The sequence below is a fragment of the Hydrogenophaga aromaticivorans genome (genome assembly GCF_013387465.1).
GTDB classification, from domain to species: Bacteria; Pseudomonadota; Gammaproteobacteria; order Burkholderiales; family Burkholderiaceae_C; genus Hydrogenophaga; species Hydrogenophaga aromaticivorans.
Window position 1 is genome coordinate 54934 of the sequence record NZ_VYGV01000027.1, and the last position, 55807, is coordinate 110740.

Below are 55807 nucleotides of genomic sequence, written 5' to 3' on the forward strand. Positions count from 1 at the left end.
TCGATCAATAAACCAAATAGATCGATCATCGACCGATTCTGGGGTTTGTCCCAATGCTGGAACGGCTGCCGCGGAGCGGCCTGGCAGTCCCGCGAACGCCACCGGAACCGCTGGGATCAGCGCCATCAAACGGCCGCCCATTCTGCCGAGCAGGCCCCCGGCGAAACCCGACGAATGCGGCCGTTGCCTGTCGTTTTCGTGCATCTTGTTCTCACGGCTCAGGCCGCTGCGCGCGCCGTGGCGTGGCGCGCGGCGAGGTACGCAAACACCTGGCCCGGGCCGAGGGTGATGCCCGGCGCGGTGTAGACGCCGCCCATGATGGAATGCATGTCGTTGCCCACGGCGTACAGGCCGCCGATGGGCTGGCCGCTGGCGTCGAGCACGCGGGCGTCGCCATCGGTGGCGAAGCCGGTGGCGGCGCCGATGTCGCCCGGGTAGAGCTTCACCGCGTAGTAGGGCGCGGTCTGCAGCGGGCCCAGGTTGGGGTTCTTGCCGCCAGCCGCGGCGTCGCCGATGTTCTGCTGGTAGGCCGTGACACCGCGCTGGAAGTCCGGGTCCACGCCGGTCTGCGCGTAGCCGTTGATCTTCTGCACGCTGGCTTTCAGGCCGGCGGCGCTGATGCCGAGCTTCTGCGCCAGCCCGTCAAGCGAGTCGCCCCGCGTCAGGTAACCGTCGGACAGGAACGGTGCCATGTCTTTGGCGCTGGCGCCGGGCCGCACCATGCCGATGCCGTATTTGCGCAGCGCTTCGGCGTCGCAGATCAGATAGGCCGGCACGCTGCGGGCGCTTTGCATCGCCATGCCGAACAGGTGGTACGAGGTGCTTTCGTTGACGAAGCGCTCACCGGCCTGGTTGACGGTGAGCATGCCGGGCTTGGCGCGGTCCATCACGAAGTGCGGGAACACCGCAGTGCTGCCGTCGGGCCGCTGGCGCAGCGAGACCGGTGCCCAGAAGGCGTTGGAGAGACCGCCCTGCCCGTATTGCGCACCCAGGTCGCGGGCCAGGTCGTGCGCCGCGCCAGTGTGGCCGGGCGCGGCGGGGCACCAGCCGATGTCGGCACCGGGCAGCATGGCCTGGCGCAGGCCGGTGTGGCGGTTGAAACCGCCGCTGGCCAGCACCACACCACCGCGCACCCGCACCGTGCGGCGCTCGCTGCCCTGCACGAGCTCCACCGTTTCAATACCGCTGGCGCCGCGGCCGAACTGCTCGACCGAGGTGTCGAGCGCGAGCGTCACGCCCGCGTGTTTCGACAACGAATGCAGCAGGCGCGCCACCAGCGCGTTGCCCATCACCAGGCGCGTGCCGCGCGGGTAGCGCAGGCGGTCCGCCGCGTGGCGCAGGATGATCCTGAGCGAATGCCTGAACGAGGCGAACGACTTCGTGAGCGCGAGCAGGTGGTTGATGTCGGTGCGGTCGACCATCATCCCGCCGAGCACGGTGAATTCGGGAATCGGCGGGCGCACCAGGCGGAACAGGTCACCCAGCAGCCGGCCGTCGAACGGCAACGGCTCCAGCGCGCGGCCGGCGAGCGTGGAACCACCGAGGTCGGAGATGTAGTCCGGGTGCTTGGGGTACGGCCGGTATCTCACCTCGGAATGGGTCTCGATGTGGCGGATCACGGCGGGGCCGTGGTCCAGGAAGGCCTGGCGCAGCGCCGCCGGCGTGCGATCGCCGATGGCGTTGGTGAGGTAGCGCGCGGCGTCGGCCAGCGTGTCCGCCGGGTTCACCTTGGCGGCGTGGTGCGTGCCCGGCACCCAGGTGGTGCCCGCCGACCAGGCCGTGGTGCCGCCCACGAACCCGGTGCGCTCGACCAGCAGCACCCGCTGGCCGTCGATGGCCGCGAACAGCGCGGCCGCCATGCCGGCGCCACCGGCACCGATCACGACCAGGTCGAACGCGGCGTCGGCGGGGAGTTTGCTCAGCGAGTTCAGGACTTGCATGGTCACTTGCCCAACAGGAAATCGACCATCAAGTCCCGGACCCGCGCAAACATGTGGGCGCCGGTCATCGTGGCGCAGCCTTTTTCGCGTGCGGCCGCAATGAACGGCGTGATGGCCGGCGCGGTGATCACGCAGCCGCAGAACATGCGGGCGTCGAGCGTCTCCACCTGCAGCGGATAGGGATCGCTCTCTTTCATGCCCACCGGCGTGGCGTTGATCACGATGTCAAAGCCCGTCGGGTCGGCGCTGCCATGGCTCACCGGGCACTGCTTCAACCCGGCCAGGCGCTCCACCAGCGCGGTGCGGCGCTGGTCGTCCGGATCGAAGATCGCGAGTTCGCTCACGCCGTCCATCACCAGCGCGTGCGCAATGGCAGAACCGGCGCCGCCCGCGCCCACCAGCAGCGCTTTCTGGCCCGCTGGCTGGCCGCCGTTGTCCTGCATGGCGGTGACGAAGCCCAGACCGTCGAACATGTCGCCATGCCAGCTGCCGTCGGCGTTGCGGCGCATGGTGTTGACCGTGTGCAGAAAGGCGGCGCGCTCGGAGGTGGTTGCGCAGAGATCGGTGCAAGCGAACTTGTGCGGCACCGTCACGATGATGCCGTCCACGTTCTGCGCCAGCGAGGCGCCACGCACCCAGTCGGCCAGGTGGGCAGGCGACACATGGGCCGGCACGCAGATGGCGTTGCGCCCGTGGTCGGCAAAGGCCTGCGTCACGCCCGCCGGGGATTTCACCTGGGCGATCGGGTCGCCGACGATGAAGTGGATGCGGCTCGCGCCGCTGAGGGTTTGATGCATGGGTCTTGTCTCCTGCAGGTCGGTTCACACCCGTTGGCCGGGTTGTTGGCGCCGATCATATCCAAAAGTGGAATCGTATTCAATTATTGAATATTGTTCTTTTTTTGACTAGACTTCAGGCAGGAGACAACAAATGCCCGAATTGAGCACCCCAAACCCAGAGACACCGCCGGGCTGGCTTCGCCAGACGGCTGGTGTCGTCCCCCTGCAGGGGGAAGCCGCGCAGCGGCGCAGGGGAGGAGCCACGAGCCTGCTCGTCGTGGGTGCCGGCGCCATTGGCCGCACCCACATCGACCGCATCGGCCGTTCGCCGCAACTGGCCCTGGCCGGTATCGCCGACCCGACCGACGCCGGTCGCTCGCTGGCGGACAGCCTGGGTGTGCCCTGGGCCGCCAGCCACGGTGAACTGCTGGAGCGCGTGAAGCCGCAGGGCGCGATCGTCGCCACGCCCAATGCCACGCATGTGCCGGTGGCGCTGGACTGCCTGGCGCGTGGTGTGGCGGTGCTGGTGGAAAAGCCCGTGGCCGACACGGTGGCCGAAGCGCAGGCGCTGGTGGATGCACAGGCGCGCAGCGGCGTGCCGGTGCTGGTGGGACACCACCGCCGCCACAACCCGATCAACCGCCGGGCGCGCGAGATCGTGGCCAGCGGGCAGCTCGGCCACATCGTGACCGCCAACGTGATGGCCACCTTCTTCAAGCCCGAGGCCTACTTCGAAGCCGCCTGGCGCCGCCAGCCCGGTGGCGGTCCGGTGCTGATCAACCTGATCCACGAGATCGACCAGCTGCGTTTTCTCTGCGGCGAGATCACGCAGGTGCAGGCCATCAGCAGCAACGCCGTGCGCGGCTTCGCGGTGGAAGACACGGCCGCCGCGCTGCTGCGGTTCGAGAACGGCGCGCTGGGCACGGTGGTACTGTCGGACACCGCCACGGCGCCCTGGTGCTGGGACTTCAGCGCCGGCGAACAGGACCAGTACCCGCGCCAGGCGGTGCAGTCGCACTTCATCGCCGGCACGCACGGCTCGCTCTCGCTGCCCGACCTCTCGCTCTGGCACTACCGTGGCGAGCGCAGTTGGCACGCCGAGATCACGCGCGAGCAGACCGTGGCGCTCAAGGCCGACCCCTACACCGAGCAGTTGCTGCACTTCGCGGCCGTGGTCCTTGGCGAAGAAGCCCCGCTGTGCAGCGCGCTCGACGGGCTGCGCACCCTGCAGGCCACGCTGGCCGTGCTGGAAGCGGCAACCGCCGGCGCACCTGTCTCCTGTACCGTTTGAGCCTCCCCTCAGAACACACGGAACCCACCCCATGAACGGCGTCCTCGAACGAACCCTCGGCATCCTCGAACTGCTGTCACAACACGGCGAAGGCATGGAACTCGCCGCCGTGGCGGACCAGCTCAACATCCCGCGCAGCGCCGTGCACCGCCTGCTGGCCGACCTGGTGCGCCTGGGTTATGTGCGCCAGGCGCGAGGCCATGGTGACTACCTGCTCACCACCAAGCTGGTGAGCATGGGCCTCTCCTACCTCAGCAACAGCGGCATCGTGGACATCGCGCAGCCCCTGCTCAACCGCCTGGCCGAGCTGTCGGGCGAACTGGTGCGCCTCTCGGTGGTGGACGGTGAACGCCTCACCTGGGTCGCCCGCGCACAAGGCGCCCGCCAGGGCCTGCGCTACGACCCCGACATGGGCAGCGACGCCCGCCTCTCGTGTTCGTCTTCCGGCTGGGCCTGGATGTCCACACTGGAAGACAACGCCGGCATGGCCCTCGTCGCCAAGCAGGGCTTGGGCCTGCCCGAGCAGTTTGGCCCGGCCGCCCCGACCACCCTGCAGGCGGTGCTGGATGCCGTGCACGCCACGCGCGAACGCGGCTACAGCCTGACGGTGGACACCTACAGCCTGGGCCTGTCCGCCATGTCGGCGCCGGTGCGTTTTGCCGGCCAGCCGGCCATGGGCGTGATCACCATCGCCGGCCCCACGGTGCGCTTCACCGTCGAGCGCATGGAAGCGCTGGCGCCCGAACTGCTGTCCATCGCCTCGCAACTGGCCGCGGCCAGCGGGGCTTCGCCCTTCTTCCAGCTCACGGCGGAGACGGGCGCCCCTGGCGACGTCAAAAGCCGCAAGCCGATCTACGCGGTCTGAACATGTCTCCCCCCCGTTGCTTGCTCGCTGCGCCCCGGATTGCCGCCTCAAGCGGCAATACGCTTAGCCGCATACCCCCTTCAGGGGGCGACACCAACGGCCCGGCGAAGCCGGTTCCGCGGTGTCCCTGGGTTGGGGCTGCCTCATGAGCGTCGTCCAGTGTGATCTCCTGGTGATCGGCTCCGGCGCTGGGGGGCTGTCTGCGGCTGTGACGGCCGCGCACCTGGGTCTCAAGGTCATCGTCGCGGAAAAAGACGCCCAGTTCGGCGGCACCACCGCCTGGTCGGGCGGCTGGATGTGGCTACCGCGCAATCCGCTGGCGGTGGAGGCCGGCATCGTCGAACCGATTGACGAGCCGCTGGCCTACCTGCGCCACGAGCTCGGCGACCGCTTCGACGAAGCCCGCGCCCGCGCTTTCCTTGAAGCGGCACCGCGCATGGTGGAGTTTTTCCGCTCCAACACCGCGCTGCGCTTCATCGACGGCAACGCCATCCCCGATTTCCACGGCCGCACGCCACACGCGTCGCTCGGTGGCCGATCGCTGTGCGCTGCGCCCTTTGACGGCCGCCGCCTGGGCGCGCGCATCGCCGACCTCAAGCCGCCCCTGCCCGAGACCACGCTCTGGGGCATGGGCATCGCCTCGGGTGCCGAGCTGCGCCACTTCTTCAACGCCTTGCGCAAACCGGCTTCACTCTGGTACGTCACCCAGCGCGTGCTGGCGCACGCGAAAGACCTGCTGCTGCACCGCCGTGGCATGCGGTTGCTGAACGGCAACGCGCTGATCGCCAGCCTGGCTGCTTCGGCCCTGGAAGCCGGTGTCGACATCCGCACCCGATGCCCGGCCCGGCGCCTGCTGCGCGACGGGGAACGGGTGAGCGGCGCGGTGCTCGCCACGCCCGAGGGCGCCATGGAAGTGCAAGCCCGCTGCGGCGTGGTGCTGGCCTGCGGCGGCTTCCCGCACGACGATCAGCGCAAACGCGCCCTGCTGCCGCACGCCCCCACCGGAAAAGAACATTGGTCGGCCGCTTCGCGCGGCAACACCGGCGACGGCCTGCGCCTGGGCGAAACCGCCGGTGGCCAGGTGGCCACCGATGGCTCGCAGGCCGCGGCGCTGGCCCCGGTGTCGCTGGTGCCGCGCGCCGACGGCTCGTTCGCGCACTTCCCGCACCTGATCGAGCGCGGCAAACCGGGCCTGATCGCCGTCACCCGGCGCGGACAACGCTTCACCAACGAAGCCGACTCGTACCACGACTTCATGCAAAACCTGCTGGCCGCGTTGCCCGCCGGCGAGCCGGTGCAGGCCTGGCTGGTCTGCGACCACGCCTTCATGCGCCACTACGGCCTGGGCGCCGCCAAGCCGGCCCCGATGCCGCTGGCACCGATGATCGCCAATGGCTACGTGAAGCGTGGCCAGTCGCTGGTCGATCTGGCCAAGGTCTGCGGCATCGATGGCGATGCCCTGCAGAAGACGGTGCAACGCTACAACGCCATGGCACTCGCAGGCAAAGACGATGACTTCGCCAAAGGCGACACCCCTTACAACCGCATGCAGGGCGATGCACCTTTTGCGGCGGAAAAAGGCTGGCCCAACCCCTGCATGGGACCGCTGGAACGCGGTCCGTTCTACGCCGTGAAGGTGGTCGCCGGCAGCCTCGGCACCTTTGCCGGGCTGAAGACCAACGCCAACGCCCAGGTGCTCGACGCGCAGGGCCAGCCCATCGCCGGCCTGTACGCCGGCGGCAACGACATGAATTCGATGATGGCCGGGCACTACCCCAGCGGCGGCATCACGCTGGGACCGGCCATGGTCTTTGGATTTCTTGCGGCTCACCACGCTGCCGGACGCGAGCCCTCACCCCAGCCCTCTCCAAAACCATCACGCGATGGAGAGGGAACCCGACACCGCCTTTGACAGACACCACCCAACCCAGGACACCCCACATGTACTACGAACTCGCCACCATGACCCTGCCGTTCGGCACCGCCGGCACGGCCGCCCAGAACGTGCAAGCCTACTGCGCCGCGCCGGAGGCGAAAGGCGAGCTGCTCGCCTGCTGGTTCACCGACATCGGCCCGCTCAACCAGATGATCGTGCTGCGTGGCTTTGCGTCGTTGACCGACCTGCAGGCCGAGCGCGAACGCACGCAACAAAGCGCTTCACCCTTCGGCAACGGCGAGATCTTCCAGACGCTGGAACAACACAGCTACCAGGGCTTCCCGTGGATGAAGCCGGTGCGCCCGAGCGCCGAGAGCGGCATCACCGGCCCGGTGTACGAGATCCGCACCTACGGCATCAAGCCGGGCGGCGTGCAGCCCACCATCGACCTCTGGGAAGAGTACGTGCCGGCGCGCGACCAACTCTCGCCCTGCGTGGTCGCCATGGTCGCGCTCGACGGTCCGCTGCGCTTCACCAACATCTGGGCCTACCCCACGCTTGACGCGCGCTCCAAGGCCCGCGCCGATGCGGTCGCACAAGGCATCTGGCCGCCCAAGGGTGGCCCGGCGCACCTGACCACGAACATGGTCTCCACCATCGCACTGCCCACCGCGGTGTCACCCCTGAAGTGAGGCTGTGATGACACGCGTCTATTCACTCGCCTACCTGTCGTCCCACCGCTGCACGCCCCCGGAAGCAATCCGCGTCGCTGCGGCCAACGGCTACCAGTTCGTGGGCCTGCGACTGTGGCCCAACGCGCCAGGCGCACCGCAGCAGTTCCTGCTCGGTAAACCCGACGTGCTGAAAGAAACACAGGCCGCGATGGCCGACACCGGCGTGGGCATCTTCGATGTGGAGATCATCCGCATCGGCGAAGCCTTCGACCCGCACACCTGGGATCCGCTCTACAACGCCTGCGCCGCGCTCAAAGCCAAAGCCATCCTTATCGCCGGTGACGACACCAACGAGGCGCGCCTGACGCAGAACTACGCCCGCCTGTGCGAGGTGATGCGGCCCTACGGCCTGACGGCCGATCTGGAGTTCATGCCCTGGACGGCGGTGAAGGACGCCAAGAGCGCGCTGCGGGTCGTGCAGAACGCCGGTTCACCGGCCAACGCCGGCATCCTGGTCGACGCGCTGCACTTCGGCCGCTCGACCACCACGCTGGATGACATCCGCGCCATCCCGCGCGAACTGCTGCACTACGCGCAGATCTGCGACGCCGTGGCCGGCACGCACTTCACGGTCGAAGAAATGATCCACACCGCGCGCTGCGAGCGCCTGCTGCCGGGCGATGGAAGCATCGACGTGCAGGGCCTGTTCGACGCCCTGCCCGCCGACCTGCCGGTGAGTGTGGAGGTGGTGAACTTCGAGCGCGAGAAAACCGCTGGGCCCGGCGAATGGGCTGGCATCTGCATGGCTGCAAGCCGTCCGTTCGTCGAGCCTCGCGCCTGATCGGAGAGACATCCATGGTGATTCCGTTCGATCACATTTCGCGGTTGCCGTTTTTCTTTGGCGCCCGCTGGTTCAGCAGTGCTTGACTGACCCACCCCTGCGGCGCTTCGCGCGCCTTCCAGGCCGGGGCTTCGTCAGAGCCGAAGCCTCTTCGGGCTGTCCGAGCCTGCGCAGGCAGGCTCAGAGCCGCAGCCCTCAGCCCCCCCAAGGGGGCGACACCAGCCGTCCGGCAGAGCCGGCCCGGCGGTGTCCCCGGTCAAGCCAACTTCACCCATCTCGAAAGAACCCCATGGATTTCGCCCTCAACGACGAACAGAAAATGATGATCGACACCATCCGTCGCTTCATCGCCGAAGAACTGCACCCGCTGGAAGATGCGCTGGAAAACACCGGCGCGCTGCCCGATGCCGATGCGCGCCGCATCCACGCCAAAGCCAAAGAACTGGGCCTGTTCGCGCTCAACATGCCGGCCGAACTCGGCGGTGGCGGCCTGTCGAATCTGGACCGCATCATCTGCGAAGAGCAGTTCGGCCACACCAGCGACATGCTGATCCGCCGCGCCTTCGGCAACGTCTACGAACCGCTGCTGCACTGCAAGGGTGAGCAGATCGAACGCTGGCTCAAACCGGCGGTGGAAGGCACACGCACCTGCGCCATCACCATCACCGAATCCGGCGCCGGCTCGGACGCAGCCGGCATCAAGACCCACGCCAAGCGCAACAGCGAAGGCCAGTGGGTGCTCAACGGCAGCAAACACTTCATCAGCGACGGCGTGTGGTCCGACTTCTTCCTGGTGTCCGCGAAAACAGGCGAGAAAGAGATCAGCATGTTCATGGTCGACAAGGGCCTGCCCGGTTTCACCGTCGGCAAGGACCAGGCCATGATGGGCATCCGTGGCACGCCGCACCTGGAGCTGTTCTTCGACAACGTGGTGCTGGACGACGCCACCCTGCTCGGCGAGCAGGGCCAGGGCTTCAAGCTGGCCATGGGTGCGCTCAACGTGGTGCGCCTGGCGCAGGTGGGCGCGCGCGCGGTGGGCAAGGCCACGCACGTGTGCGAGCTGATGCTCAACTACGCCAACGACCGCAAGCAGTTCAACACGAAGATCGGCGACTTCCAGATGGTCCAGCAGATGCTGGCCGACAGCGTGATCGAGATCAATGCCGCGCGGTGGATGGTCTACCACGCCGCCTGGATGCTGGACCAGGGCCTGGACGCGCGCGAACAGATCGCCATGGTCAAGGTGCACGCGGCCGAAACCCTGGGCCGCGTGGTGGACCGCGCGGTGCAGGTGTTCGGCGGCATGGGCTTCTGCAAGGAACTGCCGATCGAGCGCTATTACCGCGACGCGCGCATCTACCGCATCTTTGACGGCACCAGCGAGATCCACCGCGGTGTGATCGCCAAGAGTGCGCTGAAAAAAGGCGCCGTGTTGTTCGACGTGAACCGGTGAATACCATGAACAGCAAATTCATGACCGCTGCAGAAGCAGCGAACCTGATCAAAGACGGCGACACCGTGGGCCTGATGGGCGGCGGCGGTGGCCTGATGGAGGCCACGCACGTGTTCGAAGCGGTGCAGGCGCGCTACCTCTCCACGCAACAACCGCGCAACCTCACGGTGATGCACGCGCTGGGCATCGGCGACAAGAAGACCAAGGGCATGAACTGCTTCGCACACGAAGGCCTGGTGAAGAAGGTCATCGGCGGCCACTGGGTCTGGTCGCCGGCGATGCAGCAGCTCGCGCTCAGCAACCAGATCGAGGCCTACATCCTGCCCGGCGGCGTATCCAGCCAGCTCATGCGCGAGATCGGCGCCGGCCGGCCCGGCCTCATCAGCCACGTGGGCCTGGGCACGGTCTGCGACCCGCGCTTTGGTGGCGGGCGCATGAACGCCGCCGCGAAAGACGACCTCGCCGAGGTGATCCAGATCGACGGCCGCGAATGGCTGCGCTACAAGCCCTTCCCAATCCACGTCGCCATCGTGCGCGCCAGCGCGGCCGATGAAGACGGCAACATCAGCTTCGAACACGAGGCCGCCAACCTCGACGCGCAGTCGCTCGCGCTGGCCGCGCGCAACAGCGGCGGCACGGTGATCGTGCAGGTCAAGGAACGCTTGCCGAAAGGCGCGCTCAAGGCGCGCGAAGTGCGCATCCCCTCGGCCTGGGTGGACGCCATCGTGGTGGACCCCGCCCAACAGACCAGCTACGACATCCCGTTCGACCCGGCCTTCAGCGGCGAACTCACGGGCGACGCCCGCGCGGCCAGCGAAGCGGAAGACCACGCACGCGAACTCGCCGCCTCACAGGAAGCCTTCAGCGAACGCCAGGCCGTGGCGCGCCGCGCCCACATTGAACTCTTCAACACCGGCAAGGCGCGCCCGGTCATCAACTACGGCGTGGGCGTGCCCGACGCGGTCGCCAAGCTGATCGCCGCGCGCAACGAGCAGCACCGCATCTACCAGACCATCGAACACGGCACCTACGGTGGCACGCTGATGGACGGCGTGCTGTTCGGTTACGCACGCAACGCCACGGCCATGCTGGACGCGGCGACACAGTTCGACTTCTATGGCGGCGGCGGGCTGGACGTGGCCTGCCTGGGCTTTGGTGAATTCGACACCGAGGGCAGCGTCAACGTCTCGCGCCTGGGCGGCGTCACCGTCGGCCCCGGCGGCTTCATCGACATCGCGCAGAACGCGAAGAAGGTGGTGTTCTGCGGCACGCTGGCGGCCAAGGGCGTGAAGCTGCAGACCGGCGACGGCCAGATGCGCGTGCTGCAGCAGGGCAGCGTGAAAAAGCTCGTGAAACAGGTCGACCAGATCACCTTCAGCGGCCCGCAGGGCCTGGTGCGCGGGCAGGAGGTGCTCTACCTCACCGAACGCGGCAGCTTCCGCCTCACGCCACAGGGCGTCGAGCTGTACGAGATCGCGCCCGGCATCGACCTGCAGCGCGACATCCTCGACCAGATGGACTTTGTGCCGCTGGTTGCCCAAGACCTGAAGGTCATGGACAGCGCACACTTCACGGCTGCTTGAACACCCCCATGCGAAGCGGCGCAGGGGGGGCTCTTTTTCAGCGCTGTGATTTCAACTGGTCGTAGGCGTCGCCCACCCGTTTGAACGCCTCTTCGGCCAGCTTGTGCACCAGCGGCGACACATGGCCCAGCCGGTCCGGGTGGTACTGCTGCAGCAGCGAGCGGCGCGCCCGCTCCACTGTGTCCCAGGAGCTGTTCCGGGCCAGACCCCGCACCGCCCACGGATCCATCGACGCCAAAGCTGGCGCCTCTGGCACTTCGGCATCCGTTTCGTCGTCGGGCGCCGCTTCCGCCTCCAGCCGCTGCACGACGCAGATGGCCGCCTGCCAGTGCACGGCGTATTCCGTCTGGCAACTGGGGCAGCGGATTTCGCCGGGCTCGGGCAGGTGCGGAATGCGCAGACGCTTCTGGCAACAGGTGCAGCGCAGGATGCCGTGGGGCGGCGTCGCGTCATCCGGCTCGGCCGATTCGGTTTCTGCCTCTGCCACGCCGGCGTCCAGCGCGGCGCGCAACAGCTCGGTTTTCGACATCGGCCGCTGCCGCAGTTCGGCCCGCAGAGCCTCGCACACCGCCGGGTAGGCCCCGTGTTCGCGGTGCATCGCGGCCAGTTCGTCCACCGCAAATCCCTGCAGCGGGCGCTGGCGGTTGGGCGGTGGCAGCAGTTCCAGTTCACCGGGTTCGGTGGCCAGCAGCCGGCAGGCATGCAGGATGTCTTCACCGGTCAGGTCGTCGCAGGCCAGCGCGTCGGCCGGGTCCAGCAGCCCGGCGAGCATCTCGATGGTCAGGCGCGGCAGATCCAGAAAAGCCGCGCAGGCCTCGACCACGTCATCGTCCAGCGACTCGATGGGCCGGAACCCGATGCGCAGCTGGCTCAGGCTCCAGTAGCTCACGCCCATGGCCGAGGCCAGTTCGCTCAGCGACAGATCCCGCTCGTCCGCACACTGCGAGAGCGCTGCGATCAGCAGGCCACCGGGGCGCGAGAGCTCGTCGGGGTTGAGGCGCCCGCTCCAGGCAACGGGAGCGAATTCGACCGGTTTTTTCCGGAAGGCCGATGCGGCGTCGCGGGCGGGGGCTTGTTGCATGGCGTCGGGGATCTGACTGAACAGCAGTGAGGGAAACAGGAGCACCGATGGTAGCGACCCCGCTGCTGATCCCATGTGCGCTCGGGTACTGAGGGTCATTTCAGTCAAAAAAAAGCCGCCAGCGACGAACTGGCGGCTCAAACCCTGGAAATACTAGCGGCCCATCGATCAGAACGTGTGCAGCAGGCCGACGCCGTAGGACTTGCGGTCGTCGCCGTTGCGCTTGACGAAATCGACGTAGACCGAGGTGCGCTTGGACAGCGCGTAGTTGGCGAACAGCTCGGTCGCGTTGACTTCGGTCTCGGAGTTGCGGGCGTGCTGGAAGCCGACATTGGTCACCGCACCGACGGGGGCGACGGCGCCCACGTAGACGCCCTTGCCGGCCGCTTCGGTTTCACGCACCACGTAACCGCCCACCACCTTGGCCACGCCAAAGTCGTACGAGCCCGCCACCGCCTGTGCCGTGCGGTTGCCCGCAACGCGCTTGGTTTCGGCCACATAGCCCACGGCCAGCGGGCCGTTGCCGTAGTTGGCGCGCACCTGCACGCTGCGCTGGTCTTCATTGTTGCCCGCCAGCACCAGGCTCACGCCGGCGTCAAAACCGGAGAAGTTGGGCGTGACGTACTGCAGTTGCGCGGAACGGCGCGAGGAGCCGTACCAGGTGACCGGGCTGATGCCGGCGTTGTCCATCGCGGACGAGGTGGAGATGCCGTTCAGGTCAAAGCGGGCGTGGCCCTGCGTGCCGAAGGACGAGGTGCGGCCAAAACGCGTGGAACCAAAGTTGCCGGACAGGCCGACCCAGGCTTCGCGCGAGAAGTTCAGGCTGGGACCGCCATCGACCAGGCTCAGGCCACCGCTTTCCAGGTTGAAGTTGGCCTTCAGGCCGCCGCCCAGGTCCTCCGTGCCGCGGAAGCCGATGCGGGTGGGCGTGTGGTAGCTCTGGGCTGGCGAGGTGGCGCTCTTGCCGCCGTTCATGCCGAACTTGCCGTCGGTCGTCTTGCCCACGCTGACGTCGAGCACGCCGTACATCGTCACCGACGATTGCGCCATCGCACCGCCACAGGCCATCACGGCGGCCAGTGCCAGGAAGTGTTGCTTGAATTTCATGATGTCTCCAACAAAGGGGGTGAATACCGCCGTCCGTGTCATGCCTGCGCACGGCCTCGCAAAGCGGCGCTCCGGGGTTCGGAGCCAGCGAATTAGAGAATGGAACATATGTACGAACAAGTTAATTCAGGCATAGCTGCTAGATGTGGCCTGTATGGAACGTTTCGTACATTTCCGGGGTTTTCACCTATGGCGCCAGCATCCGGGCCTGCTTTCGGGAATGCCGTGGACCTGTCCGGCGTGACCACCGAGGCGCACGTTTCAGGCATGCCCCGTCCTATACTGCCGAAATGAACCAGTCAGTACCTTCTGCCGTGCCCGCATCCACCGCCACCGGTCGCACCAACGACCCGGCGCGGACCATGGCCAACATCCTCGAAGTGGCCATCGCGGAGTTCGCTGAAAAAGGCCTGGCCGGCGCCCGCATCGACGAGATCGCCGCCGCCACGCAGACCAGCAAGCGCATGATCTACTATTATTTCGAGAGCAAAGAAGGCCTGTACCTGGCGGCACTCGAAGAGTCGTACCGACGCATGCGCGAGATCGAGAGCGAGCAGCATCTGGACGACCTGGAGCCCGAGGCCGCCCTGCGCCGGCTGGTGGAATTCACCTTCGATCACCACGCCAGCCACGAGGACTACATCCGCCTGGTGATCTCGGAAAACATGAACCGGGGCCAGTTCCTCGCCCAGAGCAAGAGCATCCAGCAGCTCAACGTGCCGGCCATCTCGGCCATCCACCGGCTCTACGAACGCGGCGTGGCCGGCGGGATCTTCCGCCCAGGCCTGGACCCGATCGATATTCACGCGTCCATCTCGGCCTTGACATTCTTCAATGTCTCCAACCGCCACACTTTCGGCCTGATCTTCAAGCGCGACCTGTCCGCCCCTGAAGTCAAGGCCCAGCGCCGCGCCAGCATCGTCGACATGGTGCTGCGCTTCGTGCGGGCCTGATCAGCGCCGCCATCCCTCAACGGCGCCGCAGGCGCCGCTGAGCCATCTGCGCCTGGCCATCAGGGTAAATACCAATCCACAGATTACTAACCAGTTCGTACATTAACAACAAGACACCCGCAGGAGACAACCCGTGATCCAGAAACTCATCGACCACTATTGCCGGGCGTTGTCCGCACTGATGGTCATCAGCCTGTTGCTGATGGTCGTCATGGTGTTTGGCAACGTCGTCATGCGCTACGGCTTCAACTCCGGGCTCACCCTGTCCGAAGAGCTCTCGCGCTGGCTGTTCGTCTGGATGACCTTCATGGGCGCGGTTGTCGCCCTCAACGAGCGCGCTCACCTGGGCACCGATTCGCTCATCGTGCGCCTGCCCGTGGCCGGCCAGAAGCTGTGCCTGGGCGCGACCTTCGTGGCCATGCTCTTCATCTGCTGGCTGATCTTCAAGGGTTCGCTGGAGCAGACCAAGATCAACTGGGACTCCACCAGCGCGGTCATGGAGACCTCCATGGGCTACTTCTACGCCAGCGGTGTGGCCTTCGCCGTGCTGGCCGCCCCCATCCTGCTGCTGAACCTGGTGCGCCTGCTCACAGGCCAGATGGCGGACAGCGAGCTGATCGGCATCCGCGAGTCCGACGACATGCCGCACGGCGACCCGCACCCCTGATCAGAGCCAGGAGACATTCCCATGACCATTGCGATCTTCCTGAGCTCCCTCATCGCCGCCATGATGATCGGCGTGCCCATCTCGTTCTCGCTGCTGCTGTGCGGCGCCGCCCTGATGTGGCACCTGAACATGTTCGACGCGCAGATCCTGGCGCAGAACCTGATCGAAGGTTCCAACAGCTTCCCGCTGCTGGCCGTGCCCTTCTTCATGCTGGCCGGCGAGATCATGAACGCGGGCGGCCTGTCCAAGCGCATCGTGACCTTCGCGATGTCGCTGGTCGGCCATGTGCGTGGCGGCCTGGGTTATGTCGCCATCATGGCCGCGGTCATCATGGCCTCGCTCTCGGGCTCGGCCGTGGCCGATGCCGCCGCCCTCGCCGCCCTGCTGCTGCCCATGATGCACACCGCCGGCCACGACCGGGCCCGCTCGGCCGGCCTGCTGTCGGCCGCGTCCATCATCGCGCCCATCATCCCGCCTTCGATCGGCTTCGTGATCTTCGGCGTCGCCGCCAACGTGTCCATTTCCAAGCTGTTCATGGCCGGCATCGTGCCGGGCATGCTGCTGGGTGTGGCGCTGTGCCTGACCTGGTGGTGGCTGGCGCGCAAGGAGAACGTCAAGCCGCCGGTCCGCAAGACCCGCGCCGAAGTCTTCCATGCGCTGCGCGATGCGATCTACGCCCTGGGCCTGCCGGTGATCGTTGTGGTCGGCCTGAAGTTCGGCGTGTTCACACCGACCGAAGCCGCGGTGGTCGCGGCCGTCTACGCGCTGTTCATCTCGCTGGTGATCTACCGCGAGCTCAGGATCAGCCAGCTCTACGGCCTGTTCCTGGCCGCCGCGAAGACGACCGCCGTGATCATGTTCCTGGTCGCCGCCGCCATGGTCTCGGCCTGGCTGATCACCGTCGCCCAGTTGCCAGCCCAGCTGGTGGAGCTGCTGCAGCCGCTGCTGGACAGCCCGACGCTGCTGATGTTCGCGATCATGTTCCTGGTGATCATCGTGGGCACGGCCATGGACATGACGCCCACCATCCTGATCCTGACCCCGGTGCTCATGCCCATCGTCAAGGCCGCCGGCATCGACCCCGTTTACTTCGGCGTGCTGTTCGTGATGAACAACGCCATCGGCCTGATCACGCCGCCCGTGGGCACGGTGCTCAACACCGTGGCCGGCGTCGGCAAGATCAGCATGGACGAAGTGACCAGGGGCGTCTGGCCTTTCATGATTGCGCAGTTCGCCCTGATGTTCCTGATGGTGCTGTTCCCGCAGATCGTGTTGGTGCCGCTGGGCTGGTTCTACGGCTGAGCCCCCCCGCTTTCCACACCCTTGCCCTGAACCGGGCACGCCAAGGCAAGGGCATCCATTCACCTGCGTCCCGACCCAAAAATCGCTGGAGACATCCCATGAAACGCCTGTTCATCAAGACCCTGCTGGCCACCGCCGCCCTGGCCACCGTCGGCGTTGCCGCCGCGCAGGACAAAGTCATCAAGTTCGCCAACCAGAACGCGGCGGGTCACCCCATCGTGCAAGGCATGGAGAAGTTCGCCGAAATCGTGGCCGCCAAGTCCGGCGGCAAGATCAAGGTCAACGTCTTCCCCGGCGGCCAGCTGGGCAGCGACCAGGCCAACGTCTCGGCCCTGCAGGGCGGCACGCTGGAGATGGCCTCGATGAACTCGGGCATCTTCGCCGCCCAGGTCAAGGACTTTGCGGTGTTCGACCTGCCCTTCATGTTCGCCAACGGCAAGGAAGCCGACGCCGTGGTCGATGGCCCCTTCGGCAAGAAGCTGCACGCCAAGCTGGAAGAGAAGGGCCTGGTCGGCCTGGGCTACTACGAGCTGGGCTTTCGCAACATCACCAACAGCAAGCGCGCCATCAACAAGGTGGAAGACATCGCCGGCCTGAAGCTGCGCGTGATCCCCAACCCGATCAACGTGGACTGGGTCAAGGCGCTGGACGCCAACCCCACGCCCCTGCCCTTCCCCGAGCTGTACGCCGCGCTGGAGCAGAAGGCCGTGGACGGCCAGGAGAACCCGGTCGCCACGATCTGGGGCGCCAAGCTGCACGAAGTGCAGAAGTTCATGACCCTGACCAACCACCAGTACAACCCGCAGTCGGTGGTGATCAGCAAGAAGTTCTGGGACAGCCTGTCGGCCGACGAGAAGAAGATCGTCGGTGACGCCGTGACCGAGTCCGCCAAGTTCCAGCGCAACCAGGCCCGTGCTTCGGTGGCCAGCACCCTGGACAACCTGAAAAAGGCCGGCATGACCGTCTCCGAGCTGCCCGCGGCCGAACAGGTCAAGCTGGTCGAGAAGATGAAGCCGGTGATCACCAAGCACGCCGGCAACGTCGGTGAAGCGACCGTGAGCGACCTGCTGGCCGAACTCGCCAAAGCGCGGAAATGATGCACAAACCGGGTGCTCCGGCACCCGGTTTATGCTCGAACGCTCCGCCTATACCCGACCTCTCGCCATGAAAAAAATCCTCATCCTCAACGGCCCCAACCTGAACCTGCTGGGCACCCGCGAACCCGCGCAATACGGCTACACGACGCTGGCCGATGTGGAGGCCTTCTGCAAGGCCCATGGCCAGACGATCGGCTACGAGGTGGAGTGCTTCCAGAGCAACTGGGAAGGCGCGCTGATCGACCGCATCCACGAAGCCGGCCGCCAGTACAAGGCGGGCGAACTGCTGGGCGTGGTGATCAACCCCGGCGCGCTGACCCACACCTCCATCGCGCTGCACGACGCCATCAAGGGCGTGGAACCGTTGCCCGTGATCGAGTGCCATATCTCCAACGTGCACGCCCGAGAAGCCTTCCGCCACCACTCGTGGGTGTCGCCTGCGGCGGCCGGCATCGTGGTCGGTTTCGGCGTGGACGGCTACCTGATCGCCATGGACGGCCTGGTGCGCAAGTTCGTGAACTCGGCCGCCACCAAGAAGCCCTGAAGGGCCGGACTGCGACCCGCCGCCATGTGCGGGTTTACCTCCGAAGCGCGCGATAAACGAACGATACAGAACGGTTAACGAACCAATCACGCCCGGATTTTGACCTGCCCGGCGCCGAAGCGACCTACAGTCGCGCCCATCTTTTGACCCCGCCATCGAAGAGCCCACCATGATCAACGGCCACACCGAGCTCATCGCCCACATCGGCTACCCGACGCACAGCTTCAAGTCGCCGTCGATCTACAACCCCTACTTTGAACACGTGGGCGTGAACGCCATCGTGGTGCCCATGGGCTGCAAGCCCGAGGACTACCCCGCCTTCCTCAAGAGCGTCTTCACGCTGACCAACATCCGCGGCGCGCTCATCACCATGCCGCACAAGGTGGTCACCGTCGGCCTGCTCGACGACGTCACCCCCACCGTGAAAGTGGCCGGCGCCTGCAACGCGGTCAAGCGATTGCCCGATGGCCGCCTGGTGGGCGACCAGTTCGACGGCGCCGGCTTCGTGCGCGGCGTTCAACGCAAGGGCCTTCAACTCGCTGGCGCGCGTGTGCTGGTGGTCGGCAGCGGCGGCGTGGGCTGCGCCATCGCCGCCTCGCTGGCCGGTGCGGGCATCTCCCACATCAGCCTGTTCGACGTCCACACCACCTCGGCCGAGGCCCTGGGCCAGCGCATCCGCGACAACTACCCGGCCATCGACGTGAAGACCGGCAGCAACGATCCGGCCGGCTTCGACCTCGTGGTCAACGCCACGCCCATGGGCATGAACGAAGGCGACCCCCTGCCGCTGGACGTGTCGCGCCTGGACGCCAGCACCTTCGTCGGCGAGGTCGTGATGCGCACCGAAATGACCGCCTTCCTCAGTGCCGCCCAGGCCAGAGGCTGTCGGGTGCAAGTGGGCTCCGACATGCTGTTCGAAATGATTCCCGCGTATCTGGAATACTTCGGCTTCCCCACCACCACGCCCGAAGTCCTGCGCTCGGTGGCCCGACTGAGTTATTGATCCCGGCGCCCTTTTGCCCCAACCCCTGTATCCCCGCCCGGCCCTGGGCATCGCGCTGGCGATCGCCGCCACGCTCTGTTTCGCCCTGCTCGACACCACCTCCCAGTTCGTGGGCGGTGTCGTGCCTGTTCTCATGGCCATCTGGCTGCGCTTCCTGGTGCAGACCGGCATGACCGTGGCGCTGCTCTGGCCCAGCCAGGGCAAAGCCCTGTTCCACACCACCGCGCCCGGCTGGCAGCTGCTGCGTGGCGCGCTCATGGTGACATCGGGCACCGTGGCCTACATGAGCCTGCGCTTCGTGCCGGTGGGCGACTTCACCGCCATCCTCATGCTCGTGCCACTCGCCATCACCGTGCTGGCCGCGCCGCTGCTGCGCGAACGCGTGCCCACACTCACCTGGTGGCTCATCGCGGGCGGCTTCGCCGGCGCGCTCATCGTGATCCGGCCCAAGGGCAGCGACTTCCAGGGCGCCATGCTGCTGCCGCTGGCGCTCGTGCTCATCAACGCGCTCTACCAGATCGTCACCAGCAAGATGGTGAAGACCGAAGACCCCGGCACCATGCACTTCTACACCGGGCTCACCGGCCTGGTGTTCGGCACGCTGGCGCTGCCCTGGTCGTGGGCGCCCATGGCCACCTGGCAACTCTGGGCCCTGGTGGCACTCATGGGCGTGTTCGGCTCGCTCGGCCATTACGTGATGATCCAGGCCTACCACCGCGCCCCGGCCTCGCGCCTCACGCCCTACATGTACGCCCAGATCGGCTTCGCCACGCTCGCGGGCTGGATCGTGTTCGGCTACGCCCCCGATGTGTGGACCGTGGTGGGCGTGGCGCTGATCGCGGTGTGCGGGGCGCTGGGGGTGCGGGTCCGGCAGGGGTGAAGGCAGAGACCGATCCACTGGGGAAGATCGCCCGCCCCGCGTGAGTGGCTGGTGTGCAGCGTTCTGACGGTGGGTGCTGCTAGGCGTACTCACGCTGACTGCCACGAAGCGGATGTTGGGCGCGGTGACCGGCACCAACCCGTTTTCCGGCCTGGGTCATAGCTGAGCAACGGACCCAGGATGGCTATTGCTTGCTTTGGTGGGAAGCCCTTTTAGTCGCGCCCAACATGGGAGTTCATTCGGACGCAGCGACTTCGGTCTCACGCGTGAACGAGGGAATCACTTCCCCCATCAGACTGTCAGGGTTGATGCCAAGGACCATCCCCACCGGGTCGGGGTAGCTGCTGATCAACTCTTCGCCGCTCAATGACATCTCTTGTCCGCGGGCCCGCCAGGAAGCAATGTGGACCACGCCAGCGATCGGTTCGTATACATCGTCTTCAAACGGTGCAGCCTGGTGACGAATGGCATCGATCATCTTCTGAGGGAAGCGCCATTCTTTGGCGAGCGCAGCACCCACTTCACCGTAGCTGTAGCCAAACAAGCCTTGTTCGGCATGAGCCCTCTTGATATCCAATACGGGCACGCGCTGGTCCAGATCCATCATGGCTTCGGGCATTGCCGCATGCATCATCAGCTCGCCAATACTGTGCACAAGACCGGCGGTGAAAGCGGTGCTCTCGTCAATCTTGATCGGCAGGGCGATGCTGCGAGACAGGTTGGCTGATGTGATGCTGTAGCGCCAGAACTGTGTGTGGTTGACTCCAGCCACACAACGAAAACCCTCACCCAACGATGCGGCAATGACCAGTGCGCGTACTTTGATCAAACCCATCACATTGAGGGCATCCCTGGCGTTGGTGACGGAGCGACTCAGCCCAAAGAAGGCGGAATTGGCGGTCTTCAGCAACTTGGCAGTCAGCACCGGATCTTCTTCAATCAAAGACGCCACATACAACGTGTCCACGTCTTCCTGATTGAACGTGTCCATCAACTTGCGCACGACCCTCGGCGCAGAAGGCAAAGTGTTGGGAAGCTTCAGGAGTCTGTCGATGTTCATGTCGCGCCGGTGTATGTATGGAATGAAGAAGGGCTGCTTTTGAAAGCTATCGGCGATAGCTCGCCACAATGGAGTGCTATTTGGAAAACTTTTTGAATCCAACAAGCTGTCGCAGGCTGCTCTGTGTCGAGAGCGTGAGTGCGCGACTTTCGCTAACAGCCAATGGACAGTCGATGCTGCGAGAAGTTGATCGCGATCCGTTCGACGGAGGGCGAACGTCATGTTTCAGGCCGAGAGCCGTCCTCCGCCTCAGCGAACCCTGAGCGACCGGTCTGGGCACCACTGCGCTCCTCCCCTACCGAGGGTCGGGCGAATCAGGCGCCGCGTTTCGCACGGCCGCGCCGGGGTCCTTTTCGAGCTTGGACAGTGACAGCTCCCAGGTCTTGAGCGCCCAGTAGGCGCCGAAGGTCCAGATGCCCACCATCTCCACAAAGAACACGACGCTGCCGCCGCGGTCCAGCAGTGCCGCCAGAACGAAGCCGGTCGCCGGCCCCAGGAACATCAGCGCGGCCAGCACGCGGTAGGCGCGCCTGAACATCGGCTCCCGGTGCTTGTGGTCGGCAGGCAGGTAGCTCAGCGAATGGCAGGCGCATTGCCAGGCCACGATGCCGAGCAGGACGAACAGCGCGGCCGCGGCCGCGAAGTGGATCGGCAGATCGGGCTGCCGCCCGGCCCAGTCCAGCACGGCGGGGCAGTCCTTGACCAGCTGCATGACACGGTCGTCGCCGCTGAGATCCTTCCCGGTGATGCGTTCCGGATAGACAGCGACCAACAGCGCGCAGATGGCCGCGGTGTTCAGCAGGGTGTTCTCGCGCCGCGTGAGCCCCTTGTACAGATGCAGCCCTGCCGCGATGGCGCACAGCCCGCCGACGAAAAAAGTGCGCATCGGGAATTCGGCACACTGCGCGGCCCCGGTTTCGGCCGATGCGCGGGCGGCGAAGAAGTACGCGCTCATCGAGGGCTGCAGCGGCAGGTCGTGAACGAAGCGCCCCCAGAAGTAGAGGAACGCGGGGAAGGCGAAGGCCAGCACCGCCAGCCCGAACCTCAGGGAAAAATAGGTTTCAGAGAAGTGCCGCCACAGCGCCTGCGCATCGGCGGGTGGCGGCTGGTTGTTCATCAGGCCGGGCTGCGTGCGGTCCATGCCGTGCTCCTTTCGGATGCGGAAACGGTGCCGCCATTCTGCGGCCATCTTTTGCGGCCGCAATCCCTACTCGGAGGGATGCCGCAGCACCGCCTCCGGTTCGTGACGACGCGCGACGACCTACGCCAGGTCCTCGTGCAGGCAGAGGAAGTTGCCCTCGGTGTCCTTGAACCAGGCCGCCTTCTCCGAACCGAGCACACAGACGTGGTTCACGGTCTTGAAGTCGGGCAGGTCGTAGTCTTCGAAAACCACGCCGGCCTGCTTCAGTTCGGCGATGCTCGCGGCGATGTCGGGCACCCGGAAGCTGATGGCCGTGTGTTCGGCCTTGGTTCCCTCGGGCTTCGGGAACAGGGCGAGCGTGCTGCCACCGACCGCATACTCGAACTTGCCATCGGGCCGGAAGTCGCCTGGCGTCAACCCGAGGCAGCGTTCGTAGAACGCCCGGGCCCGGGCCATGTCTTTCACGGGCAGCATCGTGGTCACAGAAGCGTTGCTGAGCATATGCACTCCTTTCACGAGACCTGGCTGCTCCCGCTCCAGAATGACGATCCGGGGCATCGTCAGCCAGCCCATGAGCATAGACCTGCCGTCACCCGAACGCCAGTGCCCTGCCCCGCTCTGGCACCACCGGTCGGCAGCTGGCTTCCTCACGCTCAAGGCCTCCCGCGCGCTGCCGATACAAGCCGTTGAAGCCCCGTTCACCGACCCGCGTTGCCCACCCACCATGTCCCTCTCTGCCCTCTCTGGTTCTTCAGCCGCCGCCATCGGCCTGAGCGGCATGCGCGCCGCGCAGCAGCGGCTGGACACGAGCGCGCACAACGTGGCCAACGCGCTGACGCCGGGTTTCCAGCGTCAGGTGGTGACGCAATCGGCCCAGCCCGGCCTGGGCGGTGTGGACGCGCAGACCGGGCGCGCGTCCGAGGCGGCTTCGTCGGGCGGCGATGACTTCGGCCATCTGGCCGAAGACATGGTCGCGCAGCGCATGAGCGTCTACAGCTTTGCCGCCAACCTGCGCACGGTTGAAACGCAGGACCACTTGCTGGGCGCGCTGCTGGACGCCAAAGCCTGAACGCGCGCAGGGCGGCGGCGCCTCGGCGTAACAGTCCACGACGGCCGTAACCGAAGGCAAGTGCACCCTTCCTGCAAGCCTTGCTTAAGCTGGGGCGCGGCACAATAGGCCCGAATTTTTTGCCCTGGCACCCGGCCGGGCCCAGACCGCCGATCACCATGCCTTCATCCATCTCCCGCCCCTCGTTGCTCAGGTCCCGTTGCACGCTGCTGCTGTGCGCCCTGCTCGCCGCCTGCGCCGCACCTGCGCCGACATCCACGGATGTCGCCGAGGTCGACGAGCCGGAAGAAAGCAGCCGCCGTGCCCCGGTGCCGCCGGTGGTGCTCGATGGCACGGACTGGCAGAACCGGAACCGGATCGAGGGCCTGGTGCCCGGCACACACTGGGAGCACCAGACCTACGCCAGCCGCCGGCCGACGCGCTACAGCGCGACCGAACACGCCGGCCGACCCGCCGTGATGGCCCGGGCCGATGGCGCCAACAGCACGCTGAGCCTGCCCCTGAACCCGCCGCCCGGTGCCTTGCCCAAGCGCATCCGGTTTTCGTGGTTCGTGCCGGCGCTGAACCCGAAGTTCGACCTGGGCGAGAAGGGTGAAGACGACGCCGTGGTGCGCATGATCCTGAGCTTCGAGGGCGACCGCAGCACGCACTGGCGCGCGCGCGACCACCTGGTGTCCGAGCTGTCCAGCCTGATCGCGGGCAAGCCCTTGCCGTTCGCGTCGATCATGTACGTCTGGGACAGCCGCTACCCCGCGGGCACCGTGATCCCCAACCCCTACACCGACCGCATCCGCCAGATCGTGGTCGAGTCCGGGCCGGACCGGCTCAACCAGTGGGTGGACTTTGACCGCGACATCGAAGCCGATTTCCGTCGGGCGTTCGGCGAAGCCCCGGGCCCGCTGGTCGGTCTGGGCCTGATGAGCGACACCAACAACTCGGGCGATTCGGTCACCGCCTGGTACGGGCCGATGGACCTGACGCTGTCGACCGCGACACCCTAGGAGCCGGCGTCCGTCGGCCGGACCACGCCGCGGCGCGGGATCGGAGTCGAGAACACGATGGAGGTGCGGGTCTCGCCGTAGCCGTTGATGTCGCCGAGAAAGCGCTCCAGATCGGGCAGGTCCAAGGCCACGACCTGCAACACATACGAGTCCTCGCCGCTGACGTGGTGGCACTCCAGCACCCGCGCCGAAGCGCGCAGCTTGTCGATCAGCGCCTTCTTGCCCGGTTGCGGCACGTTGATGCCGACGATGGCGCGCACGCCGTAGCCCACCTTGGCAGGGTCGATGTCGGCGTGCACACCGCGCACCACGCCCGCCTCCTGCAGGCGCCGCAACCGCTCCAGCGTGGCCGGGACCGACAGCCCGACCGCCGCGGCCAGTTCCTTGAGCGAGGCACGGCCATCGGTCTGCAAGGCGGACAGCAACCGCCAGGCCTTGTCGTCCACTTCCATGATCTGCCCTCTGTTGCCGATGAAGCCTAAGAATTTATCGAAAAACAGTCATACGGCCTAATTTTCGTGATTCTCCCCATCAGATCACCGCTTTAGCATCGGGGCATGGATGCCACATCGCTCACCGTCTTCTTCAAGGCCGCCCTGATCGGCCTGCTCATCGCTGCGCCGGTCGGCCCCATCGGTCTGCTGACCATGCAGCGCACTCTGGAGCGCGGCCTGGCCGCCGGACTGGCCACCGGCATGGGTGCGGCCGTGGCCGACGCTTTGTACGGCGCGATCGGGGCGTTTGGCGTGAGCTGGCTGATCCATGCCCTGATCGAGGCCAGAACGCCGCTGGCGCTGGGCGGCGGCGCGATCTTGCTGGTGCTGGCCTGGCGCACCTGGCGCGCGCCCGTGACCGACGCGGTGGCTCCGGCGCGCGACGCGCGCAACCTGCTCGGGCTGGCGGCGGGCACCTTCCTGCTGACCCTGGCCAACCCGGCGACCATCGTGTCCTTCATCGCGGTGTTCGGCTCGCTCGGCGGCAGCCTGCAGACGGCGCCTTCGCCGTTGTGGATGGTGGCCGGTGTGCTGGCGGGATCGGCCGCCTGGTGGCTGCTGCTCACGGCGCTGATCGCGCACCAGCGCAGCCGCTTCACGCCGGCCTGGCGCGGCCGCATCAACCGCGGCTCGGCCGGGTTGCTGGCGGGGTTTGCGCTGTGGCAGTGGGCCTCGCTGGTGGCCCGGTAAAACGCGTCATGTCGCCGGAGCGCCACCCCGACGCATGAAACGGTGCAGCCCAGGGCACCGCCGGGCAAGCTTTGCCGGACGGCCAGTGCCGCCCCCTTGGGGGTAGCGCGCAGCGCTGCGGGGGTGTTTCGTTTCAGCCGCCCAGACCTGCGAACACGTTCTGCACATCTTCGTTGTCGTCCAGCGCGGCCAGGAAGGCTTCCACTTCTTCCAGCGCCTCGGCGCTCAGGCTGGCCGGGTCGATGGGGTTCTTGGGCTTGTAGCCCAGTTTGGTCGACAGCACGGTGAAGCCCTGTGCGGGCAGCGCGCGGCTCACGAGGTCGAGGTCCGTCGGGTCGGTGAGGAACACCGTGACGCCCTCCTCGTCAGCAGGTTCGAAGTCCTGCGCACCGGCTTCGATGGCCGCCAGCTCGGCATCCGCATCCTTCGCAGCAGCCTCGGCTTCGATGATGCCGACGTGGTCAAAGTCCCAGGACACCGAGCCGCTGGTGCCGAGCTGGCCCTTGCGGAACAGCACGCGCATGTCGGAGGCGGCGCGGTTCACGTTGTCGGTCAGGCACTCGACCATCACCGGCACGCGGTGCGGCGCGAAACCTTCATAGACCACATGCTCGTAGTTCACCGCCTCGCCCGTGAGGCCGGCGCCCTTCTTGATGGCGCGGTCCAGCGTGTCCTTGGGCATGGAGACCTTGCGCGCCTGCTCCACCACCAGACGCAGCCGGGCGTTGGCCGCCGGGTCGGCGCCGTTGCGCGCGGCGATCATGATGTCTTTGACCAGCTTGCCGAAGAGGCGGCCCTTGGCGTTGGCGGCCAGATCCTTGTGTTTTGCTTTCCACTGCGCGCCCATGGGGAGTTCCTTGTGTTGTGTGCTGACCGGGGTGCATGAGTTTAGTGGACGTGGTGCAACTCAGGCCTTGGCGCCGGCTGCTCGCTGCAACCACGCAGCGCCACCTGCAGCATGTCGACAAACGCACGCGTCTTGGCCGGCATGAGCTTGCGCCCCGGGTACACCGCCCAGGCGGTGCTGCTGGGCAGGCACCAGGCCGGCAACACACGCCGCAAAGCCCCCTCGCGCACACCAGCCTGCGCAAAGGCGTCGGGCAGGGCCGCGATGCCGGCACCGGCCCGGGCCAGGCGCATCAGCATCTCGGGCGAGTTCGCGCTCATGCGGCCCACGGGCACGCCGTCCCAGCGCTGCTCGCCTTGCAGCAGCGTCCAGCCTGCGGCCTCGCCGTTGCCGCGCATCAGGCGCACAGCGGTGTGGCGGGCCAGGTCATCCGGGCTGTGCGGGTCGCCGTGTTCGGCCAGGTAGTCGGGCGAGGCATACAGGCCTTGGGTGAACACCGCCAGCTTGCTGGCCACCAGCAGCGCGTCGTCGGCCAGGTCACCCATGCGCACGGCCACGTCAAAGCCCTCGCCCAGCAGGTCCACCCGCCGGGGCGAAAGGTCGAGCTCCAGCGAAATCGCGGGGTGCAGCGCCATGAACGCGGCCAGGCTGTCGGCCAGCAGCAGGTTGGCAAAGTCGCTCGGCATGGACACGCGCAGCCGCCCGCTCGGCGCGGCCTGGCGCTGCTCGCGCAGCAGGCTCACGGCCTCCACCTCGGCCACCACCTGGCGCGCGTGTTCCAGCAGCTGCAGGCCGAATTCGGTGAGGTTCTGGCGGCGCGTGGTGCGCAGCAGCAGGCGCTCGCCCATGCGCTGCTCCAGCGCGGCCAGCCGACGCGAGACGGTGGATTTGGGCAGGCCCAGGCGCTCGGCCGCGCGGCTGAAGCTGCCCAGCTCGGCCACGCGGGCAAAGATCAGCAGGTCGTTGGGGTCGATGCCCTGCGCTTCGTCTGATTGTTCCATCATGGCAACAATCATATCCATTTCAAGGGATTTTCAAGGTGATTGATGCGCCGTAAATTACACCCATCGAACCACCCTTTTCAAGGAAACCACCATGAACATCCTGCAGATCAACGCCAGTGCCCGCCGCGAAGGCGCCAACTCCACCAAGGTCGCCAACAGCGTGGTGGAGCGCCTGAAGGCCGCCCACCCCGCCGCCACGTTCACCCTGCGCGACCTGGCCGTGACCCCGCACCCGGTGCTGGACGAAGCCGCACTCGGCGCCCTGTTCACCCCGGCCGACCAGCGCACCCCTGAGCAGGCCGCCCGCGTGGCGCTGGACGACGCGCTGATCGCCGAAATCCAGGCACACGACACCATCGTGCTGGGCGTGCCCATGTACAACTTCGGCGTGCCCGTGCAGCTCAAGGCCTGGATCGACGCCATCGCCCGCGCCGGCACCACCTTCCGCTACACCGCGAGCGGCCCCGAAGGTCTGCTCAAGGGCAAGACCGTGTACGTGGCCCTGGCGCGCGGCGGCCTGTACCGCGACACCCCCAACGACTCGCAGGTGCCGTACCTCAAGGCCGTGCTGGGCTTCCTGGGCCTGACCGACGTGCGCTTCATTTACGCCGAAGGCCTGGCCATGGGTCCGGAGGCCGCCGCCAAGGGCTTTGCACAAGCTGAGGCCGATCTGCAAGCTGCACTGGTTTGATCTGACCACCCCCGCCGCGCTGCGCGCGACCCCCTCCAGGGGGTAACGCGAGCGGCCCGGCGGAGCCGGTTCCGCCGCGTTCTGGGTTGGGGCACGGCGCTTCGGAGATGCTCACCCCACCCCGTTTCACAAGGAGACTGCCATGACCACCACCCTCACCACCCCCAGCGTCCATCAACCACGCCGTGTCGAGCGGCTGATCGCGGGGCAGCCCACGTCCGACGGCGCGGGCGTGAAACTCACCCGCGTGCTCACGCAGGACCTGCAGCGCCGGCTCGACCCGTTCCTGATGCTCGATGCCTTCGGCAGCGACAACCCCGACGACTACATCGCCGGTTTCCCCGACCACCCGCACCGCGGCTTCGAGACCATCACCTACATGATCGCGGGCCGCATGCTGCACCGCGATAGCGCGGGTCACGAAGGCCTGCTGGAGAACGGCGGCGTGCAGTGGATGACGGCCGGCAAAGGCGTGATCCATTCCGAGATTCCGCAGCAGGAAGCGGGCGTGATGGAAGGCTTCCAGCTCTGGCTGAACCTGCCTGGGCGCGACAAGATGAACGCGCCCTGGTACCGCGATTTCAAGAACGCCGAGCTGCCCCAGTTCACCACGCCCGAGGGTGTGGCTGTGACCGTGATCGCGGGTGAAAGCCACGGTGTGGGGGGTGCCGTGACCCGCGACGCCACCGCGCCGGTGTACCTCGACCTGCACCTGCCCAGCGGCGCTTCGTTCGCGCAGGCCCTGCCCGCCGGGCACAACGCCTTCGTCTACGTGTACCGCGGCGAGGTCAAGATCGGTGGCCAGAACGTGCCGGTGCAGCGCATGGCCCTGCTCGCCAACGATGCGGGTGCCGACGGCGTGGTGATCGAAGCCTGCAGCGACGCCAAGGCCTTGCTCATCGCCGGCCGACCGCTGAAAGAACCGATCGCGCAGTACGGCCCGTTCGTGATGAATACGAAGGACGAGATCTACCAGGCGCTGAACGACTTCCGCGACGGGCGGCTGGGCGAAGAAAGCCAGCGGGCCTGAACGGCCCGATCGCCCTACCCCTGGGGCGCGACCGACGGGGTCTGTTCAGCCTGGCGCAACACGGCTTGCCAGAACACCTCGGCAGCCGCTCCATGGGCCCGCTTGTCTCGAAACAGGCGGATGTCCAGGGCGATGTCCCATTCAGATGAACCCACCTGGACCAGACGTCCCGTGGCCAGGTCATCGGCCACCAGCGTCATGGGCAGCCATGCGATGCCCCGTCCGCCCAGGGCCATCGTCCGGAGCACCGAAGCCAGGTGCGCAGTGAACGTGGTCTGCAGATTCAAGCGCGCCAACCGCTCCCCGCTGGCCTCGCGAAGAATCCGCCCCAGCCCCGACTCTTCGCTGTAGGCCAGCAGCGGCGCCCCGCGGGCGCCGTCCGGCTTCAGCGCATGGGCCACCTGCCCCTGGGCATCGACGCCCGACACGGGCACCAGGGTGTCGCCACCCACCACCAGCGACGGATAGCCGGCGGTCTCCAGCGGCCCACGGGTGCCCCGGTGCGCATGGCTCAGGATGAAGTGCACCTTGCTGTCCTGCAGCAGCGACTCGCAGCGGTGCATCACGTCGGACACCAGCTGCACGGGGCCCACCGCCAGCTGCGATTCGAGGCCACGCAACCAGCCCGGCATGAAGGTGAACGACAGCGCGTGCGTCGCCGCGAACTTCAGCGTGGACGCGTTGGCTTCGGCGATGGACTGCGCCTCGCCCGGCAGGCGCGCCACCTGCGCCAGCAGGCCCTGCGCCACACCCCTGAACCACTCACCCGCCTCGGTCAGGCGCGCCGGCTGTGAGCTGCGATCGAACAGTTCGACGCCCAGCCACTCCTCCAGCGCGCGAATGCGCCGGCTGAACGCGGGCTGCGTCATGTGCCGATCTTCGGCCGCGCGGGAGAAATTTCCGGTGGCCGCCAGAGCCCCGAAATCGTCCAGCCAGGAGAGGTTCATGGGCGGTGCTTTGAAAGCATTGAAGCAGAGAAAAACAGCATTGGTCAGCGCGCTCGGATTCCGAAATCATAGGCCCTCTTCTTTCTGGAGCCCCTCATGAAAATCGTTGAAATCAGAGAAAAAACCCTGCCCATCAGCTCGCCCATCCGCAATGCCTACATCGACTTCAGCAAGATGACGCTGAGCCTGGTGGCCGTGATCACCGACGTGATTCGCGACGGTAAACCGGTGGTCGGCTACGGCTTCAATTCCAACGGCCGCTACGGACAGGGCAAGCTCATGCGCGAGCGCTTCATCCCGCGCGTGATGGAGGCCCACCCCGATTCGTTGATCGACGACAGCGGCAAGAACCTCGATCCGCACAAGATCTGGGCCACCATGTTCACGAACGAAAAGCCGGGCGGTCACGGTGAGCGTTCGGTGGCCATCGGCACCATCGACATGGCGGTCTGGGACGCCGTGGCCAAAATCGAAGGCGTGCCCCTGTTCCAGCTGCTGGCCAACCGCTACGGCAACGGTCAGGCCAACCGCAAGATCTTCGTCTATGCCGCCGGTGGCTACTACTACCCGGGGCAGGACCACAAGAAGCTGCAGGACGAGATGCGCAGCTACATCGACCGTGGCTACACCGTGGTCAAGAAGAAGATCGGCGGCGCCTCGCTCGACGAAGACCTGCGCCGCATCGACTCGATCATGGAGGTGCTGCAGGACGGCCAGAAGCTGTGCGTGGACGCCAACGGCCGTTTCGATCTGGACACCGCGATCCAGTACGCCAAGGCCCTGTCGCAGTACGACCTGTTCTGGTACGAGGAGCCGGGCGACCCGCTCGACTACGAGCTGCAGGCGGCCCTGCGCAACTACTACAAGAACCCCATGGCCACCGGCGAAGACCTGTTCTCGATGCAGGACGCGCGCAACCTGATCCGCTACGGCGGCATGCGCCCGGACCGCGACTGGCTGCAGTTCGACTGCGCGCTGAGCTACGGTCTGGTCGAATACCTGCGCACGCTGGACATGCTCAAGGAACACGGCTGGTCGGCCAGCCGCTGCATCCCGCACGGGGGACACCAGATGTCGCTGAACATCGCGGCCGGTCTGGGCCTGGGCGGCAACGAAAGCTACCCCGACCTGTTCCAGCCCTTCGGCGGCTTCCCGGACGGCGTGAAGGTCGAGGGCGGCTACGTCACCCTGCCCGACCAACTGCCCGGCATCGGCTTTGAAGGCAAGGCCGATCTGTTCAAGGAAATGCAGGCGCTGTCTGCTTGAGCACCCTCACCACAACAGGAGACAAACCATGAAGATTCAGCAACTCTGTACCATCGCCGCGCTCGCGACCCTGTCCACCGCCGCCCTGGCCGAGTTCCCCGAAAAACCGGTGGTGCTGGTCGTGCCCTTCGCCGCTGGCGGCCCCAGCGACAAGATCGCCCGGGACCTGGCCGAGGCGATGCGCAAGACCCTGCCGCAACCCGTGATCGTGGAAAACGCGGCGGGCGCCGGTGGCACCATCGGCGTGGCCAAGGTGGCCCGCGCCAACGCCGACGGCCACACCTTGCTGGTTCACCACATTGGCATGGCGACCGCACCCGCGCTCTACCGCAAGCTCAGCTACAAGATGCCTGAAGACTTCGAGTACCTGGGCCTGATCAACGAGTCGCCATCCACGGTGATCACGCGACCGAACATGGAGGCCAGAAACTTCGGCGAGTTGCGCCAGTGGATTGCGGCGAACCCGGGCAAGGTGAACCTGGCCCACGCGGGCCTGGGATCGGCCTCGCACCTGTGCGGGTTGATGCTGCAGAGCGCGCTCAAGGCGGACATGACCACCATCGCCTACAAGGGCACGGCGCCCGCCATGACCGACCTGCTGGGCGGGCAGGTGGACATCATGTGCGACCAGGCCACCAACGCGGTGCCGCAGATCGAAGCCGGCAAGGTGAAGCTGTATGCCGTCACCAGCGCACAGCGTTCGAAACAGGCGGCCATCGCCAGCGCGCCCACGCTGAACGAAGCGGGCCTGCCCGGTTTCAACGTCTCGATCTGGCACGGCCTCTACGCGCCCAAGGGCACGCCCGCTGCGGTGCTGGGCAAACTCAATGGCGCGCTGCGAGCGGCCCTGAAAGACCCGGACTTCGTCAAGAAGCAGGAGGCGCTGGGGGTGTCGGTGGTCAGCGACAACCGCCTTGAAGCGGCCGGTCACAAAAAGTTCGTCGAAGACGAAATGAACCGCTGGTCGGTCGTCATCAAGGCCGCCGGTCAGTACGCCGACTGAAGCCCTGTTCCTGAAACCCGTTCGCGACGACGCCCCCTGGCCCTGAACGAAAGGGGGCCTCGGGCACGGCCCGCCCCTACGCCGAGCCGCCGCCCGGCCGTTGCGCGAACGACTGCGCCACGAAGTCCACGAACGCGCGCACCCGCGCTGCCAGTTGGTGGCGCTGCGGGTAGACGGCGTAGATGTCGGCGTCGGGCGTGAAGCACTGGGGCAGCACCTGCACCAGCCGACCGCTGTCCAGGTGGCGCAGGATGTCCCACTCTGCGCGCATGAGGATGCCGTGGCCGTCGAGCGCCCAGTTCACCGCGATCTCGCCGTCGTTGGTGGTGAGGTTGCCGCGGGTCTTGATGGCCTCTGTGACCGCGCTCTTGCCGCGCCCGCTGGTCAGGCGCCACAGACCATAGGCCTCTTCGCCCTGGCGGATGCCGATGCAGTTGTGCTTCATGAGGTCGTTCGGCACCTTGGGCGTGCCGTGTTTCTTCAGGTAGGCCGGTGAGGCGCAGAGCAGGCGACGGTTGGGCGCGATGTGGCGCGCGATCACGCGCGCGTCGGGCGGTGCGCCGAAGCGCATGCAGACATCGAAGGCGTCGTCGGTGAGCGCGGGCGGGTTCACCGAGAGCTGCAACTGCACCTCCACCTGCGGGTATTGGCGCACGAAGCGCGAGATCAGCGGTGCCAAGTGGCTGCGACCAAAGCCCAGCGTGGCGTTCACGCGCAGCAGGCCCTTGGGCGTGGCCTTGGACACGCCCAGCAACTCCTGCATGCCGTCGATCTCGCCGAGGATGCGGCGCGCGTGCTCGAGGTAGAGCTCACCCTCGGGCGTCATGCCCATGCGCCGCGTGGTGCGGTTCACCAGTGAAACGCCCAGGCGCGCCTCCATCTGCGCCAGGTGCTTGCTCACCGCAGGTGTGGTGATGCCGAGTTCGCGCGCCGCCGCGCTCAGGCTGCCGGCGCTGGCCAGTATCGAAAAGAAGCCCAGGTCGGCGGGCTGGATGGGGTGGTTCATGGGCGCTCCACTGTTGAATTCAGGTGAACAATGGATTCACTATAGCGATGAATACACACCCCAACCCGCCCCTACAGTCACGGCATCGATTCACCCCGCACGGAGACAAACCATGAAGACCTACGCCATCGCCACCATTCCCGGAGACGGCATCGGCAAAGAAGTTGTGCCTGCAGGTCGGCAGGTTCTGGAGGCCATCGCAGACTCCAGCAGCGGCTTCCGCTTCGCGTTCGAGAACTTCGACTGGGGCGGCGACTACTACCGCCAGCACGGCGTGATGATGCCGGCCGACGGCCTGGATTCGTTGCGCCACAAGGACGCGATCCTGTTCGGTTCCGCCGGCGACCCGGACATCCCCGACCACATCACGCTCTGGGGTCTGCGCCTGAAGATCTGCCAGGGCTTCGACCAGTACGCCAACGTGCGACCGACGCGCATCCTGCCCGGCATCGACGCGCCGCTCAAGCGCTGCAAGCCCGAAGACCTGAACTGGGTCATCGTGCGCGAGAACTCCGAAGGCGAATACTCCGGCGTGGGCGGCCGCGTGCACCAGGGCCACCCGATCGAAGCCGCGACCGACGTGACCATGATGACCCGCGCCGGCGTGGAGCGCGTGATGCGCTTCGCCTTCAAGCTGGCGCAATCGCGTCCCCGCAAGCTGCTGACCGTGATCACCAAGAGCAACGCCCAGCGCCACGCGATGGTGATGTGGGACGAGATCGCGCTGCAGATCTCCAAAGAGTTCCCCGACGTGACCTGGGACAAGGAAATCGTGGACGCGGCGACCGCCCGCATGGTGAACCGCCCGGCCACGCTGGACACCCTCGTCGCGACCAACCTGCACGCCGACATCCTCTCTGACCTGGCCGCCGCGCTGGCCGGCAGCCTGGGCATCGCACCCACCGGCAACATCGACCCCGAGCGCCGCTACCCCAGCATGTTCGAGCCCATCCACGGCTCGGCCTTCGACATCATGGGCAAGGGCCTGGCCAACCCGGTGGGCACCTTCTGGAGCTGCGTGATGCTGCTCGAACACCTGGGCGAATTCGACGCCGCGCAGCGCCTGATGGGCGCCATCGAACAGGTCACCGCCAACCCCACGCTACACACCGGCGACCTCGGCGGCAAGGCCACCACGGCCCAGGTCACGCAGGCCGTGTGCAACTTGCTGGGCACGGCCGAGCAGCGCCTGGCCGCCTGAACACCCGATTTTTCTCTCGGCCCACGGGCCCGTTTCACAGAGCGCGGACAGCGCCCCTTTTTGGAGACAGACATGACAACGAAGCACACCCTCACCCGCCGCCACGTGGTTCAAACCCTGGCGCTGACCCTGGCTGTATCCGGCGGCAGCGCCATGGCCCAGACCTGGCCCAGCAAGCCGATCAGCCTGGTCGTGCCATTTGCCGCTGGCGGAACCACCGACGTGCTGGCCCGGGCCCTGGCCGACAAACTCACGCAGAGCCTGGGACAGCCGGTCATCGTGGAAAGCAAGCCAGGTGCCGGCGCCACCATCGGCGCCGACTACGTGGCGAAGGCCAAGCCCGACGGCCACACCCTGCTGATGGGCGCGGTGCACCACACCATCGCCTCCAGCGTCTACAAGAAGCTGCCCTACAACTTCTCCAAAGACCTGACCCCCATCACCACCGTGGCCCTGGTGCCCAACGTGCTCGTCGTGAACGCCAGCACGCCCGTCAAGAACGTGGCCGAACTGGTGGCCATGATCAAGCCGGCCGCTGGCAAGTTTTCCTATGGCTCCAACGGCAACGGCACGGCGCAGCACCTCATCGGCACGCAGTTCCAGAACCTCACCGGCACCGATGTGATCCACATCCCCTACAAAGGCAGCGGCCCCCTGTCCACGGACCTGCTGGGCGGCCAGATCCTGATGAGCTTCGACACCATCACCCCGGTGCTGCCGCACATCAAGGCGGGCAAGCTGCGCCCGCTGGCCGTGACCACTTCCAAGCGCTCGGCAGCCCTGCCCGATGTGCCCACGCTGGAGGAGGCCGGCCTCAAGGGTTTCAACATCGGCACCTGGTTCGGCGTGCTGGCTCCGGCGGCCACGCCCAAGGACATCGTGGATCGGCTGAACACCGAGATGGTCAAGGTGATCCAGTCGCCCGAGTTCAAGGCCCGCATGGCAGACATCGGCGCCGAACCCATTGGCAACACCAGCGCCCAGATGGCGCAGCAGATCGCCAGCGAGACCGAGAAGTTCGGCAAGCTGGTCAAGGAAGCCAAGGTCGTGATCGATTGACCCCAGAGGCACCGGCCCCAAACCGGTGACGAAAAAAGCCCCCGGCTGCCAGTGCACCCTGGGGCCTTTTCATGTTGGCGCCCGAAACCTGAGCGCGTTCGGAGGGTGTCAGGGCAACGGGCCCCTGCCCTGCCTCAGCAAAGTCCCGCCAGACGCCGGTCCAGCTGGAAGCAGGCCGCGAACACCTGCCGGTCTGGTACGTCTGCCGACGCCAGCTCCGCGAGCAGCAGCCCGTCCACCGCCGCCCGGGCCGCGGCTTCGTGCAGGGCCTCGATCACCAGCACGCCGTCGAACGCACCTTCCACGCTGCGGCGCATCGACTTTTCGCGCGTGGGCACGCCGGTGGCCGCAGCGTCCACCCGCATCAGCCAGACCTGCGCCACCGCGTCCAGCTTGGCGATCCGCTCCACCAGTGCCCTTTGCGCGCCCTCGTCCAACAAGCCCGCGGTTTCCAGGTCCAGGCGCAGCGGCAGCGCCATCGCACCGCAACCCAGGCCCGCGCGCGCCACCACCGGCCCGCCACCGCGCGCGAAGTTCTGCAGGATGGGCATGACGCGCTGCGACCAGGGTGTGGGCGCGTTCAGGCGCGCCAGATACGAAGGCCCGGCCAGCGCGGCCGCTTCCTGCAACTCGTAGGTGATGAAGAAGCGCCGTTTGCCGGCGACCTCGCTGCGGAACACGCGACCCGAGAGAAAACCGTCCACGCCCACGCGCTCCAGCACATGTTCGCGCGTGAGCCAATGCAGGTAGTCGGTTTCCAGTTCCGGCTCGATGTCGCTCCAGATGGCCAGCTGGGCCAGTCCGCGTGTGGGCATGTCGTCTCCTGATCGGGTTGTTGTTCTACGAGCGCTGCCGGGAGATGAGCCCCCGCTCGCGCTCAGTTCATCAGCGATTTCAGCCGCATCTGGTTCGGCAGCGGCACCGAGCGGCGCAGCACGTCTTCGGCCAGCCAGAGTGCCGAGCGGCGGCCGCGTTCGGCCACCATGGGCAGCGGCATCTGCTGGTAGTCGTCGTTGAAGACCTCGAAGCTGTAGTCGCCCGCGTAGCCCAGTCGGTCGAGCTTGAGCACGAGGTCCACGAGCTGTTCGCTGTGCACACCTTCGCCGGGAAAGACGCGGAAGGTGCGCGCGGTGCTCATGCGCTCCTCAAAGGTCTTGGTCTCCCGCCACATGAAGTCGGCCAGCTGCACCAGGAAGATCTTGCTCGGATCGAGGTAGTCGATCTCTTCCAGGGAGGTCTTGGCGGCGAAGATGTGGAACGAGTCCAGTCCCAGGCCCAGGTTGGGACAGTCGGCCCGGCAGACCACGTCCCAGGCGGTGGTGAACTCGTTGATGGTGCGGCCCCACGAGAGCCCTTCGTAAGCGATCTTGATACCCAGCGGCAATGCCAGCATGGCGAGCTTGCGCAGGTCGCGCGCGAGGTGGTCGAGGTCCTGGCTGGCGTGGGTCGAGGTGGACGAACACGCGAGCAGCACCTTGCAGTCGAGCGCGGCGCACATCTCCAGCATGGCCTTGGCGATGTCGACCTTGTAGTGGTGCAGGTGGCCGCTGAGGCCTTCGAAGTCGCGCAGCACCTGGAAACCGGTGCCGCGCAGGCCGCTGGCCTTCACGGCCGCCACCGCGGCTTCGATGCCACCGGGGTGGCCGTTGATGTCGTTGGCCTTGAGCATGACCTGCGAGAAGCCCGCGGCCTTCATGGCGGCGAGCTTGGCTTCCAGCGGGCCGGCCAGGGTGATGGTGTCCATGCCGAAGCCCTGGATGGCCTCGATGATGGCGGCTTGGGTGGGCTTCATGGTTTCAGGCCCCCACAGGCAGGTCGCTGTGCACCAGCTCGAACACCACCGAACCGAGGTAGGTCTTGGTGATGGCGCCACGCGGCTCGGTGTGCGCCGCCGGGGTCTCGACAAACTCCACGCCGAGGGCGCGCAGCGCCTTGACGGCGGCGAGCACGTCGGGCACGCCCAGGCCGATGCGCTGGAGCTTTTCGTCCGCGTCGTGCACGTTGAGTTCGGGCTCGACCAGCTGCAGCATGAAGCGTTTGCCCGGGTCCATGGCGGCGGTGCGCAGCAGCGTGCCCTTGGGCATGATGCCGAAGCGCTGTTCGTCGGGGATGAGTTCGGTGCCGAAGAGTTCGTTGTAGAACGCGATCCAGTCGTTGCTGCGTTCGGGGCCGATGTACTGCACGATGCCGAAGAAGTGGATGCCGGCGGTGGCGGGCGGACGCTGGTCCACGGTGGGGATCGGCACGAAGTCCACGTCGTAGATCGAGAACTCCTTGTAGCGGTCCACGAAGTAGATGCGGCTGCCACCCGCGCCGTGGATGGCGGGGATGTTGAGCTCCATCACCTCGGCGTGGGTCTGCACCGCCCAGGCACCGCGTTCGAGCACGTAGTGGTAGGCGGCCCGGGCGTCGCGCACGCGAAGTGCCATGGCCGAAATCGAGGGCGCATCGCTGCCGTGGCTGGCGCCCAGGGCGTCGGAGGGGTGGGCGTTCACGACGATGTTGAGTTCGCCCTGGCGGTACAGCAGCACCTCGCGCGAGCGGTGGCGCGCCACGGGGCGAAAGCCCATCATCTCCAGCACCTGGCCCAGCGCCTGCGGCTTGGTGGTGGCGTATTCGATGAACTCGATACCGTCCAGGCCCAGCGGGTTGGCGGCGTCGCTGAACGAAGCCTGGAGCGGCTCGCGGCCGTCGGGGGTGTTGAGCAGCAGGTCACTCATGAAAATGTCTCCGGATGAGAAAGGCGCTGGCGATGGGGCACGGCCGTGCACACGCAAAACGGCTCATTCTGCGCCCGGCCACTGTAGGGGCAGGCTGGGGGATTTCCTTGGTTCTCGGCCGCACGATGGTTCGATAATCGAACATACCCGAGCGATGACCGAACGATGCAAGGGTTTTCCCTGAATCCCTCAAACACCCACCCCACCGTGAACGACCCCCTTGCCGGCCACACCCCCGTTCTCGAAAAACGCGACTGGATCGCCGGCCTGGAAAAAGGCCTCTCGATCATCGAGGCGTTTGACGACCAGTTCCCGCGGCTCACCGCCAGCCAGGCCGGCGCGCGCTGCGGCCTCACGCGCACCGCCGCGCGGCGCTACCTGCTGACGCTGGCCCACCTGGGCTATGTGGGCACCGACGGCAAGCTGTTCTGGCTCACGCCGCGCATCCTGCGCCTGGGCCACGCCTACCTGGAATCGGCGCGGCTGCCGAGGCTGGTGCAGCCCTTTCTGCAGCGCATCGCGGGTGGCACGCAGGAGGTGGCCTACCTCGGCGTGCTCGACGGAGGCGACACCGTGTACATCGCCCGCAGTGGCGCCCACCGTCACATGAACACCGGCTACATGCTGGGTTCGCGCGTGCAGGCGCAGGTGACGGCCGCGGGCTCGGCCATCCTTGCGGCCATGGGGGAAACCGCGTCCGACGCCTGGATCGCACAGCACACGCTGCGCACCTACACGCCCTACACCATCTCCAGCCCCGAACAACTGCGCAGCGAACTGGCGCGGGTGCGGCGCCAGGGCTGGGCGCTGTCCGAGCAGCAGATGGAGCTGAACTACCGCGGCATCGCCGTGCCCCTGCTGGACCGCAACAACGATGTGCACGGCGCCATCAGCATCACGATGCCGATCAACCAGGAGGTGGCCGAAGACGCCGTGAAGCGCGTGCTGCCGGTGCTGCAGGACGCGGCGCGGGTGATGCGCCCGCTGATTTAGGCCCGACCTAGACCCGGTGCTCCAACGCCCGCAGCCGCAACGCGCAACCCGTGGCCACCAGCGCACAGGCCGCCGAGAGCCAGAACACGCTGGCCAGGCCGAAGGCTGAACTGAGCAACCCGCCACCCAGTCCGCCCATGACCCCGGGCAAGCCGTAGCCGATCACGGTGTAAAGCGCCTGGCCGCGCCCGCGCAGACGGCCCGGGAAATGGTGCGAGAGCAGCGCGATGCAGACCGTGTGGTGCGCGGCGAAGGTGATGGCGTGCAACGCCTGCGCCAGCAACAACAGCGGCCACACCAGCGGCAGGCCGGCGGTGAGCCCCATGCGCAGGGCCATCAGCACCGCGGCCAGCGCCAGCCAGCCGGTGAGCGAGATCAGCGGCAGCCAGCGCCCTTGCGTGAAGAACCAGCCGATCTCGATCACCACCGACACCGCCCACAAGAGTCCGATCACGGTCTTGCTGTAACCCAGCGAGTCCAGGTAGAGCGAGAAAAAGACATAGATGAAGATGTGCGCGAGCACATGGAAGAACACGGCCGCAAAGAACCAGCGCACCGGCGGCTGGCGCAGCACGGGCCACATGTCGGGGTGATCGGCCTCAAAGTGCGCGGCTTCCTTGAAGTCGGGCAGCAACCAGACACTCGCGGTCACCGCGGCGAGCGTGCCCAGGGTCCAGGCGGGGAAGTGGCCCATGCCGAAACGCTCGAACCACCAGCCCGCCACCACCACCGTGAGCAGAAAACCCAGCGAACCCCAGAGCCGCACGCGGCCGTAGCGCCGGGCGTCGAACGCGCCGCCCTGGCTCACCAGGTGCGCCAGCGCGGCTTCGCTCATCGGCATCATGGCGCTGGTGTGGGTGAACATGAACAGCAGCACGGTGAACAGCGCCACGCCGCCGAGCGGAAACCACAGCCCGATGGAGAGCAGCAGCGCCACCGTGGCGCCGTAGCGCAGCAGCTTCACGCGCTCGCCGGTGCGGTCGCTCAGCGTGCCCCAGGCGTAGGGCGCAAACAGGCGCGTGGCCGACTGCACCGAGGTCAGCACACTGATGGCGATCAGGCCGAAGCCCAGCTCTTTCAGCCAGAGCGGCAGGTAGGGATTGAAGAAGCCGATGTGCGCGAAATAGCTCGCGGACAGGGCTGCAAAAGGAAGAAGCTGTTTTCTTTCAGCCACGCGAGGCCGCAGCGATGTCCGGCGTGTCCACATGCACGTCGCCACACTGCGCACGGTGCCGCAGCGCGTGGTCCATCACCACCAGCGCGAGCAGCGCTTCCATGATGGGCGCGGCGCGGATGCCGACGCAGGGGTCGTGGCGGCCTTTGGTGATGACTTCGGTGGGTGCGCCCGACACGTCTATCGAATCGCGCGGGATCAGGATCGAGCTGGTGGGCTTGATGGCGATCGACACGTCCAGGTCCTGCCCGGTGCTGATGCCGCCGAGCGTGCCACCGGCCTTGTTGCCCACAAAGCCTCCGGGTGTGAGCGAGTCGCCGTGCGTGCTGCCCCGGTCGGTCACGCTGGCGAAACCGGCGCCGATCTCCACGCCCTTGACGGCGTTCAGGCCCATCATGGCGTAGGCGATGTCGGCATCCAGCTTGTCGTACAGCGGCTGGCCCAGTCCCACCGGCATGTTCTGCGCCACCACGCGCAGGCGCGCGCCGCAGGAGTCGCCGCTCTTGCGCAGTTCGTTCATGAAGGTTTCGATGGCCGACACGTCGGCCACCGGCGCGAAGAAGGGGTTGTTGGGCACGTGGTCCCAACTCTCGAAACCCACCGCCACGTCGCCCACCTGCGTCATGCAGGCGTGGAACGTGGTGCCAAACTTTTCTTTCAGCCACTTCTTGGCCACGGCACCGGCCGCCACGGTGGGCGCGGTCAGGCGGGCCGAACTGCGGCCGCCACCGCGCGGGTCGCGGATGCCGAATTTCTGCCAGTAGGTGTAGTCGGCATGACCGGGGCGGAAGGTCTGCAGGATGTTGCCGTAGTCCTTGCTGCGCTGGTCGGTGTTGCGGATCAGCAGGGCGATCGGCGTGCCGGTGGTCTTGCCCTCGTACACGCCGCTGAGGATTTCCACCGCGTCGGGCTCGTTGCGCTGGGTGACGAATTTCGACGTGCCGGGGCGGCGGCGGTCCAGATCGGTCTGGATATCCGCCTCGGACAAGGCCATGCCGGGCGGGCAACCGTCGATCACGCAGCCAATGGCCGGGCCGTGGGATTCACCGAAGTTGGTGACGCAAAACAGGGTGCCGAAGGTGTTGCCGCTCATAGTGGACGGATTATCCCAGAGGGCCGCGCGGGTGCCGGGATGGTGCTGCGGCGCCCAGCTTGGTGCGCCCGCCAACGGCTTTCGGTGCACCCTGGTACCCATCAAAGCCAAAAGGCCAATGGAACGCTTCATGCTTTGTGCTGCATTGCAACAATCCGCTTGCATTCCACCGACAGGAGCGCCCCATGCTGGACCGAACCACCACCCTGTTCTCCCACGTCAAACCCGGTGAAACCGAGTTCATTCGCGGCGGTTTGCGCGACTTTTTCCTTTACCGCGACCTGGGCATCGCCGCCGCCACGCACGGCAAGGTGGTCGCGCACCTGGTGAAAGCCAACCTGCCGCCCGACGGCGGCACGGGCTGGCACATCCACGAGGCCGATTTCCAGATCGTGATCATGACCAAGGGCTGGGCCAAGTTCATGTACGAAGACCAGGTGACCCTGGTGGAAGCCGGCGACGTGGTGCACCAGCGCCCGGGCATCCGCCACTACCTGTTCGACTACTCCCCCGACATGGAGTACCTGGAGATCGTCTCGCCGGCGGATTTCAAGTCGGTGCCGGTCGACCCGGTGTGCGAGATCCCGGCGCCGACGCAATGGACCGAACCCTGAAGCGATGAGCGAGGAATCTCCGGCGCGAAAGGCCTTCACCCAGAACGCCGCGGAACCGGCTTCGCCGGGCCGCCAGCGTTGCCCCCTTGAGGGGGTGACGCGCCCATAGGCGCGGCGCGGGGGTGACTCAGAACTCCGCGTCGAGCTCGTCGATTTCGTCGGGCTCTTCTTCGGCTGCCTTGACCCATTCCTTCATGGCGGGGATATCCATGATGGTGTCGCAATAAGCGACACAGGCCGGATCGAGCGCCACCTCGTAGGTGATGAAGCGCGTGACCACCGGCGCGAACATCGCGTCGGCGATGCAGGGTTTGGCGCCGAACAGGAACGGGCCGCCGTATTTTTCCAGGCATTCCTGCCAGATGATCTCGATGCGGTCGATGTCGGTCTGTGCACGCGACCAGAGCTTGAAGCCCGGGAAATGCGCCTTGATGTTCATGGGCAGCGACGAGCGCATGGCACTGAAGCCCGAATGCATCTCGCCGCAGATAGCGCGGCAGTGCGCGCGGGCCGCGCGGTCGGCCGGCAGCAGCCCCGCCTTGGGCTTGATCTCGTTGAGGTATTCGCCGATGGCGAGCGTGTCCCACACGTGCACGCCGTCGTGGTCCAGCGAGGGCACACGCATCGAGGCCGAGAGCAGCAGCATCTCGGCTTTCATGGCCGGGTCGTCGGGCGAGATGATGTGCTCGGTGAACTCCAGCTTGGCCAGCTTCGCCATCAGCCAGCCGCGCAAGGCCCAGGCGCCGTAATTCTTGCTGCTGATCGTGAGAACCGCTTTGGCCATGGAATGCTCCTCGTGAGTGCCAGGGTTGCAGCAATCCCTGTGCCACCTTTGTGCATCGCGGGCGCACCAGCAGGGTGCAGCGGTTCTGGCCCGTTCCTTGCCTGCACACAGCCCATCCAACAGGAAAGAACCTCATGCTGTATCAGGCCTACCAACTCCAGTCCGACCTGGTGTCGCCGCTGCGTCTGGCTGCCCAGCATCTGAGCGCATCGCTCTGGATCCAAAAGACCGAGCGCACGGTGGTGCGCAAGGTGGCCGCCGCCTGCGATGTGCTGTCGCGCCTGCGGCTCACGCATTCGCGCCCGCCGTACAACATCCATTCGGTGACGGTGGGCGAAACCGAGATCCCGGTGGTTGAAGAGACCGTGCTCACCCTGCCCTTCGGCACCCTGCTGCGCTTTCGCAAGGACGACCCCAGCCTGCCGGAACAACCCAGAGTCCTGCTCGCCGCGCCGCTCTCGGGCCACTTCGCCACGCTGCTGCGCGAAACCGCGCGCACCCTGCTGCAGGACCACGACGTCTACATCACCGACTGGCACAACGCGCGCGACGTCTCGCTGCTGCACGGCGGCTTCAGCCTGGACGACTACATCAGCTACCTGATCCGCTTCACCGAAGCCGTGGGCGAAGGCAGCCACATGATCGCCGTGTGCCAGCCCTGCGTGGCCGCGCTGGCCGCCACGGCCGTCATGGCCGAAGACGACAACCCGGCCCAGCCGCGCAGCCTCACGCTGATGGCCGGTCCGGTGGACTGCCGCGTCAACCCGACCGAGGTCAACAAGCTGGCCACCAGCCAACCGATCACCTGGTTCGAGAAGAACCTGATCAGCCACGTGCCGCTGCCGCACGCTGGCTTCATGCGCCGCGTGTACCCCGGTTTCGTGCAGCTCTCGGCCTTCATCAGCATGAACCCGGAGCGCCACAAGCAGTCGTTCCGCAACATCTACGACCATCTGCAAGAAGGCCGCGTTGAAGAAGCCCAGGTGATACAGGACTTCTACGAGGAATACCTCGCGGTGAACGACCTGCCGGCCGAGTTCTACCTGGAGACGGTGGAAAAGGTGTTCCAGACCTACGACCTGCCGCGCGGCGTGCTGACCTACCAGGGTCGCACCGTGAACCCGGCCGCGATCCGCCGCACCGCGCTGATGACGGTCGAGGGTGAGCGCGACGACATCTGCTCGGTGGGCCAGACGGTCGCCGCGCAGGACCTGTGCCCGAACGTGCGCCCTTACCTGAAAACCCACCACATCCAGACCGGCGTGGGCCACTACGGTGTCTTCAGCGGTCGCCGGTGGAACCAGCAGATTTACCCGCGGGTGCGCGACCACATCCACGCCAGCCAGGGATAAAACCCCTCAGTGCCTGAACGCAAAACGCCCCGGCATGCGGGGCGTTTTGCTTGGAGAGGAACTGGTGCTCAAGGGAAGTTCGGTTCGGTCTTGCCGGTTTCGTCTTCCGGCCAGTCGCGGATGTAGGCCTTGAGCATCTTGTTCTCGAAGTTCTGGCTGTCGACAACGGCCTTGGCGACGTCGTAGAAGCTGATCACGCCCATGAGCATCTTGTTGTCCATCACCGGCATGTAGCGGGTGTGGCGCTCCAGCATGAGCGGGCGCACTTCGTCGAGTTCGGTCTCGGGGGTACAGCTCATGGGGTGGTCGTCCATCACGGCGCGCACCGCGCGGGTCCCGAGCACGCCATTGTTCTTGGCCAGCGTGTGGATCACTTCCCGGAAGGTCAACATGCCCACCAGCTCGCCGTGTTCCATGACGGCCAGCGATCCGATGTCGAACTGGGCCATGGTGGCCGCCGACTGGATCAGCGTGTCGTCGGGGTGGCAGGTGTAGAGGGTTCCGCCCTTGACGCGCAGGATGTCACTGACTTTCATCGCCGTTCTCCTCGGAGTGTTTGGTGTCGCCAGCCGGTCTGGCATGCATGGGAATATAGCCCACAATAAACCCGAAAACCACCGCATTCAACCCGATGCGGACGCATTCGAACCCCACAGGAGACAGACCCCATGCCCGGCTATTCCGACCCCGGCTTTGACACGCTGGCGCTGCACGCCGGCGCCACGCCCGACGCCACCGGCGCGCGCGCGGTGCCGATCCACCTCACCACCTCGTTCGTCTTCGAGTCCAGCGACCACGCGGCCGCCCTGTTCAACCTGGAGCGCGCCGGCCACGTCTACAGCCGCATCAGCAACCCGACCAACGCGGTGTTCGAACAGCGCATGGCCGCGCTCGAAGGCGGCATCGGCGCCATCTCGGTCGCCAGCGGCCAGGCCGCGCTGCACCTGAGCATCGCCACCCTCATGGGCGCGGGTTCACACATCGTCGCCAGCACGGCGCTCTACGGCGGCAGCCAGAACCTGCTGCACTACACGCTGCGCCGCTTCGGCATTGAAACGACCTTCGTGAAGCCCGGCGACATCGACGGCTGGAAAGCGGCCGTGCGGCCCAACACCCGGTTGCTGTTCGGCGAAACCGTGGGCAACCCGGGCCTGGACGTGCTGGACATGCCGACCGTGGCGCAGATCGCGCACGAAGCGAAAGTGCCGCTGCTGGTGGACAGCACGCTGACCACGCCCTACCTCATCAAACCCTTCGAACACGGCGCCGACCTCATCTACCACTCGGCCACCAAGTTCCTCAGCGGCCATGGCACCGTGATCGGTGGCGTGGTGGTGGACGGCGGCAGCTTCGACTGGGACGCCAGCGGGCTGTTTCCTGAGCTGACCGAGCCTTACGACGGCTTCCACGGCATGACCTTCAGCGAAGAAAGCACCGTGGGCGCTTTCCTGCTGCGCGCGCGCCGCGAGGGTCTGCGCGATTTCGGCGCCTGCCTCTCGCCGCACAGCGCCTGGCTGATCCTGCAGGGGCTGGAGACCTTGTCGCTGCGCATGGAGCGCCACATGAGCAACACCGAGCAGGTCGTGAGCTTCCTGGCCAGCCACCCGCTGGTGGGCCGGGTGGGCCACCCGCTGCTGGAAACGCACCCCAGCCACGCGCTGGCGCAGAAGCTGCTGAAGCACGGGGCGAAAGGCGCGGGCGCGGTGTTCAGCTTCGACATCAAAGGCTCGCGCGAACAGGGCAAGGCTTTCATCGAAGCGCTCAAGATCTTCAGCCACCTGGCCAACGTGGGCGACTGCCGCTCGCTGGTGATCCACCCGGCCAGCACCACGCACTTCCGCATGAGCGACGAGGCGCTGGCCGGCGCCGGCATCGGCCCGGGAACCATCCGTCTGTCCATCGGGCTCGAAGACCCGGACGACCTGATCGACGACCTCAAGCGCGCGCTCAAGGCCGCCGAGAAAGCGGGGGTCTGAACATGTACCTCACCGTCAACGGCGCCAGCACCTACTGCTACACCGGCGGCAAAGCCTTCGATGCCGCCAAACCCACCGTGGTCTTCATCCACGGCGTGCTCAACGACCACAGCGTGTGGATCCTGCAGACACGCTACCTCGCCAACCACGGCTTCAACGTGCTGGCGGTGGACCTGCCCGGCCATTGCAAGAGTGGCGGCGAAGCGCCGTCTTCCGTCGAAGAAGCCGCGGACTTCATCGCCGCCCTGCTCGACGCGGCGGGTGTGCCGTCCGCCGCGCTGGTCGGCCACAGCTGGGGCTCGCTGATCGCGCTCGAAGCCGCGTCCCGGCTGAAAGACCGCGTGAGCCACCTGGTGCTGGTGGGCACAGCCTACCCCATGAAGGTGTCGCCCGCGCTGATCGAGGCTTCGCTGAACGAGCCTATGAAAGCGCTGACCATGGTCAACGTGTTCTCGCGCTCCACCCTCGCCGCGCCGCCCTCGGCGCTCGGCCCGGGGACCTGGGTCTACGGCGCCAGCATGGCGCTGGGCAAACGCGTGCTGGCCAGCAACCCGAAGGTGAATGTGTTCCACCGCGGCTTCGTGGCCTGCGACCGGTATGCGGGCGGCGAGGCGGCCATGGCCGCGCTCACCTGCCCGGTGCTGTTCCTGCTGGGTGGGGTGGACCAGATGACCCAGCCCAAGGCGGCGCAAGGACTGATCAAGGCCGCCCAGGCCGCAGGCAAAGCCGTGCAGGTCGTGACCCTGCCGGTCGGCCATCACCAGATGACCGAGACGCCGGACCTGACCCTGTTCGCGATCCGCGATTTCCTCAAGCGCTGAAACCAGGCGGGTGCGGGGGCGCACAAGCCTCGCCTCCCGCCATCGCGGCCCTCGATCCGTCCACGGAATCCGTGATATTTGTCAAGTACGGAAAGGTCTGCAATACTGAAGAATGTGTAGCGAGAAGTAAACAAGAGCCTGCACCCGAACCACATCGGAAAGAGATGAACGCTCGCACATCCGCAGGAACGCTGGTCGTTCCTCTTCTGATGGTGCTGGCTCTTCTGGGCCCTGTGCCCACACCCGCCCATGGCGGCAGTGCCCCGGATGCCGTGCGACTGTCCGTGGCGCCAGGCAAGGACACACAGTTCACGGCCCTCACTGGAGAAGCGGGATTGCCCTCGGGAAATGTGTACGGCATTGCCCAAGACACCCAGGGCTTCCTGTGGTTCGCCACTGGTGACGGTCTGAGCCGCTACGACGGCTACACCTTTCGAAACTTCCGGTTCGATCGCAACAACCCCAACAGCCTGGGCCACAACACCGTGGTCGCCATCCGGCCGGGACGTGGTGGCGTGTTGTGGCTGGGAACCACCGGCGGAGGGGTGGACCGGTTTGACCCGGCGACGGAAACCTTCACGCACTACCGCCACGACCCGGGGAATCCCAGCAGTCTGAGCAGCAACAGCATTTCAGAAGGGAGCGTGTACGAGGATCCAGAGGGCGTGCTGTGGGTGGGCACCACCGACAGCGGTCTGAACCGGCTTGATCTCGCGACAGGCGCTGTGACCTACTTCCGGCACATCCCCCGGGACGCCGACAGCCTGAGCAGCAACAACATCGAAAGCCTGTATCAGGATTCGGAACGGATGCTCTGGATCGGAACGGCGGACGCGGGACTCAACCGGCTGGACCCGGTCACGGGCCGGATCACCCGGTACCCATCGCGCCCCAACGATCCGCACACGCTACCGAGCCCCCGTGTGCATGGCATGCACGAAGACCGTGCGGGGAGGTTTTGGGTTCTGACCGATGGCGGCCTGATGTCACTGGATCGCCGCACCGGCCAATTCACACGTTTGGCCATCACGACCGGCTTGCGGGACGCTGCCAGTCTCAGTGCGACCAAGGATGTCCATGAGGATGCCCATGCCGTGCTTTGGGTTGGCACCGAAGGCGCGGGGGTCCTGAAATTCGACCCGGCTCAGCGCCACCTTGTTCAATACAGGAACGAGCCTGCCGACCCCCACAGCCTGCGCAACAACTTCATCAGCTCGTTCTGGGAAGACCCTTCCGGGACGCTGTGGGTGGGCACCCTGGGTGGCGGGGCGAACAAGCTCTACACGCGACCTCCCAAATTTGCCCGCCACCGGCACGGGCAGGACGCCAACAGCGTGGCCGACAACTTCATCCTGTCCGTCTTCGAGGACCGCAACGGCATCGTGTGGATCGGCAACGACCGGACCCTCAACCGGTGGGATCGCTCGTCCAACACCTGGCGGACCTTTCGCAACGACCCCAATGATCCGACCAGCATCTCCAATGGTTCGGTGACGGCCACGCAGGAAGACCCGGATGGCACACTCTGGTTCGGCACCTACAACGGTGGGCTGAACGGCTTCGACCCCAGGACCAACCGCTTCAAGGCCTACAGGACGAATCCCAATGACCCCCAGGCGCTCAGCGATGACATCATCCGCGCGCTCTACCGCGACTCCAATGGCGTCCTTTGGGCGGGAGGCTGGAACAACGGGCTGAACCGCTTTGATCGTGCCAAGGAAACGTTCCGGCAGTTCCGGCACGATCCGGGCAACCCGGCCAGTCTGGGAGGCGGTTCGGTGACCGACATCTACGAAGACCGGGCACACACTTTGTGGGTGGCCACGGAAGGAGGCGGCCTCAACCGGTTCGACCCGGCGACAGAAGCCTTCAAGCGGTACCGGAGCGATCCGAAGGATCTGTCCAGCCTGCCCGACGACGCTGTGCGGGTCCTGCTCGAAGACCGGTCCGGTCAGTTCTGGGTGGGCACCGCCGGCGGCCTGTGCGCCTTCGACCGGATCAACGGCATCTGCACGGCGGTCTACACGCAGAAGGAGGGGCTTCCGAACAACACCATCGAAGGCATCCTGGAAGACGAGCGGGGCAACCTCTGGATCAGCACCAACAACGGCCTGTCCCGCTTCAACCCCGGGACGAAGACCTTCCGGAACTACGACGTGCTGGACGGTCTTCAAAGCAACGAGTTCAACGTTTTCACCGCCTTCCACAAGAGCGCGCGGACCGGCGAGATGTATTTCGGCGGCATCAACGGCTTCAATGTCTTCGACCCCGCCCGCATCGACGACAACCCGTTTGTACCGCCGGTCGTGCTCACCGATTTCCGGCTGTTTGGCAAGTCTGTGCCGGTCGGCGGCCAAGACCCGGTGCTGGCAAAGAACATCAACAGAACGGATGAGCTGACATTTCCCCACTTTCAAAACAGCCTCTCGTTCGAGTTTTCAGCCTTGAGCTATGTCGCGCCGACCAAGAACCGGTACCGCTACAGACTGGAAGGTTTTGACAAGGACTGGCGCGAGGTGGGCAGCAACGAACGGTTGGCGGTCTATACCAGCCTGCCTGCGGGGCAATACCTGTTCCGGGTGCAGGGTTCGAACGAAGATGGGGTCTGGAACGGTCAAGGGACAAGCCTCAAAGTCACCATCACGCCACCGTGGTGGGCAACGTGGTGGTTCCTCTGCCTCCTGTTGGCGCTCCTGCTGGGCCTGGCGTTCGGTGGTGATCGCCTGCGGGTCATGCGTCTGAAGCGATACAGCCAAAAACTGGAGCGCGACGTGACCGAGCGCACGGCCGAACTGGCCGCGAAGAACAAGGAGCTGGAGGCCTTTTCCTACTCTGTCTCGCACGATCTGCGCGCGCCGCTGCGCCACATCGACGGCTATCTGACGCTGCTCAAGGAGAGCGCTGCGCCGATGCTCGATCAAGACAACCTGCGGCACATCGAAACGATTGCCAGAGCGACCCGCCGCATGGGCATGCTGATCGACGACCTGCTGTCCTTCTCGCGGATGGGGCGCCAGGAAATGAGCAAGACCGCCGTGGACCTGGGTGACCTGGTGGCTGAAGTCGTTCAGGAGATGGCGCCGGAGACCGAGGGCAGGGACATCGACTGGCACATCGCCGAACTGCCTGTGGTCACCGGTGATCGGGCCATGTTGCGCGTGGTGCTGGTCAATCTGATCTCGAACGCCCTGAAATTCACCCAGAAGCGCGAGCGAGCGGAGATCACCATCGGCTGCCTGCCTGACCAGGCCACCGAAACCGTGGTCTTCGTGCGGGACAACGGCGCCGGTTTCGACATGCGGTACCACGACAAGCTCTTCGGCGTCTTTCAGCGCCTGCACCGAATGGAAGAGTTTCAGGGCACCGGTATCGGTCTGGCCAACGTTTTCAGGATCGTCGCCCGGCATGGCGGCCGGGCGTGGGCAGAAGGAGCGGTTGACTTTGGTGCGACGTTCTATTTCTCGCTACCGAAGGGACATGCCTGAGGATGGTCCGGAATCGGGTTCAACGCGCTCCCGCCGAAGCGAACGAGGCCGACGCGCGGACCCACCTGCCCAGCCGTGCGCCCCTGCGCCACAGCACAACCCAGGCGGACGGGCGCGACGCGGGTTGGACCAACGGCACCAACTGGTACTCGCTGTAGGAGTCGGGTGACCCCACCGGCGATCTGGGCTCGGCGTCGGCGCCGATCACCACCCAGTCCTGCAGCAGGTCGATGCTGGCGCCGGGACCGAGAAACAAATCTTGCGCCACGTTCGGCTGGGTCAGCCAGAGGCGGCCGCTGACCACCCGCAGACGCACGCCGGTGCTGGCGTGGATGAGGCGGGTCTGGCGTGGCAACAAGCGGGTGGGCTGGGCGGTGGTGGGGTGCATGGCGGGCCTCCTGTGGATGAGGCTCCACTGTCCGTGTTTGATCCCTGGCGCAACAGACACACAGATTGCCCAGCTCGTGTGCACCAGACGCGCTTTTCGCGCCATCTGTGTGGTCTCTTTGGGGTCCATCTGTACCGGTCATCCACGTGCGTGGGCGCCTTGTGTGTGCTGGCACTCGGTTAGCATGGAAACGCCATGCCCGCGCCCCCTTCCCCGCTCGCGCTGTGTCCGGCCCCGTCGGCCGAACCGGTCCCCGCCCTGCCGCTGTACCAGCAGATCGCGCAGACACTCGCGCAGCTGATCCACAGCGGTGCGTTCAAGGTCGGTCAGCGCCTGCCGTCTGTGCGAGCCACGGCGCTGGCGCAGGGTGTGTCCATCTCCACCGCGATGCAGGCCTACCGCCAGCTCGAAGAGCAGGGCCTGGTGCAGGCGCGCCCCAAGGCGGGCTACTTCGTGCGCCGCGCCCAGCGCATCGCCCAGCCCGGCCTGAGCGCGCCGCCCCAGCGCAGCTTTCTGCTGGAGCGGCAAAGCCGCTCCGAGGCCTTCGCCATGCTGCACCAGCCCGGCGACCGGGCGACGTTTGGTGGCTTCACCCCACAAAGCAGCGAACTGTTCGACGAGGACCGTCTGCGGGTGGCCATCGGCCGCGCCTCGCGGGTGCACCGGCACAGCCTGACCGAATACAACAAGGCCGATGCCGGACGGCCCGCGCTGCGTCGGGCGGTCGCCCAGCGCGCCCTGCAGCTGGGCTGCGCGCTGGACGCCAGCGACATCGTGATCACCGCCAGCTGCACGCAGGCGGTCAGCCTGTGCCTGCGCGCGGTCACACAGCCGGGGGACGTGGTGGCGCTCGAATCGCCCACTTTTTTTGGCTACCTCGACCTGATCGAATCCCTGGGCCTGCGGGTGCTGGAGATCCCCACGCACCCGGCCACCGGGCTCTCGCTGCCCGCGCTGGAACTGGCGCTGGACACGCAACCCGTCAAGGCCGTGCTCGCGGCCCCCACGCTGTCCAACCCGCTGGGATCGGTCATGCCACTGGCGGCCAAACAGCGGCTGGTGCGCCTGCTGGCCCAGCGGCGGGTGCCCTTGATCGAAGACGTGGTGTTCAACGACCTGTTGTCCGGGGACGAGCGGCGCAAGGCCGCCAAGTCCTGGGACACCGAAGGCAACGTCATGGTCTGCGGATCGTTTGCCAAGACGCTGACGCCGGGGATCCGCTTGGGCTGGGTCGAGGCCGGTCGCTGGCGCGATGCCGTCGCCACCCACAAGCGCCTGCAGGGCGCCGCCACCAACGTGGTGCTGGAAGAGGCGCTGGCCGATCTGCTGACCCAGGGCAGCTACGAAGCCCACTTGCGCCGCCTCACGGCGTCCATGCGGCAACGCCGCCACGAGGCGCGGCACCTGATCGCCCACCACTTCCCCCCGGGAACGCGGGTGAGCAATCCGCCGTCGGGCGACACGCTCTGGCTGGAGCTGCATCCGGCGATCGCCAGCATGGACCTCTTCAAACGCTGTGCCAGCGAGGGCATCACCTTCGGCCCGGGCGAGCTGTTCACCGCCACCGACCGCTACCGCCACTGCCTGCGGCTGAACTTCTCGGGCCCCTGGAACGCCGTCACCATGCAGGCGCTGGCGCGCATCGGCGAGATCGCGCGCCAGATGCTGGAGCGCCCTGCCGCCAGCCCGACGCCCCCGGTGTTGCGGCGCGCTTAGGCGACTGCGCGGCGGGAAAACCAGCACCCGCGTTCCACCGCCCGCAGCCACAATGGCCGCACCATGCTCCAAGACCAGATCACCCCAACCCTGAGCGCGGCGCGGGCGCGCGAGATCGCCACCGCCTTCGACCTGCGCGCCCTGCCCGCCGACTTCCTGGCCAACCCCTACCCGGTCTACACCGCCCTGCGCGAGCGCGAGCCGGTGCGCCAGATGCCCGACGGCTCGGTGTTCCTCACCCGTTACGCCGACCTGGTCGCGGTGTACCGCGACGCGGCCACCTTCAGTTCCGACAAACACGTGGAGTTCGCGCCCAAATACGGCGCGGATTCGCCGCTGTTCGAGCACCACACCACCAGCCTGGTGTTCAACGACCCGCCGCTGCACACCCGCGTGCGCAAACTCATCATGGGCGCCCTCACCCGCCGCGCCATCGCCGACATGGAGCCCGGTCTGATCGCGCTGGTCGACAGCCTGCTGGACCAGCTTGAAGCAAAGGGCGGCGGCGACCTGATCGAGGATTTCGCCTCGGCGATACCGGTGGAGATCATCGGCAACCTGCTCGGCGTGCCGCATCAAGACCGCGGGCCGCTGCGCGCCTGGTCGCTCGCCATCCTGGGCGCGCTCGAACCGGTGGTGACACCGGCCCAGCACGCGCTGGGCAACCAGAGCGTGAGCGAGATGCTGGTGTACCTGCGTACGCTGGTGGCGCACCGGCGGCGGCACCCCGGCGACCCCGAGCACGACGTGCTCACGCGACTGATCCAGGGCGAGGTGGATGGCGAAAAGCTCAGCGAGGTCGAGTTGCTGCAGAACTGCATCTTCCTGCTCAACGCCGGCCACGAGACCACCACCAACCTCATCGGCAACGGCCTGATCCTGCTGCAGGAGTTCCCGGCGGCGCGCGCGCAGCTATTGGCCGATCTGCAGGCCACGGCCAGCGATGCCGCCGCGCAGGAACAAGTGCTCACGCTGGCGGTGGACGAGTGCCTGCGCTTCGAATCGTCCAACCAGCTCGGCAACCGGCGCGCGCTGAAAGCCACGCAGGTCGGCGGTGTGGACTTGCCGGCGGGCGCGCTGGTCACGCTGTGCATCGGCGCGGCCAACCGCGATCCGGCGCAGTTCCCCGACCCCGAAACGCTGGACCTGCGGCGCGCCACCAACAAACACCTCGCGTTCGGCTTCGGCATCCACCAGTGCGCGGGCCTGAGCCTGGCGCGGCTGGAGGGGCGCATCGCCATCGGCCGCTTCCTGCAGCGCTTCCCGGACTACCGGCTGAGCGCAGCACCCACGCGCGGCGGACGGGCGCGTTTCCGCGGTTTCCTGAACGCGCCTTTCAAGCTCGGCTGATGCTCGGACAACCCACGCTCGCAGGAGATCCTGCTGACGAAGCGCAGCGGCCGGGCTCTCAACTCAAGGAACAGACGGCACGACCAGCGCCTGGGCCACGGTGAGTTCGCCCAGCCGGCTCTCGGCCCAGAAGCGGCTGGTGCCGGCCTGGCGCGCGAGCAGCAGGCGCTCGGCCAGCGGTGCCACAGGGGTCAACGCCGGATCGATCAGCAGCACGTAGCGCTCTTCGTCTTCGTCGAGCCGCCCCAGCCAGTCCAGTGCCACGAGGGCAGCCACCGGTTCTTCGAGCTGCAGGGCTTCCACGCGCAGCGTGTGGGCCAGCGCGGCCAGGCTCTGGCCTTTCTGCGCCGCGCCCTGCGCCAGGTGCAGCTGCTCCAGCACCTCCAGCGCCAGCTGGAAGCTCCAGCCCGGGCTGTCACCGCGCCGCGCAATGCCCGCCAGCAGGCTGGGCAGGTAGGCGGACACCACCGCGCCCAGCAGGATGATCACCCAGGCGACGTAGAACCACACCAGCAGGATCGGCACGGTGGCGAAGGTGCCGTAAACCACCGAATAGGTCGGCACCTGGGCCAGGTACCAGCCCAGCGCTTCCTTCGCCAGCTCCAGACCACTGGCCACGAACAGGCCGCCGATGAGCGCATGGCCCCAGCGCACGTGGGTGTTCGGCACATAGCGGTAGAGCGCGCCCATGCCGACCACCACGATCGCAAACTGCACCGTGTCCAGCAGCAGGCGCACGCCACCCGGCAGCACCGAGACCATGCCGCGCGAAGCGGTCAGGGCGTAGGAGGTGGCGGTGAGGCTGACCGCGAGCAGCAGGGGCCCCAGCGTGAGCACCGCCCAGTAGACCAGGATGCGCTGCGCCAGCGGGCGCGCCCGGCGCACGCGCCAGATGTCGTTGAGCTTGCGGTCGATGGTGAGGATCAGCGCCAGCGCGGTCACCAGCAGCACCAGCGCACCGGCCCAGCCCATCTGGCCGGCCTTGGCGGCGAACTGGTTGAGCGAACTCAGCACCTGCCGGGCGATGTTGTCCGGGATCAGGCTCTTGACCAGCCAGCCCTGCAGCGTGACCTGCAGGCGGGCGAACATCGGGAAGGCGCTGAAGATCGCCAGCGCCACGGTAAACAGCGGCACCAGCGAGATGGTGGTGGTGAAGGTCAGGCTCGACGCGGTGACGCCCAGGCGGTCTTCGCGGAAGCGCTCGCGCAGCGTGATGGCGGTGTTGCGCCAGGGGAATTTCAGCGTGTCTTCCCACAGCTCGCGCAGAAAGGTTTCCATCGCCCGCAGGCGCTCATTCAGGGTCATCCCGGTATCATCCCAGATTGTCCCTGGGGCGCACCTCCGGTGCCGCCGCCCCGCCAACTTTCCCCCTCCATGCCCGCCGCCCTGCACACCCCTTCGTCGCCCACCTCGCCCGCCGTCTCGTTCACCCGCTGGCTCGCCGTGGGCAGCCTGCTGGGCCTGATCGTGCTGTGCCTGGCCTGGGAACTCTGGCTCGCGCCGCTGCGCCCGGGTGGCTCCTGGCTGGTGCTCAAGGTGTTGCCACTGACCCTGCCGCTGGCCGGGCTGCTGAAGAACCGCATGTACACCTACCGCTGGCTCAGCCTGCTGGTGTGGGTCTATTTCACCGAAGGCGCGGTGCGCGCCACCAGCGACAGCGGGCTGTCCGCCGCGCTGGCCGGCATCGAGGTGCTGCTGTGCGTGCTGCTGTTCGTGGCCTGTGCGCTGCACGTGCGCATCCGCCAGCGCGCCGCCGGCCAGGAAGCCGTGGCCGCCGACAAGGCCCGCCACGCCGCGGCCACCGGCGCCGCGGCCGACCCTGTCAACACCACCTCCACAACCCGCCCATGAACGCACTGCTCGACCAACTGCGGGCCATCGTCGGTGCGACCCACG

The 55807-nt window shown here is 66.7% G+C and carries 54 protein-coding genes (1 of these 54 cut by a window edge); 33 read left to right on the forward strand and 21 right to left on the reverse strand.

Features of this window, described 5'->3' with window-relative positions:
• Positions 1 to 218 precede the first annotated feature (218 nt).
• Together F3K02_RS24790 and F3K02_RS24795 are read right to left on the reverse strand one after the other, a co-directional pair.
• On the reverse strand, positions 219 to 1940 hold the full coding sequence (locus tag F3K02_RS24790; protein ID WP_177139062.1) for an FAD-dependent oxidoreductase: 1722 nt from the start codon (positions 1938 to 1940) through the stop codon (positions 219 to 221).
• Positions 1941 to 1942: 2 nt separating this feature from the next.
• On the reverse strand, positions 1943 to 2737 hold the full coding sequence (locus F3K02_RS24795; protein WP_177139063.1) for a shikimate dehydrogenase family protein: 795 nt from the start codon (positions 2735 to 2737) through the stop codon (positions 1943 to 1945).
• A gap of 133 nt (positions 2738 to 2870) precedes the next feature.
• Between F3K02_RS24795 and F3K02_RS24800 the strand changes: the two genes are divergently transcribed.
• The 7 genes from F3K02_RS24800 to F3K02_RS24830 all read left to right on the forward strand — a co-directional run bounded on the left by F3K02_RS24800 (position 2871) and on the right by F3K02_RS24830 (position 11302).
• Positions 2871 to 4010 (forward strand): Gfo/Idh/MocA family protein, encoded by a 1140-nt coding sequence (locus tag F3K02_RS24800; protein WP_177139064.1) that lies wholly within the window; start codon positions 2871 to 2873, stop codon positions 4008 to 4010.
• Positions 4011 to 4041: 31 nt separating this feature from the next.
• On the forward strand, positions 4042 to 4875 hold the full coding sequence (locus tag F3K02_RS24805; protein ID WP_177139066.1) for an IclR family transcriptional regulator: 834 nt from the start codon (positions 4042 to 4044) through the stop codon (positions 4873 to 4875).
• A 145-nt stretch (positions 4876 to 5020) separates the two neighbouring features.
• Entirely contained in the window at positions 5021 to 6787 is a 1767-nt protein-coding gene (locus F3K02_RS24810; protein ID WP_177139067.1) for an FAD-dependent oxidoreductase, read from the forward strand.
• 29 nt (positions 6788 to 6816) lie between these two features.
• Positions 6817 to 7443 (forward strand): NIPSNAP family protein, encoded by a 627-nt coding sequence (locus tag F3K02_RS24815; protein WP_177139068.1) that lies wholly within the window; start codon positions 6817 to 6819, stop codon positions 7441 to 7443.
• 7 nt (positions 7444 to 7450) lie between these two features.
• The gene (locus F3K02_RS24820) at positions 7451 to 8266 is read left to right on the forward strand and encodes a sugar phosphate isomerase/epimerase family protein (protein ID WP_177139069.1); all 816 of its coding nucleotides are present in this window, start codon (positions 7451 to 7453) and stop codon (positions 8264 to 8266) included.
• Between the two features lie 289 nt (positions 8267 to 8555).
• The gene (locus F3K02_RS24825) at positions 8556 to 9719 is read left to right on the forward strand and encodes an acyl-CoA dehydrogenase family protein (RefSeq protein ID WP_177139070.1); all 1164 of its coding nucleotides are present in this window, start codon (positions 8556 to 8558) and stop codon (positions 9717 to 9719) included.
• Positions 9720 to 9724: 5 nt separating this feature from the next.
• On the forward strand, positions 9725 to 11302 hold the full coding sequence (locus tag F3K02_RS24830; RefSeq protein ID WP_177139071.1) for an acyl CoA:acetate/3-ketoacid CoA transferase: 1578 nt from the start codon (positions 9725 to 9727) through the stop codon (positions 11300 to 11302).
• A gap of 37 nt (positions 11303 to 11339) precedes the next feature.
• Here the strand turns inward: F3K02_RS24830 and F3K02_RS24835 are convergent, their stop codons facing one another.
• Positions 11340 to 12383, reverse strand: coding sequence for a J domain-containing protein (locus tag F3K02_RS24835; RefSeq protein WP_177139072.1), 1044 nt, complete (start codon positions 12381 to 12383; stop codon positions 11340 to 11342).
• A gap of 168 nt (positions 12384 to 12551) precedes the next feature.
• Complete coding sequence (locus tag F3K02_RS24840) at positions 12552 to 13490, reverse strand: porin (protein ID WP_177139073.1); 939 nt, start codon at positions 13488 to 13490, stop codon at positions 12552 to 12554.
• 290 nt (positions 13491 to 13780) lie between these two features.
• Here F3K02_RS24840 and F3K02_RS24845 point away from each other — a divergent pair, with 290 nt between their 5' ends.
• The 7 genes from F3K02_RS24845 (at position 13781) to F3K02_RS24875 (ending at position 19936) form a co-directional block, all read left to right on the forward strand.
• A complete protein-coding gene (locus F3K02_RS24845) occupies positions 13781 to 14443 on the forward strand; it encodes a TetR/AcrR family transcriptional regulator (RefSeq protein WP_177139074.1) in 663 nt (220 codons plus the stop codon).
• A gap of 133 nt (positions 14444 to 14576) precedes the next feature.
• Positions 14577 to 15110, forward strand: a complete 534-nt coding sequence (locus F3K02_RS24850) for a TRAP transporter small permease subunit (protein ID WP_177139076.1) — start codon at positions 14577 to 14579, stop codon at positions 15108 to 15110.
• A gap of 21 nt (positions 15111 to 15131) precedes the next feature.
• On the forward strand, positions 15132 to 16412 hold the full coding sequence (locus F3K02_RS24855) for a TRAP transporter large permease subunit (protein WP_177139077.1): 1281 nt from the start codon (positions 15132 to 15134) through the stop codon (positions 16410 to 16412).
• Between the two features lie 98 nt (positions 16413 to 16510).
• Positions 16511 to 17509, forward strand: coding sequence for a TRAP transporter substrate-binding protein (locus F3K02_RS24860; RefSeq protein WP_177139078.1), 999 nt, complete (start codon positions 16511 to 16513; stop codon positions 17507 to 17509).
• A 67-nt stretch (positions 17510 to 17576) separates the two neighbouring features.
• Positions 17577 to 18053, forward strand: coding sequence for a type II 3-dehydroquinate dehydratase (gene aroQ / locus F3K02_RS24865; protein ID WP_177139079.1), 477 nt, complete (start codon positions 17577 to 17579; stop codon positions 18051 to 18053).
• A 169-nt stretch (positions 18054 to 18222) separates the two neighbouring features.
• On the forward strand, positions 18223 to 19056 hold the full coding sequence (locus F3K02_RS24870) for a shikimate dehydrogenase family protein (protein ID WP_177139080.1): 834 nt from the start codon (positions 18223 to 18225) through the stop codon (positions 19054 to 19056).
• Between the two features lie 13 nt (positions 19057 to 19069).
• Complete coding sequence (locus tag F3K02_RS24875) at positions 19070 to 19936, forward strand: DMT family transporter (RefSeq protein WP_246309793.1); 867 nt, start codon at positions 19070 to 19072, stop codon at positions 19934 to 19936.
• A 235-nt stretch (positions 19937 to 20171) separates the two neighbouring features.
• On the opposite strand, the gene F3K02_RS24880 is transcribed toward F3K02_RS24875, so the two are convergent.
• The 3 genes from F3K02_RS24880 to F3K02_RS24890 form a co-directional block, all read right to left on the reverse strand.
• The gene (locus F3K02_RS24880) at positions 20172 to 20996 is read right to left on the reverse strand and encodes an HDOD domain-containing protein (RefSeq protein ID WP_177139081.1); all 825 of its coding nucleotides are present in this window, start codon (positions 20994 to 20996) and stop codon (positions 20172 to 20174) included.
• Positions 20997 to 21291: 295 nt separating this feature from the next.
• Positions 21292 to 22137, reverse strand: a complete 846-nt coding sequence (locus F3K02_RS24885) for a hypothetical protein (protein WP_177139082.1) — start codon at positions 22135 to 22137, stop codon at positions 21292 to 21294.
• A gap of 120 nt (positions 22138 to 22257) precedes the next feature.
• Entirely contained in the window at positions 22258 to 22638 is a 381-nt protein-coding gene (locus F3K02_RS24890; RefSeq protein ID WP_177139084.1) for a VOC family protein, read from the reverse strand.
• 70 nt (positions 22639 to 22708) lie between these two features.
• On the opposite strand from F3K02_RS24890, the gene F3K02_RS24895 reads away from it, so the two are divergent.
• Together F3K02_RS24895 and F3K02_RS24900 are read left to right on the forward strand one after the other, a co-directional pair.
• Entirely contained in the window at positions 22709 to 23206 is a 498-nt protein-coding gene (locus F3K02_RS24895) for a flagellar basal body protein (RefSeq protein WP_246309795.1), read from the forward strand.
• 158 nt (positions 23207 to 23364) lie between these two features.
• Complete coding sequence (locus F3K02_RS24900; RefSeq protein WP_177139086.1) at positions 23365 to 24207, forward strand: DUF3047 domain-containing protein; 843 nt, start codon at positions 23365 to 23367, stop codon at positions 24205 to 24207.
• On the opposite strand, the gene F3K02_RS24905 is transcribed toward F3K02_RS24900, so the two are convergent.
• The gene (locus F3K02_RS24905; RefSeq protein WP_177139088.1) at positions 24204 to 24659 is read right to left on the reverse strand and encodes an Lrp/AsnC family transcriptional regulator; all 456 of its coding nucleotides are present in this window, start codon (positions 24657 to 24659) and stop codon (positions 24204 to 24206) included. The genes F3K02_RS24900 and F3K02_RS24905 overlap by 4 nt on opposite strands.
• A 105-nt stretch (positions 24660 to 24764) precedes the next feature.
• On the opposite strand from F3K02_RS24905, the gene F3K02_RS24910 reads away from it, so the two are divergent.
• The gene (locus tag F3K02_RS24910) at positions 24765 to 25391 is read left to right on the forward strand and encodes a LysE family translocator (RefSeq protein WP_177139089.1); all 627 of its coding nucleotides are present in this window, start codon (positions 24765 to 24767) and stop codon (positions 25389 to 25391) included.
• A gap of 133 nt (positions 25392 to 25524) precedes the next feature.
• Here the strand turns inward: F3K02_RS24910 and F3K02_RS24915 are convergent, their stop codons facing one another.
• A complete protein-coding gene (locus F3K02_RS24915; RefSeq protein WP_177139090.1) occupies positions 25525 to 26238 on the reverse strand; it encodes a YebC/PmpR family DNA-binding transcriptional regulator in 714 nt (237 codons plus the stop codon).
• 41 nt (positions 26239 to 26279) lie between these two features.
• On the reverse strand, positions 26280 to 27239 hold the full coding sequence (locus tag F3K02_RS24920; RefSeq protein ID WP_177139221.1) for a LysR family transcriptional regulator: 960 nt from the start codon (positions 27237 to 27239) through the stop codon (positions 26280 to 26282).
• Between the two features lie 94 nt (positions 27240 to 27333).
• Between F3K02_RS24920 and F3K02_RS24925 the strand changes: the two genes are divergently transcribed.
• Together F3K02_RS24925 and F3K02_RS24930 are read left to right on the forward strand one after the other, a co-directional pair.
• Complete coding sequence (locus tag F3K02_RS24925) at positions 27334 to 27933, forward strand: FMN-dependent NADH-azoreductase (protein ID WP_177139091.1); 600 nt, start codon at positions 27334 to 27336, stop codon at positions 27931 to 27933.
• 142 nt (positions 27934 to 28075) lie between these two features.
• On the forward strand, positions 28076 to 28963 hold the full coding sequence (locus F3K02_RS24930) for a pirin family protein (protein ID WP_177139092.1): 888 nt from the start codon (positions 28076 to 28078) through the stop codon (positions 28961 to 28963).
• Positions 28964 to 28977: 14 nt separating this feature from the next.
• On the opposite strand, the gene F3K02_RS24935 is transcribed toward F3K02_RS24930, so the two are convergent.
• The gene (locus F3K02_RS24935) at positions 28978 to 29910 is read right to left on the reverse strand and encodes a LysR family transcriptional regulator (RefSeq protein WP_177139093.1); all 933 of its coding nucleotides are present in this window, start codon (positions 29908 to 29910) and stop codon (positions 28978 to 28980) included.
• A gap of 96 nt (positions 29911 to 30006) precedes the next feature.
• Here F3K02_RS24935 and F3K02_RS24940 point away from each other — a divergent pair, with 96 nt between their 5' ends.
• Both F3K02_RS24940 and F3K02_RS24945 read left to right on the forward strand, forming a co-directional pair.
• Positions 30007 to 31176 carry a mandelate racemase/muconate lactonizing enzyme family protein gene (locus F3K02_RS24940; protein ID WP_177139094.1) on the forward strand — a complete coding sequence of 390 codons (1170 nt, stop codon included), beginning with the start codon at positions 30007 to 30009 and terminating at the stop codon, positions 31174 to 31176.
• Positions 31177 to 31204: 28 nt separating this feature from the next.
• A complete protein-coding gene (locus F3K02_RS24945; protein WP_177139096.1) occupies positions 31205 to 32179 on the forward strand; it encodes a tripartite tricarboxylate transporter substrate-binding protein in 975 nt (324 codons plus the stop codon).
• 76 nt (positions 32180 to 32255) lie between these two features.
• On the opposite strand, the gene F3K02_RS24950 is transcribed toward F3K02_RS24945, so the two are convergent.
• Positions 32256 to 33185, reverse strand: a complete 930-nt coding sequence (locus F3K02_RS24950; RefSeq protein WP_177139098.1) for a LysR family transcriptional regulator — start codon at positions 33183 to 33185, stop codon at positions 32256 to 32258.
• 112 nt (positions 33186 to 33297) lie between these two features.
• Here F3K02_RS24950 and F3K02_RS24955 point away from each other — a divergent pair, with 112 nt between their 5' ends.
• Positions 33298 to 34386, forward strand: coding sequence for a tartrate dehydrogenase (locus F3K02_RS24955; RefSeq protein ID WP_177139101.1), 1089 nt, complete (start codon positions 33298 to 33300; stop codon positions 34384 to 34386).
• Positions 34387 to 34458: 72 nt separating this feature from the next.
• On the forward strand, positions 34459 to 35445 hold the full coding sequence (locus tag F3K02_RS24960) for a Bug family tripartite tricarboxylate transporter substrate binding protein (protein WP_177139103.1): 987 nt from the start codon (positions 34459 to 34461) through the stop codon (positions 35443 to 35445).
• A gap of 134 nt (positions 35446 to 35579) precedes the next feature.
• Here the strand turns inward: F3K02_RS24960 and F3K02_RS24965 are convergent, their stop codons facing one another.
• The 3 genes from F3K02_RS24965 to F3K02_RS24975 form a co-directional block, all read right to left on the reverse strand.
• On the reverse strand, positions 35580 to 36260 hold the full coding sequence (locus F3K02_RS24965) for a DUF4286 family protein (RefSeq protein ID WP_177139105.1): 681 nt from the start codon (positions 36258 to 36260) through the stop codon (positions 35580 to 35582).
• A 62-nt stretch (positions 36261 to 36322) separates the two neighbouring features.
• On the reverse strand, positions 36323 to 37237 hold the full coding sequence (locus F3K02_RS24970; protein WP_177139107.1) for a sugar phosphate isomerase/epimerase family protein: 915 nt from the start codon (positions 37235 to 37237) through the stop codon (positions 36323 to 36325).
• A gap of 4 nt (positions 37238 to 37241) precedes the next feature.
• Positions 37242 to 38165 carry a VOC family protein gene (locus F3K02_RS24975; RefSeq protein ID WP_177139109.1) on the reverse strand — a complete coding sequence of 308 codons (924 nt, stop codon included), beginning with the start codon at positions 38163 to 38165 and terminating at the stop codon, positions 37242 to 37244.
• Positions 38166 to 38372: 207 nt separating this feature from the next.
• Between F3K02_RS24975 and F3K02_RS24980 the strand changes: the two genes are divergently transcribed.
• Entirely contained in the window at positions 38373 to 39158 is a 786-nt protein-coding gene (locus F3K02_RS24980; protein WP_343067159.1) for an IclR family transcriptional regulator domain-containing protein, read from the forward strand.
• 7 nt (positions 39159 to 39165) lie between these two features.
• On the opposite strand, the gene F3K02_RS24985 is transcribed toward F3K02_RS24980, so the two are convergent.
• Both F3K02_RS24985 and aroC read right to left on the reverse strand, forming a co-directional pair.
• On the reverse strand, positions 39166 to 40332 hold the full coding sequence (locus F3K02_RS24985; RefSeq protein ID WP_343067160.1) for an MFS transporter: 1167 nt from the start codon (positions 40330 to 40332) through the stop codon (positions 39166 to 39168).
• Positions 40325 to 41425 carry a chorismate synthase gene (gene aroC / locus F3K02_RS24990; protein ID WP_177139112.1) on the reverse strand — a complete coding sequence of 367 codons (1101 nt, stop codon included), beginning with the start codon at positions 41423 to 41425 and terminating at the stop codon, positions 40325 to 40327. The genes F3K02_RS24985 and aroC overlap by 8 nt, the downstream gene beginning before the upstream one ends.
• Before the next feature lie 185 nt (positions 41426 to 41610).
• Here aroC and F3K02_RS24995 point away from each other — a divergent pair, with 185 nt between their 5' ends.
• A complete protein-coding gene (locus tag F3K02_RS24995) occupies positions 41611 to 42039 on the forward strand; it encodes a cupin domain-containing protein (protein WP_177139113.1) in 429 nt (142 codons plus the stop codon).
• Between the two features lie 127 nt (positions 42040 to 42166).
• On the opposite strand, the gene F3K02_RS25000 is transcribed toward F3K02_RS24995, so the two are convergent.
• Complete coding sequence (locus tag F3K02_RS25000; RefSeq protein WP_177139114.1) at positions 42167 to 42823, reverse strand: glutathione S-transferase; 657 nt, start codon at positions 42821 to 42823, stop codon at positions 42167 to 42169.
• A 134-nt stretch (positions 42824 to 42957) separates the two neighbouring features.
• Here F3K02_RS25000 and F3K02_RS25005 point away from each other — a divergent pair, with 134 nt between their 5' ends.
• Positions 42958 to 44175 (forward strand): polyhydroxyalkanoate depolymerase, encoded by a 1218-nt coding sequence (locus F3K02_RS25005; protein WP_177139115.1) that lies wholly within the window; start codon positions 42958 to 42960, stop codon positions 44173 to 44175.
• 68 nt (positions 44176 to 44243) lie between these two features.
• Here F3K02_RS25005 and F3K02_RS25010 read toward each other — a convergent pair whose 3' ends face one another.
• Complete coding sequence (locus F3K02_RS25010) at positions 44244 to 44711, reverse strand: CBS domain-containing protein (RefSeq protein WP_177139117.1); 468 nt, start codon at positions 44709 to 44711, stop codon at positions 44244 to 44246.
• 132 nt (positions 44712 to 44843) lie between these two features.
• Here F3K02_RS25010 and F3K02_RS25015 point away from each other — a divergent pair, with 132 nt between their 5' ends.
• The 3 genes from F3K02_RS25015 to F3K02_RS25025 all read left to right on the forward strand — a co-directional run bounded on the left by F3K02_RS25015 (position 44844) and on the right by F3K02_RS25025 (position 50457).
• Positions 44844 to 46151, forward strand: a complete 1308-nt coding sequence (locus tag F3K02_RS25015; protein ID WP_177139119.1) for an O-acetylhomoserine aminocarboxypropyltransferase — start codon at positions 44844 to 44846, stop codon at positions 46149 to 46151.
• Positions 46152 to 46153: 2 nt separating this feature from the next.
• On the forward strand, positions 46154 to 46972 hold the full coding sequence (locus tag F3K02_RS25020) for an alpha/beta fold hydrolase (RefSeq protein ID WP_177139121.1): 819 nt from the start codon (positions 46154 to 46156) through the stop codon (positions 46970 to 46972).
• A gap of 164 nt (positions 46973 to 47136) precedes the next feature.
• Positions 47137 to 50457 carry a two-component regulator propeller domain-containing protein gene (locus tag F3K02_RS25025; protein WP_177139123.1) on the forward strand — a complete coding sequence of 1107 codons (3321 nt, stop codon included), beginning with the start codon at positions 47137 to 47139 and terminating at the stop codon, positions 50455 to 50457.
• Positions 50458 to 50476: 19 nt separating this feature from the next.
• Here the strand turns inward: F3K02_RS25025 and F3K02_RS25030 are convergent, their stop codons facing one another.
• Entirely contained in the window at positions 50477 to 50845 is a 369-nt protein-coding gene (locus tag F3K02_RS25030; RefSeq protein ID WP_177139125.1) for a DUF2917 domain-containing protein, read from the reverse strand.
• Between the two features lie 195 nt (positions 50846 to 51040).
• Between F3K02_RS25030 and F3K02_RS25035 the strand changes: the two genes are divergently transcribed.
• The gene (locus F3K02_RS25035) at positions 51041 to 52561 is read left to right on the forward strand and encodes an aminotransferase-like domain-containing protein (protein ID WP_177139127.1); all 1521 of its coding nucleotides are present in this window, start codon (positions 51041 to 51043) and stop codon (positions 52559 to 52561) included.
• Between the two features lie 63 nt (positions 52562 to 52624).
• The gene (locus F3K02_RS25040; protein ID WP_177139129.1) at positions 52625 to 53911 is read left to right on the forward strand and encodes a cytochrome P450; all 1287 of its coding nucleotides are present in this window, start codon (positions 52625 to 52627) and stop codon (positions 53909 to 53911) included.
• 63 nt (positions 53912 to 53974) lie between these two features.
• Here the strand turns inward: F3K02_RS25040 and F3K02_RS25045 are convergent, their stop codons facing one another.
• Positions 53975 to 55216, reverse strand: a complete 1242-nt coding sequence (locus F3K02_RS25045) for a YihY family inner membrane protein (protein ID WP_177139131.1) — start codon at positions 55214 to 55216, stop codon at positions 53975 to 53977.
• Between the two features lie 69 nt (positions 55217 to 55285).
• On the opposite strand from F3K02_RS25045, the gene F3K02_RS25050 reads away from it, so the two are divergent.
• Together F3K02_RS25050 and F3K02_RS25055 are read left to right on the forward strand one after the other, a co-directional pair.
• On the forward strand, positions 55286 to 55762 hold the full coding sequence (locus tag F3K02_RS25050; protein ID WP_177139134.1) for a DUF2069 domain-containing protein: 477 nt from the start codon (positions 55286 to 55288) through the stop codon (positions 55760 to 55762).
• A protein-coding gene (locus F3K02_RS25055; protein WP_177139136.1) for an FAD-binding oxidoreductase crosses the window boundary here: on the forward strand, positions 55759 to 55807 show its beginning. The gene runs 1376 nt beyond the window's last position; 49 of the gene's 1425 nt are visible here — the first part of the coding sequence; the start codon lies at positions 55759 to 55761; its stop codon lies beyond the right edge, outside the window. The genes F3K02_RS25050 and F3K02_RS25055 overlap by 4 nt, the downstream gene beginning before the upstream one ends.

Bases quoted from the DNA above. Each gene is read 5' to 3' on its own strand.
- F3K02_RS24790 (WP_177139062.1), bottom strand. From the start codon at position 1,940: ATGCAAGTCCTGAACTCGCTGAGCAAACTCCCCGCCGACGCCGCGTTC.
- F3K02_RS24795 (WP_177139063.1), bottom strand. From the start codon at position 2,737: ATGCATCAAACCCTCAGCGGCGCGAGCCGCATCCACTTCATCGTCGGC.
- F3K02_RS24800 (WP_177139064.1), top strand. From the start codon at position 2,871: ATGCCCGAATTGAGCACCCCAAACCCAGAGACACCGCCGGGCTGGCTT.
- F3K02_RS24805 (WP_177139066.1), top strand. From the start codon at position 4,042: ATGAACGGCGTCCTCGAACGAACCCTCGGCATCCTCGAACTGCTGTCA.
- F3K02_RS24810 (WP_177139067.1), top strand. From the start codon at position 5,021: ATGAGCGTCGTCCAGTGTGATCTCCTGGTGATCGGCTCCGGCGCTGGG.
- F3K02_RS24815 (WP_177139068.1), top strand. From the start codon at position 6,817: ATGTACTACGAACTCGCCACCATGACCCTGCCGTTCGGCACCGCCGGC.
- F3K02_RS24820 (WP_177139069.1), top strand. From the start codon at position 7,451: ATGACACGCGTCTATTCACTCGCCTACCTGTCGTCCCACCGCTGCACG.
- F3K02_RS24825 (WP_177139070.1), top strand. From the start codon at position 8,556: ATGGATTTCGCCCTCAACGACGAACAGAAAATGATGATCGACACCATC.
- F3K02_RS24830 (WP_177139071.1), top strand. From the start codon at position 9,725: ATGAACAGCAAATTCATGACCGCTGCAGAAGCAGCGAACCTGATCAAA.
- F3K02_RS24835 (WP_177139072.1), bottom strand. From the start codon at position 12,383: ATGCAACAAGCCCCCGCCCGCGACGCCGCATCGGCCTTCCGGAAAAAA.
- F3K02_RS24840 (WP_177139073.1), bottom strand. From the start codon at position 13,490: ATGAAATTCAAGCAACACTTCCTGGCACTGGCCGCCGTGATGGCCTGT.
- F3K02_RS24845 (WP_177139074.1), top strand. From the start codon at position 13,781: ATGAACCAGTCAGTACCTTCTGCCGTGCCCGCATCCACCGCCACCGGT.
- F3K02_RS24855 (WP_177139077.1), top strand. From the start codon at position 15,132: ATGACCATTGCGATCTTCCTGAGCTCCCTCATCGCCGCCATGATGATC.
- F3K02_RS24860 (WP_177139078.1), top strand. From the start codon at position 16,511: ATGAAACGCCTGTTCATCAAGACCCTGCTGGCCACCGCCGCCCTGGCC.
- aroQ (WP_177139079.1), top strand. From the start codon at position 17,577: ATGAAAAAAATCCTCATCCTCAACGGCCCCAACCTGAACCTGCTGGGC.
- F3K02_RS24870 (WP_177139080.1), top strand. From the start codon at position 18,223: ATGATCAACGGCCACACCGAGCTCATCGCCCACATCGGCTACCCGACG.
- F3K02_RS24880 (WP_177139081.1), bottom strand. From the start codon at position 20,996: ATGAACATCGACAGACTCCTGAAGCTTCCCAACACTTTGCCTTCTGCG.
- F3K02_RS24885 (WP_177139082.1), bottom strand. From the start codon at position 22,137: ATGGACCGCACGCAGCCCGGCCTGATGAACAACCAGCCGCCACCCGCC.
- F3K02_RS24890 (WP_177139084.1), bottom strand. From the start codon at position 22,638: ATGCTCAGCAACGCTTCTGTGACCACGATGCTGCCCGTGAAAGACATG.
- F3K02_RS24895 (WP_246309795.1), top strand. From the start codon at position 22,709: ATGAGCATAGACCTGCCGTCACCCGAACGCCAGTGCCCTGCCCCGCTC.
- F3K02_RS24900 (WP_177139086.1), top strand. From the start codon at position 23,365: ATGCCTTCATCCATCTCCCGCCCCTCGTTGCTCAGGTCCCGTTGCACG.
- F3K02_RS24905 (WP_177139088.1), bottom strand. From the start codon at position 24,659: ATGGAAGTGGACGACAAGGCCTGGCGGTTGCTGTCCGCCTTGCAGACC.
- F3K02_RS24910 (WP_177139089.1), top strand. From the start codon at position 24,765: ATGGATGCCACATCGCTCACCGTCTTCTTCAAGGCCGCCCTGATCGGC.
- F3K02_RS24915 (WP_177139090.1), bottom strand. From the start codon at position 26,238: ATGGGCGCGCAGTGGAAAGCAAAACACAAGGATCTGGCCGCCAACGCC.
- F3K02_RS24920 (WP_177139221.1), bottom strand. From the start codon at position 27,239: ATGGAACAATCAGACGAAGCGCAGGGCATCGACCCCAACGACCTGCTG.
- F3K02_RS24925 (WP_177139091.1), top strand. From the start codon at position 27,334: ATGAACATCCTGCAGATCAACGCCAGTGCCCGCCGCGAAGGCGCCAAC.
- F3K02_RS24930 (WP_177139092.1), top strand. From the start codon at position 28,076: ATGACCACCACCCTCACCACCCCCAGCGTCCATCAACCACGCCGTGTC.
- F3K02_RS24935 (WP_177139093.1), bottom strand. From the start codon at position 29,910: ATGAACCTCTCCTGGCTGGACGATTTCGGGGCTCTGGCGGCCACCGGA.
- F3K02_RS24940 (WP_177139094.1), top strand. From the start codon at position 30,007: ATGAAAATCGTTGAAATCAGAGAAAAAACCCTGCCCATCAGCTCGCCC.
- F3K02_RS24945 (WP_177139096.1), top strand. From the start codon at position 31,205: ATGAAGATTCAGCAACTCTGTACCATCGCCGCGCTCGCGACCCTGTCC.
- F3K02_RS24950 (WP_177139098.1), bottom strand. From the start codon at position 33,185: ATGAACCACCCCATCCAGCCCGCCGACCTGGGCTTCTTTTCGATACTG.
- F3K02_RS24955 (WP_177139101.1), top strand. From the start codon at position 33,298: ATGAAGACCTACGCCATCGCCACCATTCCCGGAGACGGCATCGGCAAA.
- F3K02_RS24960 (WP_177139103.1), top strand. From the start codon at position 34,459: ATGACAACGAAGCACACCCTCACCCGCCGCCACGTGGTTCAAACCCTG.
- F3K02_RS24965 (WP_177139105.1), bottom strand. From the start codon at position 36,260: ATGCCCACACGCGGACTGGCCCAGCTGGCCATCTGGAGCGACATCGAG.
- F3K02_RS24970 (WP_177139107.1), bottom strand. From the start codon at position 37,237: ATGAAGCCCACCCAAGCCGCCATCATCGAGGCCATCCAGGGCTTCGGC.
- F3K02_RS24975 (WP_177139109.1), bottom strand. From the start codon at position 38,165: ATGAGTGACCTGCTGCTCAACACCCCCGACGGCCGCGAGCCGCTCCAG.
- aroC (WP_177139112.1), bottom strand. From the start codon at position 41,425: ATGAGCGGCAACACCTTCGGCACCCTGTTTTGCGTCACCAACTTCGGT.
- F3K02_RS24995 (WP_177139113.1), top strand. From the start codon at position 41,611: ATGCTGGACCGAACCACCACCCTGTTCTCCCACGTCAAACCCGGTGAA.
- F3K02_RS25000 (WP_177139114.1), bottom strand. From the start codon at position 42,823: ATGGCCAAAGCGGTTCTCACGATCAGCAGCAAGAATTACGGCGCCTGG.
- F3K02_RS25005 (WP_177139115.1), top strand. From the start codon at position 42,958: ATGCTGTATCAGGCCTACCAACTCCAGTCCGACCTGGTGTCGCCGCTG.
- F3K02_RS25010 (WP_177139117.1), bottom strand. From the start codon at position 44,711: ATGAAAGTCAGTGACATCCTGCGCGTCAAGGGCGGAACCCTCTACACC.
- F3K02_RS25015 (WP_177139119.1), top strand. From the start codon at position 44,844: ATGCCCGGCTATTCCGACCCCGGCTTTGACACGCTGGCGCTGCACGCC.
- F3K02_RS25020 (WP_177139121.1), top strand. From the start codon at position 46,154: ATGTACCTCACCGTCAACGGCGCCAGCACCTACTGCTACACCGGCGGC.
- F3K02_RS25025 (WP_177139123.1), top strand. From the start codon at position 47,137: ATGAACGCTCGCACATCCGCAGGAACGCTGGTCGTTCCTCTTCTGATG.
- F3K02_RS25030 (WP_177139125.1), bottom strand. From the start codon at position 50,845: ATGCACCCCACCACCGCCCAGCCCACCCGCTTGTTGCCACGCCAGACC.
- F3K02_RS25035 (WP_177139127.1), top strand. From the start codon at position 51,041: ATGCCCGCGCCCCCTTCCCCGCTCGCGCTGTGTCCGGCCCCGTCGGCC.
- F3K02_RS25040 (WP_177139129.1), top strand. From the start codon at position 52,625: ATGCTCCAAGACCAGATCACCCCAACCCTGAGCGCGGCGCGGGCGCGC.
- F3K02_RS25045 (WP_177139131.1), bottom strand. From the start codon at position 55,216: ATGACCCTGAATGAGCGCCTGCGGGCGATGGAAACCTTTCTGCGCGAG.
- F3K02_RS25050 (WP_177139134.1), top strand. From the start codon at position 55,286: ATGCCCGCCGCCCTGCACACCCCTTCGTCGCCCACCTCGCCCGCCGTC.